60 protein-coding genes, 1 riboswitch and 1 other annotated feature (1 of these 62 running past the window's edge) are annotated in these 57,671 nt (G+C 27.9%); of the genes, 11 read left to right on the forward strand and 49 right to left on the reverse strand.

The annotated features are described in order from the left end of the window. Window positions 1-225: 225 nt before the first annotated feature. From rny to I2E98_RS03445, 8 genes are all read right to left on the reverse strand, one after another. Window positions 226-1,752, reverse strand: a complete 1,527-nt coding sequence (gene rny, locus I2E98_RS03410) for a ribonuclease Y (protein ID WP_195467728.1) — start codon at window positions 1,750-1,752, stop codon at window positions 226-228. A 281-nt stretch (window positions 1,753-2,033) separates the two neighbouring features. After that, window positions 2,034-3,077: a recombinase RecA gene (recA, locus tag I2E98_RS03415; protein WP_195467564.1), complete on the reverse strand. Its 1,044-nt coding sequence runs from the start codon at window positions 3,075-3,077 to the stop codon at window positions 2,034-2,036. Between the two features lie 168 nt (window positions 3,078-3,245). Next, the gene (pgsA, locus tag I2E98_RS03420; protein ID WP_195467565.1) at window positions 3,246-3,833 is read right to left on the reverse strand and encodes a CDP-diacylglycerol--glycerol-3-phosphate 3-phosphatidyltransferase; all 588 of its coding nucleotides are present in this window, start codon (window positions 3,831-3,833) and stop codon (window positions 3,246-3,248) included. Further along, complete coding sequence (rimO, locus tag I2E98_RS03425; protein WP_195467566.1) at window positions 3,817-5,154, reverse strand: 30S ribosomal protein S12 methylthiotransferase RimO; 1,338 nt, start codon at window positions 5,152-5,154, stop codon at window positions 3,817-3,819. Before rimO ends, pgsA begins: the two co-directional genes overlap by 17 nt. Before the next feature lie 73 nt (window positions 5,155-5,227). Continuing rightward, complete coding sequence (locus I2E98_RS03430) at window positions 5,228-7,606, reverse strand: DNA translocase FtsK (RefSeq protein ID WP_195467567.1); 2,379 nt, start codon at window positions 7,604-7,606, stop codon at window positions 5,228-5,230. A 127-nt stretch (window positions 7,607-7,733) separates the two neighbouring features. Beyond that, entirely contained in the window at window positions 7,734-8,504 is a 771-nt protein-coding gene (locus I2E98_RS03435) for an ATP-dependent Clp protease proteolytic subunit (protein ID WP_207737563.1), read from the reverse strand. A 54-nt stretch (window positions 8,505-8,558) separates the two neighbouring features. Next, on the reverse strand, window positions 8,559-9,236 hold the full coding sequence (locus I2E98_RS03440) for a hypothetical protein (protein WP_195467568.1): 678 nt from the start codon (window positions 9,234-9,236) through the stop codon (window positions 8,559-8,561). Window positions 9,237-9,357: 121 nt separating this feature from the next. Then, window positions 9,358-9,609 carry a ground-like protein gene (locus I2E98_RS03445; RefSeq protein ID WP_195467569.1) on the reverse strand — a complete coding sequence of 84 codons (252 nt, stop codon included), beginning with the start codon at window positions 9,607-9,609 and terminating at the stop codon, window positions 9,358-9,360. A gap of 152 nt (window positions 9,610-9,761) precedes the next feature. On the opposite strand from I2E98_RS03445, the gene I2E98_RS03450 reads away from it, so the two are divergent. Next, a complete protein-coding gene (locus tag I2E98_RS03450; protein ID WP_195467570.1) occupies window positions 9,762-10,151 on the forward strand; it encodes a PadR family transcriptional regulator in 390 nt (129 codons plus the stop codon). 34 nt (window positions 10,152-10,185) lie between these two features. Here I2E98_RS03450 and I2E98_RS03455 read toward each other — a convergent pair whose 3' ends face one another. Beyond that, window positions 10,186-10,791: a hypothetical protein gene (locus I2E98_RS03455; protein WP_195467571.1), complete on the reverse strand. Its 606-nt coding sequence runs from the start codon at window positions 10,789-10,791 to the stop codon at window positions 10,186-10,188. Window positions 10,792-10,936: 145 nt separating this feature from the next. Here I2E98_RS03455 and I2E98_RS03460 point away from each other — a divergent pair, with 145 nt between their 5' ends. Beyond that, complete coding sequence (locus tag I2E98_RS03460) at window positions 10,937-11,368, forward strand: hypothetical protein (protein WP_195467572.1); 432 nt, start codon at window positions 10,937-10,939, stop codon at window positions 11,366-11,368. A 23-nt stretch (window positions 11,369-11,391) separates the two neighbouring features. On the opposite strand, the gene I2E98_RS03465 is transcribed toward I2E98_RS03460, so the two are convergent. Continuing rightward, window positions 11,392-12,408, reverse strand: a complete 1,017-nt coding sequence (locus I2E98_RS03465; protein WP_195467573.1) for a hypothetical protein — start codon at window positions 12,406-12,408, stop codon at window positions 11,392-11,394. Window positions 12,409-12,710: 302 nt separating this feature from the next. On the opposite strand from I2E98_RS03465, the gene I2E98_RS03470 reads away from it, so the two are divergent. Both I2E98_RS03470 and I2E98_RS03475 read left to right on the forward strand, forming a co-directional pair. Beyond that, window positions 12,711-12,968 (forward strand): hypothetical protein, encoded by a 258-nt coding sequence (locus tag I2E98_RS03470; protein ID WP_195467574.1) that lies wholly within the window; start codon window positions 12,711-12,713, stop codon window positions 12,966-12,968. A gap of 2 nt (window positions 12,969-12,970) precedes the next feature. After that, the gene (locus tag I2E98_RS03475) at window positions 12,971-13,531 is read left to right on the forward strand and encodes a tyrosine-type recombinase/integrase (protein WP_195467575.1); all 561 of its coding nucleotides are present in this window, start codon (window positions 12,971-12,973) and stop codon (window positions 13,529-13,531) included. 104 nt (window positions 13,532-13,635) lie between these two features. On the opposite strand, the gene I2E98_RS03480 is transcribed toward I2E98_RS03475, so the two are convergent. The 24 genes from I2E98_RS03480 to I2E98_RS03595 all read right to left on the reverse strand — a co-directional run bounded on the left by I2E98_RS03480 (window position 13,636) and on the right by I2E98_RS03595 (window position 34,424). Continuing rightward, window positions 13,636-13,884: a spore coat protein gene (locus I2E98_RS03480; RefSeq protein WP_195467576.1), complete on the reverse strand. Its 249-nt coding sequence runs from the start codon at window positions 13,882-13,884 to the stop codon at window positions 13,636-13,638. Window positions 13,885-13,896: 12 nt separating this feature from the next. Next, the gene (locus I2E98_RS03485; RefSeq protein ID WP_195467577.1) at window positions 13,897-14,082 is read right to left on the reverse strand and encodes a hypothetical protein; all 186 of its coding nucleotides are present in this window, start codon (window positions 14,080-14,082) and stop codon (window positions 13,897-13,899) included. A gap of 38 nt (window positions 14,083-14,120) precedes the next feature. Further along, on the reverse strand, window positions 14,121-14,792 hold the full coding sequence (locus I2E98_RS03490) for a manganese catalase family protein (protein WP_195467578.1): 672 nt from the start codon (window positions 14,790-14,792) through the stop codon (window positions 14,121-14,123). Window positions 14,793-14,956: 164 nt separating this feature from the next. Next, the gene (locus tag I2E98_RS16280; protein ID WP_195467579.1) at window positions 14,957-15,886 is read right to left on the reverse strand and encodes a molybdopterin cofactor-binding domain-containing protein; all 930 of its coding nucleotides are present in this window, start codon (window positions 15,884-15,886) and stop codon (window positions 14,957-14,959) included. 12 nt (window positions 15,887-15,898) lie between these two features. Next, a complete protein-coding gene (locus I2E98_RS16285) occupies window positions 15,899-17,140 on the reverse strand; it encodes a molybdopterin cofactor-binding domain-containing protein (protein WP_195467580.1) in 1,242 nt (413 codons plus the stop codon). A gap of 25 nt (window positions 17,141-17,165) precedes the next feature. Then, window positions 17,166-17,642, reverse strand: coding sequence for a (2Fe-2S)-binding protein (locus I2E98_RS03505; protein WP_195467581.1), 477 nt, complete (start codon window positions 17,640-17,642; stop codon window positions 17,166-17,168). After that, window positions 17,635-18,483: an FAD binding domain-containing protein gene (locus tag I2E98_RS03510; protein WP_195467582.1), complete on the reverse strand. Its 849-nt coding sequence runs from the start codon at window positions 18,481-18,483 to the stop codon at window positions 17,635-17,637. Before I2E98_RS03510 ends, I2E98_RS03505 begins: the two co-directional genes overlap by 8 nt. A gap of 51 nt (window positions 18,484-18,534) precedes the next feature. Continuing rightward, complete coding sequence (guaD, locus tag I2E98_RS03515) at window positions 18,535-19,815, reverse strand: guanine deaminase (protein ID WP_195467583.1); 1,281 nt, start codon at window positions 19,813-19,815, stop codon at window positions 18,535-18,537. Window positions 19,816-19,843: 28 nt separating this feature from the next. Then, window positions 19,844-20,320: a xanthine dehydrogenase subunit XdhC gene (gene xdhC, locus I2E98_RS03520; RefSeq protein WP_195467584.1), complete on the reverse strand. Its 477-nt coding sequence runs from the start codon at window positions 20,318-20,320 to the stop codon at window positions 19,844-19,846. A gap of 1 nt (window position 20,321) precedes the next feature. After that, window positions 20,322-21,194, reverse strand: coding sequence for a xanthine dehydrogenase subunit XdhB (gene xdhB / locus I2E98_RS03525; RefSeq protein WP_195467585.1), 873 nt, complete (start codon window positions 21,192-21,194; stop codon window positions 20,322-20,324). Window positions 21,195-21,207: 13 nt separating this feature from the next. After that, on the reverse strand, window positions 21,208-23,499 hold the full coding sequence (gene xdhA / locus I2E98_RS03530) for a xanthine dehydrogenase molybdenum-binding subunit XdhA (RefSeq protein WP_195467586.1): 2,292 nt from the start codon (window positions 23,497-23,499) through the stop codon (window positions 21,208-21,210). Window positions 23,500-23,610: 111 nt separating this feature from the next. Continuing rightward, the gene (locus tag I2E98_RS03535) at window positions 23,611-24,111 is read right to left on the reverse strand and encodes a hypothetical protein (protein ID WP_195467587.1); all 501 of its coding nucleotides are present in this window, start codon (window positions 24,109-24,111) and stop codon (window positions 23,611-23,613) included. Between the two features lie 179 nt (window positions 24,112-24,290). Then, a complete protein-coding gene (locus I2E98_RS03540) occupies window positions 24,291-25,121 on the reverse strand; it encodes a deoxyribonuclease IV (protein WP_195467588.1) in 831 nt (276 codons plus the stop codon). Between the two features lie 168 nt (window positions 25,122-25,289). Then, on the reverse strand, window positions 25,290-25,562 hold the full coding sequence (locus I2E98_RS03545; RefSeq protein WP_195467589.1) for a hypothetical protein: 273 nt from the start codon (window positions 25,560-25,562) through the stop codon (window positions 25,290-25,292). A 6-nt stretch (window positions 25,563-25,568) separates the two neighbouring features. Next, entirely contained in the window at window positions 25,569-25,721 is a 153-nt protein-coding gene (locus tag I2E98_RS03550) for a hypothetical protein (RefSeq protein ID WP_195467590.1), read from the reverse strand. A 187-nt stretch (window positions 25,722-25,908) separates the two neighbouring features. Further along, a complete protein-coding gene (locus tag I2E98_RS03555) occupies window positions 25,909-26,427 on the reverse strand; it encodes an NUDIX domain-containing protein (protein ID WP_195467591.1) in 519 nt (172 codons plus the stop codon). A gap of 216 nt (window positions 26,428-26,643) precedes the next feature. Next, window positions 26,644-26,967, reverse strand: coding sequence for an inorganic pyrophosphatase (locus I2E98_RS03560; RefSeq protein WP_195467592.1), 324 nt, complete (start codon window positions 26,965-26,967; stop codon window positions 26,644-26,646). Between the two features lie 16 nt (window positions 26,968-26,983). Further along, a complete protein-coding gene (locus I2E98_RS03565; protein ID WP_243250922.1) occupies window positions 26,984-28,369 on the reverse strand; it encodes a peptidoglycan binding domain-containing protein in 1,386 nt (461 codons plus the stop codon). 138 nt (window positions 28,370-28,507) lie between these two features. Beyond that, window positions 28,508-30,049 carry a cardiolipin synthase gene (gene cls, locus I2E98_RS03570; RefSeq protein WP_195467594.1) on the reverse strand — a complete coding sequence of 514 codons (1,542 nt, stop codon included), beginning with the start codon at window positions 30,047-30,049 and terminating at the stop codon, window positions 28,508-28,510. Between the two features lie 75 nt (window positions 30,050-30,124). Continuing rightward, window positions 30,125-31,288 carry an SAM-dependent methyltransferase gene (locus I2E98_RS03575; RefSeq protein ID WP_195467595.1) on the reverse strand — a complete coding sequence of 388 codons (1,164 nt, stop codon included), beginning with the start codon at window positions 31,286-31,288 and terminating at the stop codon, window positions 30,125-30,127. A gap of 413 nt (window positions 31,289-31,701) precedes the next feature. After that, window positions 31,702-32,745: a calcium/proton exchanger gene (gene cax, locus I2E98_RS03580; RefSeq protein WP_195467596.1), complete on the reverse strand. Its 1,044-nt coding sequence runs from the start codon at window positions 32,743-32,745 to the stop codon at window positions 31,702-31,704. 107 nt (window positions 32,746-32,852) lie between these two features. Then, a complete protein-coding gene (locus I2E98_RS03585; RefSeq protein ID WP_195467597.1) occupies window positions 32,853-33,497 on the reverse strand; it encodes a pentapeptide repeat-containing protein in 645 nt (214 codons plus the stop codon). A gap of 110 nt (window positions 33,498-33,607) precedes the next feature. Further along, window positions 33,608-33,844: a hypothetical protein gene (locus I2E98_RS03590; RefSeq protein WP_195467598.1), complete on the reverse strand. Its 237-nt coding sequence runs from the start codon at window positions 33,842-33,844 to the stop codon at window positions 33,608-33,610. Window positions 33,845-33,926: 82 nt separating this feature from the next. Continuing rightward, on the reverse strand, window positions 33,927-34,424 hold the full coding sequence (locus tag I2E98_RS03595; RefSeq protein WP_195467599.1) for a hypothetical protein: 498 nt from the start codon (window positions 34,422-34,424) through the stop codon (window positions 33,927-33,929). 163 nt (window positions 34,425-34,587) lie between these two features. Between I2E98_RS03595 and I2E98_RS03600 the strand changes: the two genes are divergently transcribed. Continuing rightward, a complete protein-coding gene (locus I2E98_RS03600; RefSeq protein WP_195467600.1) occupies window positions 34,588-35,472 on the forward strand; it encodes a phosphatidylglycerol lysyltransferase domain-containing protein in 885 nt (294 codons plus the stop codon). A gap of 38 nt (window positions 35,473-35,510) precedes the next feature. Here I2E98_RS03600 and pheT read toward each other — a convergent pair whose 3' ends face one another. The 6 genes from pheT to ytxC form a co-directional block, all read right to left on the reverse strand. Beyond that, on the reverse strand, window positions 35,511-37,889 hold the full coding sequence (gene pheT / locus I2E98_RS03605) for a phenylalanine--tRNA ligase subunit beta (protein WP_195467601.1): 2,379 nt from the start codon (window positions 37,887-37,889) through the stop codon (window positions 35,511-35,513). Window positions 37,890-37,906: 17 nt separating this feature from the next. Beyond that, window positions 37,907-38,926 (reverse strand): phenylalanine--tRNA ligase subunit alpha, encoded by a 1,020-nt coding sequence (pheS, locus tag I2E98_RS03610; protein ID WP_195467602.1) that lies wholly within the window; start codon window positions 38,924-38,926, stop codon window positions 37,907-37,909. Between the two features lie 156 nt (window positions 38,927-39,082). Further along, window positions 39,083-39,305, reverse strand: a binding site (T-box leader). Between the two features lie 66 nt (window positions 39,306-39,371). Next, the gene (locus I2E98_RS03615) at window positions 39,372-40,148 is read right to left on the reverse strand and encodes an RNA methyltransferase (protein WP_195467603.1); all 777 of its coding nucleotides are present in this window, start codon (window positions 40,146-40,148) and stop codon (window positions 39,372-39,374) included. Between the two features lie 11 nt (window positions 40,149-40,159). Then, window positions 40,160-40,831 (reverse strand): TrkA family potassium uptake protein, encoded by a 672-nt coding sequence (locus I2E98_RS03620; RefSeq protein ID WP_195467604.1) that lies wholly within the window; start codon window positions 40,829-40,831, stop codon window positions 40,160-40,162. A 10-nt stretch (window positions 40,832-40,841) separates the two neighbouring features. Further along, window positions 40,842-42,188, reverse strand: a complete 1,347-nt coding sequence (locus I2E98_RS03625) for a TrkH family potassium uptake protein (protein ID WP_195467605.1) — start codon at window positions 42,186-42,188, stop codon at window positions 40,842-40,844. Between the two features lie 216 nt (window positions 42,189-42,404). Continuing rightward, entirely contained in the window at window positions 42,405-43,295 is an 891-nt protein-coding gene (ytxC, locus tag I2E98_RS03630; protein WP_195467606.1) for a putative sporulation protein YtxC, read from the reverse strand. A gap of 143 nt (window positions 43,296-43,438) precedes the next feature. On the opposite strand from ytxC, the gene I2E98_RS03635 reads away from it, so the two are divergent. Continuing rightward, complete coding sequence (locus I2E98_RS03635) at window positions 43,439-44,140, forward strand: DUF6873 family GME fold protein (RefSeq protein WP_195467607.1); 702 nt, start codon at window positions 43,439-43,441, stop codon at window positions 44,138-44,140. A 124-nt stretch (window positions 44,141-44,264) separates the two neighbouring features. On the opposite strand, the gene hslO is transcribed toward I2E98_RS03635, so the two are convergent. From hslO to I2E98_RS03650, 3 genes are all read right to left on the reverse strand, one after another. Next, window positions 44,265-45,155: an Hsp33 family molecular chaperone HslO gene (gene hslO, locus I2E98_RS03640; RefSeq protein ID WP_195467608.1), complete on the reverse strand. Its 891-nt coding sequence runs from the start codon at window positions 45,153-45,155 to the stop codon at window positions 44,265-44,267. A gap of 15 nt (window positions 45,156-45,170) precedes the next feature. Then, window positions 45,171-45,908: a class I SAM-dependent methyltransferase gene (locus I2E98_RS03645; RefSeq protein ID WP_195467609.1), complete on the reverse strand. Its 738-nt coding sequence runs from the start codon at window positions 45,906-45,908 to the stop codon at window positions 45,171-45,173. A gap of 123 nt (window positions 45,909-46,031) precedes the next feature. Further along, the gene (locus I2E98_RS03650; RefSeq protein WP_148322988.1) at window positions 46,032-46,283 is read right to left on the reverse strand and encodes a small, acid-soluble spore protein, alpha/beta type; all 252 of its coding nucleotides are present in this window, start codon (window positions 46,281-46,283) and stop codon (window positions 46,032-46,034) included. A gap of 183 nt (window positions 46,284-46,466) precedes the next feature. Continuing rightward, window positions 46,467-46,640, forward strand: a riboswitch (Lysine riboswitch). Between the two features lie 206 nt (window positions 46,641-46,846). Between I2E98_RS03650 and I2E98_RS03655 the strand changes: the two genes are divergently transcribed. The 4 genes from I2E98_RS03655 (at window position 46,847) to I2E98_RS03670 (ending at window position 49,773) form a co-directional block, all read left to right on the forward strand. After that, window positions 46,847-47,842, forward strand: a complete 996-nt coding sequence (locus tag I2E98_RS03655) for an aspartate-semialdehyde dehydrogenase (RefSeq protein WP_195467610.1) — start codon at window positions 46,847-46,849, stop codon at window positions 47,840-47,842. A gap of 9 nt (window positions 47,843-47,851) precedes the next feature. Beyond that, window positions 47,852-48,730 carry a 4-hydroxy-tetrahydrodipicolinate synthase gene (gene dapA / locus I2E98_RS03660; protein WP_195467611.1) on the forward strand — a complete coding sequence of 293 codons (879 nt, stop codon included), beginning with the start codon at window positions 47,852-47,854 and terminating at the stop codon, window positions 48,728-48,730. Between the two features lie 14 nt (window positions 48,731-48,744). After that, window positions 48,745-49,497, forward strand: a complete 753-nt coding sequence (gene dapB / locus I2E98_RS03665; protein ID WP_195467612.1) for a 4-hydroxy-tetrahydrodipicolinate reductase — start codon at window positions 48,745-48,747, stop codon at window positions 49,495-49,497. Window positions 49,498-49,608: 111 nt separating this feature from the next. After that, a complete protein-coding gene (locus I2E98_RS03670; protein ID WP_195467613.1) occupies window positions 49,609-49,773 on the forward strand; it encodes a hypothetical protein in 165 nt (54 codons plus the stop codon). Between the two features lie 34 nt (window positions 49,774-49,807). On the opposite strand, the gene I2E98_RS03675 is transcribed toward I2E98_RS03670, so the two are convergent. The 6 genes from I2E98_RS03675 to I2E98_RS03700 all read right to left on the reverse strand — a co-directional run bounded on the left by I2E98_RS03675 (window position 49,808) and on the right by I2E98_RS03700 (window position 57,081). Next, entirely contained in the window at window positions 49,808-51,466 is a 1,659-nt protein-coding gene (locus tag I2E98_RS03675) for a peptide ABC transporter substrate-binding protein (protein ID WP_195467614.1), read from the reverse strand. A gap of 176 nt (window positions 51,467-51,642) precedes the next feature. Then, window positions 51,643-52,623 (reverse strand): dipeptide ABC transporter ATP-binding protein, encoded by a 981-nt coding sequence (locus I2E98_RS03680; RefSeq protein ID WP_195467615.1) that lies wholly within the window; start codon window positions 52,621-52,623, stop codon window positions 51,643-51,645. After that, window positions 52,623-53,630: an ABC transporter ATP-binding protein gene (locus I2E98_RS03685; protein WP_195467616.1), complete on the reverse strand. Its 1,008-nt coding sequence runs from the start codon at window positions 53,628-53,630 to the stop codon at window positions 52,623-52,625. The genes I2E98_RS03680 and I2E98_RS03685 overlap by 1 nt, the downstream gene beginning before the upstream one ends. 12 nt (window positions 53,631-53,642) lie before the next feature. After that, entirely contained in the window at window positions 53,643-54,611 is a 969-nt protein-coding gene (locus tag I2E98_RS03690) for an ABC transporter permease (RefSeq protein WP_195467617.1), read from the reverse strand. A gap of 15 nt (window positions 54,612-54,626) precedes the next feature. After that, a complete protein-coding gene (locus I2E98_RS03695) occupies window positions 54,627-55,544 on the reverse strand; it encodes an ABC transporter permease (protein WP_195467618.1) in 918 nt (305 codons plus the stop codon). A 403-nt stretch (window positions 55,545-55,947) separates the two neighbouring features. Continuing rightward, window positions 55,948-57,081: an aminotransferase class I/II-fold pyridoxal phosphate-dependent enzyme gene (locus I2E98_RS03700; protein WP_195467619.1), complete on the reverse strand. Its 1,134-nt coding sequence runs from the start codon at window positions 57,079-57,081 to the stop codon at window positions 55,948-55,950. A gap of 185 nt (window positions 57,082-57,266) precedes the next feature. On the opposite strand from I2E98_RS03700, the gene dapD reads away from it, so the two are divergent. Beyond that, window positions 57,267-57,671, forward strand: partial view of a 2,3,4,5-tetrahydropyridine-2,6-dicarboxylate N-acetyltransferase gene (gene dapD, locus I2E98_RS03705; RefSeq protein ID WP_195467620.1) — the 5' portion only. It continues 306 nt past the right edge of the window; only the first 405 of its 711 coding nucleotides appear in the window; the start codon lies at window positions 57,267-57,269; its stop codon lies off the right edge, out of view.

Below are 57,671 nucleotides of genomic sequence, written 5' to 3' on the forward strand. Positions count from 1 at the left end.
TATGGTATTTACAGTTATATTTCGTATGTGATAAACTATTGTTATCCATTATATGGATCCTCCTTTTGTCTATTAAATTTGGCTGCGAACCTTTTTTAATTATTGACAAAAGGAGTTTTTTTATATACTCAACGCTTAAGCTAATCTGAACATACCTGCACAGCAGGTAGTATTCATTTATACAAAAAAAATACATTTTGTAATTGTACAAAATGTATTTTTTATTTATTTAGCAAAATCCACAGCTCTTATTTCTCTTATTACATTAATCTTAATTTGCCCTGGATACTCTAATTGTTCTTCAACACTTTTAGCTAAATCACGAGCTAATTCAATAGAACCAGCATCGTCTAATTGTTCTGGTTTAACCATGATTCTAATTTCTCTTCCAGCTTGAATGGCATATGACTTATCTACGCCCTCATAAGAATTTGCAATTTCTTCAAGTTTCTCTAATCTCTTAATATAAGCTTCTAGCGTTTCTCTTCTTGCACCAGGTCTAGCTGCTGATATTGCATCAGCTGCTTGAACTAAAACAGCTTCTAAAGACATCATTTCAACATCACCATGGTGTGCTGCAATAGCATTAACAACTAAAGGTGATTCATGATACTTTTTAGCAAAATCCCCACCAATTAAAGCATGAGGTCCTTCTTGTTCTTGGTCTATTGCCTTACCAATGTCATGCAACAATCCAGCTCTTTTAGCTAAATTTACATCAAGACCTAATTCTGAAGCCATTACGCTTGCTAAGTATGCAACTTCTATTGAATGTTTTAACACATTTTGACCATAGCTAGTTCTATACTTTAATCTTCCTAAAAGTCTTATAATTTCAGGATGTAAACCATGTACACCTGTTTCTAAAGTCGCTTGTTCGCCTTCTTCTTTAATATCATTTTCAACATCTTTTTTGGCTCTTTCAACCATTTCCTCAATTCTAGCTGGATGTATTCTTCCATCTACAATCAATTTTTCAAGTGCTATTCTAGCTACTTCTCTTCTTATAGGATCGAAACTAGATAAAATAACTGCTTCTGGAGTATCATCAATTATTAAATCTACTCCTGTTAATGTTTCGAGTGTTCTTATGTTTCTACCTTCTCTTCCAATAATTCTGCCTTTCATTTCATCATTTGGTAATGCAACCACATGAACTGTTGATTCAGATACATGATCAGCTGCACATCTTTGAATTGCAGTAGTTATAATTTCTCTAGACTTTTTATCAGCCTCTTCTTTAGCTTTTGATTCAATTTCTTTAATCAATAAAGCTGCATCATGAGAAACTTCCTTTCTAACTTCTCCCAGAAGAATTTCTTTAGCTTCTTCTGATGTTAAATTTGAAATTCTCTCTAATTCTTCTCTTCTTTTTGCATATAACTGCTGAACATTTTCTTCCATTTGATCAATTTCTTGCAATCTCTTATTGATAGTTTCTTCTTTCTTTTCTAAAAGATCACTCTTTTTGTCTAAAGATTCTTCTCTTTGAAGAATTCTTCTTTCAAGCCTTTGAATTTCATTTCTTCTCTCACGAGAATCTCTGTCTAAATCATTTCTTAGTCTGTGAACCTCTTCTTTAGCCTCTAAAATAGCTTCCTTTTTAGTCGCTTCAGCTTCTCTTTTAGCTTTTTCCACTAAATCATCAGCTTCTTTTTCTAAAAATAAAACTTTCTTTTGTGTGGCTTTTTGTATAGCTTTGTATACGATAAAACCGAATACTACTAATAATAAAATATCAACCAATATCATTGGTAATATATTATTCAAATTAACACCTCCTCGCATAAATCTCTATTTATATTTGAATAGAGAACGTCTAGGTGCCATATTATTCTCACTGTCCCTATGAATATGATAAACCAGTATTTGTTATTATTTTACCTTAAAAACAAAATTATGTCAAGATTAGTTGATTGTTATATACCTATAAGAAATTATAGGTATACACTTCTTTTTTTAGTATTCCCTATTTAAATAGATATATTAAAGGACTATATAATTAATATTAATTATATAGTCCTTTTAATTACTTATTTATTTTCTTTTTTATCTATTTTTTTACTTTTATCTTCCATTAACGGTAATTCATATTTTGCTCTTATCTTATTTTCAATTTCTAATGCAATTTCTGGATTCTCTTTTAAATATTGCTTAGCGTTTTCTCTACCTTGCCCTAATCTTATTTCTCCATAAGAGAACCAAGCACCACTCTTTTGAACAATATTTTCTTTAACACCAACATCAACAATATTTCCTGTTCTAGAAATACCCTCATTATACATTATGTCAAATTCAGCTTGTTTAAATGGAGGAGCAACTTTATTTTTCATTATCTTAACTCTTGTTCTGTTACCAACAATTTCGTCACCTTGCTTTATTGAATCTATTCTTCTTACATCCATTCTTATACTTGAATAGAATTTAAGTGCTCTTCCTCCTGTAGTTGTTTCCGGATTTCCAAACATAACTCCAACTTTTTCTCTTAATTGATTTATAAAAATAACTACACATTTAGACTTATTAATTGTACCAGTTAATTTTCTTAACGCTTGAGACATTAATCTAGCTTGTAATCCAACGTGAGAATCTCCCATTTCACCTTCTATTTCAGCTCTTGGAACTAAGGCTGCAACGGAGTCAACTACAAGAACATCTATAGCTCCAGATCTAACTAAGGCTTCTGCAATTTCAAGACCTTGTTCTCCTGTATCTGGTTGAGATACTATAAGATTTTCTGTATCTACTCCTACATTTCTTGCATAACTTGGATCTAAAGCATGCTCAGCATCTACGAAAGCTACTGCTCCCCCTAATTTTTGAGCTTCTGCAGCTACATGTAATGCAACTGTTGTTTTACCTGAACTTTCCGGTCCATAAATTTCTATTATTCTTCCTCTTGGAACTCCACCTATTCCTAAAGCTATATCTAAATCAAGACAACCAGTTGAAATTGAATCTATATTCAAAGTACTGTGCTCACCTAACTTCATTATAGAACCTTTACCAAATTGCTTCTCAATTTGACTCATTGCATTCTCAATTGCTTTTAACTTATTTTCATCTATATTTGCCATAAAATAACCACCCTTTCATGAACATTTGTTCTTCTATGACTAAATTATAATTTATATTTAATTTATAGTCAACATTTATTATATTTTTTATACATTAAAAGTTCCTACTATAAAATATAGAAGGAACCTTTTTTAAAAATTATATCCACTTTAGCTATTATTAAACATCTATTTCATAGAAATTACATGTCTATTCTTTACAAAATAATCAATTCCTGAAATTATTGTTATTAAAACAGCTATAAACATTATAGTTTCTGGTACATACGTAAAGAAACCACTTAGGAAGCTATTATTATTTACAAAACTTATTGCATTTGCAGATGTATTAATATTTACCTTTAATAATAATATTATTATTGCTATCATCTGTGTTACTGTTTTAATTTTCCCCCACCAACTAGCAGCAATAACTATACCATCAGACGCAGCTAATGTTCTTAATCCTGAAACTGCAAATTCTCTTGCTAAAATTACAACTACAGCCCAACCTGGCACTAACTTTAGTTCAACTAAAGAAACTAATGCTGCTGTTACTAATAGCTTATCTGCTAATGGATCCATAAATTTCCCAAAATTAGTTATTTGATTTCTACTTCTAGCTATATACCCATCTAATTGATCAGTTAGCGATGCTATAATAAATATAACAGTTGCTATTATTGATCCATAAGGAATATCTTTTACTGTTATAAAAACCAAGAAGACAGGTACTAAAAAGATTCTAATCATTGTCAATTTATTTGCTAAATTCATCTAAAACCTCTCCCATTAAATCGTACTCCATAACATCATGAATCTTAACTTTTACTATATCACCTAAATTTAATGATTTTTCTTTTTTTATGTAAATAAGACCATCAATCTCAGGCGCCATCTCATAGCTTCTTCCAATGTAATATTCTCCACTATTTCCATCTATAATAGTATCATAAATATTTCCTATTTTCAATTTATTTTGAGCCTTAACTACCTCTCTTTGAATTGCCATAAGTTTCTTTTGACGTTGAATCTTAACCTCTTCATCAATTTGACAATCCATTTTAGCAGCTGGAGTATCTTCTTCTTGAGAATATGCAAACACTCCAACATTTTCTAGTTTATAATCCTTTAAGAAATTCTCTAACTCTTCAAAATTTTCCTCTGTCTCACCAGGGAACCCAACGATTAAAGATGTTCTTAAAGCTATTCCAGGAACTTTGCTTCTTAAAGTATCAATTTTACTAATAATAGCATCTTTATTAGTTCTTCTTCCCATTTTCTTTAAAACATCGCTACTTATATGTTGAATTGGTAAATCTAAATATTTAACAACTTTTTCATTTCTAGCAATTTCTTCAATTAATTCATCTGTAATTTCTTCTGGATAACAATATAATAATCTTATCCATTCAACCCCATCTATCTTAGATATTTTAGATATTAAATCATGAAGCATTCTTTTACCATAAATATCCACTCCGTAATCAGTTAAATCTTGGGCAATTAAAATTATTTCCTTAACTCCATTATTAACTAACATATTTACTTCATCTAAAATATTTTTTTCTAATCTACTTCTAAACTTTCCTCTAATTTTAGGAATTATGCAGTAAGTGCAGAAATTATTACATCCTTCAGCAATTCTAACATATGCAGTATGCTGCTTAGTTGTTAGCAATCTAATTCCTTCATTAATCCCCTCATCACTATAGGTCGCTGATGAAATTCTTTTTTGATCCTTTATAAAGTCTAATATTAATCTGTGTAATTTCATATAATCATTAACACCCATTAATATATCTATTTCAGGAATTAAATCTAATAGTTCATCTCCATATCTTTGAGTTAAGCATCCTGTAGCAATTAACATTTTACATTTATATTTATTTTTATATTCTGCCATTTCTAAAATTGTATCAATAGATTCTTGTTTAGCACTTTCTATGAATCCACATGTATTAACAATAATTATGTCTGCTTTCTTTGCATCATTAGTTATCTCATAATGTTTGTTTATTGACCCCAATATTAATTCTGAATCAACTCTATTTTTATCGCATCCTAAGCTGACCATTCCAACTTTATATTTTTCCAAAATAATTTCCTCCTAAGTTCAAATAATAATATTTATTGTAATTTAACTATCTTATATTTACAAGTGTTTTATACTATTGACTATCATACATATCTTCTTTTTCAATTAATACTTGTCTTGGTTTACTTCCATCCTTTTCAGAAATCACACCACGTTCTTCCAACTCATCCATTATTCTAGATGCCCTATTAAATCCGACTCTTAATTTTCTTTGTATAAAAGACGTTGAAGCTTGTTGATATTCTACAACTATTTTCATAGCCTCTTCTAATAACTCATCACCTTCATTAGTCACTATAGATTCAGTACTTACTTCATTATTTATATGATTTAATATATCTTCCGAATAATCAATATCTTCATCAGATTGCTTTATAAAGTCAACTACATTTTCAACTTCTTCTTCAGAAATAAATGCACCTTGAACTCTAACAGGTTTATTCTCGCCTATAGGATAATATAGCATATCCCCTCTGCCAAGAAGTTTTTCAGCTCCAACCTGATCTAGTATAGTTCTTGAGTCTGTTCCAGATGAAACAGCAAAAGAAACTCTAGAAGGTATATTAGCCTTTATTACTCCTGTTATTACATCTACAGATGGTCTTTGTGTAGCTATAATCAAGTGCATCCCTGCCGCTCTAGCCATTTGTGCTAACCTACAAATATAATCTTCTACATCATTAGGACATGCCATCATCAAATCTGCAAGTTCATCTACAATTACTACTATATAAGGTAATTTTTCTTGTATTTCCCCTTTATCAAAAAGATTATTATATGATTCTATATTTTTCACCTTCATTTGAGAGAATAAATTATATCGTTTGTTCATCTCATTAACTGCCCAATTAAGAGCTCCTGCAGCCTTTTTAGGATCTGTTACAACAGGGATTAATAAATGTGGTATTCCATTATAAACACTCAACTCAACAACTTTAGGATCAACCATAAGAAGCTTAACTTGATCTGGAGAGTACTTATATAATAAACTTATTATAAGGGAGTTTATACAAACAGATTTTCCTGAACCAGTGGCTCCTGCAATTAACATATGTGGCATTTTACTCAAATCACCGACTATACATTTTCCAGTAATGTCTTTCCCTAATGCAAAAGCTAAATTTTTATTAGTACTTGTAAACTCTTTAGAATCAAGAACTTCCCTTAGAAATACAGGTGACTGCTTTTTATTAGGTACTTCAATACCAATAGCTGCTTTTCCTGGAATCGGCGCCTCCATTCTAACTCCATTTGCCGCTAACCCCAAAGCGATATCATCTTGTAAGTTAACTATTTTGGATACTTTTACCCCCGGACTTGGTTGCAGTTCAAATCTAGTAACAGAGGGTCCTTTAGTAACTTGGACTACTTTAGCCTCTACTCCAAAGTTAGAAAGAGTTTCTTCTAATTTATTTGCATTTTCAATTAAATCTTTTTTATCTTCATTTTTTAATTTAAGTTTAGAGTTTACATTTAGTAAATCCATAGTAGGGAATAAGTAATCTTTTTTAACTGTTTCACCTACTTCATTTATCGAATGTTCTATCTCCTTACTTACAACTTCTTTATCTGCATGAGATAAATTTTTACTATGTCTTCTTGAGCTACTCACACTATCAGACATATTATTTCGTTCGTAAACTTCAGTATTCTCCAAATTAAAATTTTGAAGGGGATTCATATCTTGTAACTCTGAGTTTTTCATGAAATCAAGTATTTGTATTTTATTATTTATCCCTTTTATAAATTCATCCTCTTCATTCTTTCCATCAGGAACTATAACTTCAATAGTATCATTATTAATATTTTTTTCTTTTCTTTTTCTAACTTTCTCTTTTTTAACTTCATTTTTAGAAAAACCAATTCCTATAAATGCAGTTATCATCTTCTTTCCCTTTACATATATATCATATAAAGTTATATCCATTAACAATATCATTCCTATTAAAAATAAAGTACTATATAATATATAACTTCCTATATAACCTATTAACTTTGATAATGGATATGCAATCAGAAAACCAAAAAATCCACCATGAAGAGAATAATTATTTGAAAAATGCATTTTTTTAATCATTTCTAAAAAACTTTCATTGTTATATGCAGAACCGCTGGCAAACTGAATTGACATCGTACTACAAAATAACCAAATAACTATAGCAATTACTGTAATACTAAAAAATCTCCTAGAGTATTTTATCGTCCCCTTAGACCTTATTGTATCTATGCCAAAATAAACAAGGTATACAGGCACAAGATATACTATAATACCAAACATATTATACATTGTTTTTCTAGATATTACTGATAAAACTCCAGCTAGATCTGTATAAGTTGAAAATGCTAGTAATATTCCTATTGCAATATATAATACTGCTTTAACATCCCCTTTCTTCTCATCAGATTCATTACCTTTCTTTTTTATATTCCTTTTTTTACTCCCTGTTCCCATTAAATCACCTCTATATTAAAAAAACATCATTTTTAGCAAATTTTATTATATTATAGCTTATAAATATTTTAAACACATTTTAAATAAAAAAGAAACTCCTTAATCGGAATTTCTTTTTTATTTTACTTTATTTATCCTTTTCTTGATTATTTCTTATAAGTTCATCTAATTTATCTAAAGCATCCTTTATTCCACCAACATTATCTATTAACCCACATTCTACTGCCTGTTCTCCAATTAAAATAGTTCCCATATCATTTAATAACTCATCTGATTTTAACATCATTCTTTCTAATTCATCCTTATCTATTTTAGATGTTCTAACAATAAAGTTATTTATACGTTCTTGCATCTTCTTAAAATAATGGAATGTTTGCGCTACTCCAATTACAAAACCATTCATTCTAACAGGATGAACTATCATAGTTGCTGATGGAGTAATAAATGAATAATCTGCTGAAGTAGCTAAAGGAACTCCTATAGAATGCCCACCACCAATTACAATAGAAACTGTCGGTTTTGATAAAGAACATATCATTTCTGCAATAGCCAAACCTGCCTCAACATCCCCACCTACTGTATTTAATACAATTAATATTCCTTTTACTTTATCATTTTGCTCCATAGAAATTAATTGTGGGATTATATGTTCATATTTTGTAGCTTTAGTTTGTGGTGGTAAAACTACATGACCTTCAATTTGACCAATTATCGGCAAAATTTGAATACTTTGATCCGGTCCTGACATATTACTAGTTCCTAATTCTTTTATTTCAGAAACCTTTGCTTGTTCCTTTTTTAATTTTTCTTCATCATTGTTCTCTGTTTTTTCTTCTGCATTTATATTTTCACATTTTAACTCTTGATAAATATTTTTTTCATAAGTTTGTTCATTCATATTATTTTCCTCCGTATATAACATTTAATTTCAATACATACTTTTTAATATATATTAGCCTCTAATATCTAAAACAACTGCATAAAGTATTTTTCCATTTTTATATGTACCTTCAACTCCAACTACTATTTTCTTATCTAATTGCGGAACTTTTATAGTACCTCTTTTCATTTCCAACTCTTTAATTTCATCACCCCAAATATAAGCTCTAACTTTAATAGGTTTCTCGCTAAATTCAAAATTTATTACTTCTCCAGCCCTAACTTTCAAAGAAGGTTTTTTCAAAAGTATTTGATAATCATCAAAATTAGTTTTATCAAGTTCACTTTCAGTATTATCATCTTCTATAACAAAGTGATATGAACATAAATATTTAGCTGAATGTTTCCCTCTCAACCTCACTATTAATGATGGTATATATTCATTTTCTTTGCTCTTTTTAGCTTCACTTTTTTTCTTTGCATTTTCATCATTTTTTTCTACATTTTCAGTTTCACCTAACTCTTCTCTCTTTTCCTGCTCTTTCTTTCTAATTTCTTCTAACCTTTGTTGATCTATTTGCCTCCTTTCCTCTTTTAATTCCTTTTTTAACTCTTCTAAAGTTTTGTATGGCTCATTCTCTATCTCTTCATTCTGTTCTGTACTTTCATTTGGTTCTGCATATGCCATATTACAATTTAAGGTTATTAGCATAATTAATATTAAGTTAAATAGAAATATATTTTTTCGCATCTAACAACACCTCTAGAGTTTCTTTCTAAAATAGTTTCTCCATAATCCTATAAATAAATTTATGATTAATAAAAAAGTGCACCAAAAATTTGATACACTTTTTGGTACACTAAGCTATAAATTACCAGCAACCGCCACCGAAGAATAATAATAAAATTATCCACCAAGCCCAGCCACCGCAGCCGCCACCAAAGCCGCCACAATTGCCAAAGCCACCGCAATTACCAAAGCCACCACAATTACCGAAACCTCCACAGCCACCGCAATTATTAAAACCTCCACAACCGAAATTATTACAATTGCAAGGATTACAACAAGTACAGCAACAATTGTTTTGGCAGCAATTGTTTCTTCTACAACACTTCTTTGACATGTTTCCCATCTCCTATCATTGGTACTTTAATATATAGTATTCAATTTTACTTTTTTATGTTCACTAATCTAAATATAATTCTTTATAATTAGACATCATTTATTTTTTTTGTTATTATAATCATATATGGTAATCTAAGGAGTGATACATGTATGAATGCCAATAGAAATAGACTTATAGCGCCTAGAAATGTTGTAAACACAAAAATGTTATATTCATTTTATATATTAAAGGAATTATCAAAAGGAGAAGTTATATTTGGTAATAAAGTATTAGAAGCATTTAAAGATGTGTTTCAAAATTCAAACTTACCTTTTCCAGTATCATCAAGTACAATTTATGAAACTTTATATGATCTTGAAAGTAAGGGCTATGTAATAAGCAAATGGACAGGCGATGATTTTTTAAACAAACGAAGCAAAAAGATTTATTCTATTACTGACGATGGTGTTTATTATTATAAACATCATATAGCAGATTACATAGATAATTTAAAAAAGACTAAAAACACTTTAGATTTAATGATTGAAATGTTAAAATAAAGCAAAAGATGATGAGTAATATCCATCATCTTTTTTATTCATGTTCTATATTGCAAATTTCATCTAAAGATTTAAGAATATTTCTATATCCCTCTTTCATTAAACAATCGCTATATAATTCTTTATAACTAATATCATCAATATTTTTAGATAAAATTTTAAGATAATTATCTCCATAAATCTTTTCTAATACATTCTTATAGGAATTTCGCACAGCAATATTATCTGGCGAACCGCTCTTCCAATAGAATTCTACCATTTTAGAGCATTCTTCTAAAACACCATATAGCTGGTAGATATAGCTTAATTCTTTTAAAGAATAATCACTACATAAAGAAGCAACTATTTTATGATACTCTTTATAAATAGGTATGGAACTATAAAATCGATACTTTTCCTCCTTTTGCAAATATCTTATGCTTTGATAAATTGCGTTGCAAAAATCTAGTCTAATAATATTTGCATTAATATATTTTTCCTGACATTTACACTGCTGTTGATAGTTTAAATTTTCTTTTTGGATTCTTTTTTGTTCATTCAAAGAAAATTTACTTACAAACCAGCTACAAATAGCTCCAATTACCGAGCCTAATACTAATCCTCCAGCTGATATTAAAGCAGTAACAAGTGCAATAGGCAAAAAAACTCACTCCTTACTCATAATATTAATATTAGTATTATCATTATCAAATAAAATATTATTTTTATAATTTTAATATTTTATATCTATTTTTAAATTTTTGCATAATATATTTATTAATAATAATTTTATAGGAGAGAATATATTGTCATTTGCAATGAATAATTATATTAAGTCATCATATATAAAAAAGATTTCCCTAGAAAAATGTATTAAAAACAATAATAAATTAATCCTTTATTTTCTACCTAAAGATTATGAACACTTAAACTTTTCAATGATAATTATTAAAAATACTAAAAATAGAGAGGAGTTTATTTGCCCATTCACAAAAGAACTCCCAAATACAATAACACTTGATCTAAGCCCTCTTTGTTCTTACTTTACAGATTACGAAGGCTCTATTTTTATAAATACTCAAAATAAAATAAATGATACAATATTAATTCCTATACTACCAGAAAAAAGCATAATAAATTTTGAAAATAATTCAAATAGTACAAGTTTTAAATGGTTTATAAGAATTTTAGATAACGGTGAACTACGTCTATCTAGTATAGTTAATAAAAAACACTAGGGTAACTCCCTAGCGTTTTTTTATTAACTCTTCTTTGTATTTGATTGGTTCAAAGTTAACTTTAATTCATATAATTCATCTTTTAATTTACTAATGATATTATTTGCTTCTTTTAACTCTCTAGCATTTATTTCCTCACATTCTCTTAAAGCTTGATTTTTTTCATTATTAAGCCTTGCTATTTCATCAGCTTTTTCAAGTAAAATCTCTTGTATTTTATTATTTAACTGGTTGCTATACACTTTATATTCATTCTTTTCTTTTCTCAGATCCGAAATTTCAGCAATATATCTTTCATTATCACTCTTTAGATATTCAAATCTCTGGAACTCTATTTTAGCCTCGGTTAACTGCGACTCTAATAATTTTATTTTTTCTCTTAGTTCACTATTTTCTTCCTTAACAGCTTTATCCTCTTTAGATATATCAGAAAGTGATGCTATATGTAATTGCAGGTTTTCAATAACTTTAGACTTTTCATTCAACTCTTTTTCAACAGTAGTTAACGCTAAGTTAACTCTAGTAAAGCTTTCTTTTGTTTCTTCCAGTTCCTTGCCTTTATTTCTAGTTTCTATTTCATTTTCTTTTATTTTTTTATTTAAAGAACTATTTTCCTCTTGCAACAAGGCTATAACTCTATCCTTTTTCTTTATTTCTCCCTTCATTTTTTCTGTACATTTATCTTCTATATATGTAGCCATCTCTAAAGAGTTTACAAAGCATCCCTTTATAGACTCCATAAGAAAATTAAATCTGTCAATTTCTCCTTTTCTATCTGCAAATTTATCGTTACTTTCAAGCTTAAAAATCTCATATTGATTTAACAATGCTACTACCATACTTTCTGCATCATCAAAGTTTGCTTGAAGTGAATTTAATCTTTCTTTTGTAGATTTTTTTAGCTTTAATCCCTTAGTCTCTATCTTATCTCTATTTTCCTGAGGCAAATCAAAAGAATTTACTTCGTTCTCTAAAGCTTTTTCACTACTATTTTCAGCTATTATTTCTTGATTTTCATTTATTTTATCATTATTTTTCATATTCTTAAAACCTCTTTCATTTTAAACCCAGTTAACTAAAGTTAACTTAGTTAACTTTAGTTAACTTAATAATGCAATTATAACATATAAAAAGTTCAAATTCTATAAAAAAAAGCAATATTACTTTTTTTAAAAAACTGCGCACATTCCCGAATGTGCGCAGTTTTTTACCAAACCCTTGATTTTAAGCCGTTTTACTGATATTATAAATATATAAAAACGCAAAATACGCAGTTTTAAAATATAAAATGCGCAGTTTTATTTTTGGTAAAAATCGATTTGTACGAGAAAGGAAATTTTAAATGAATTTAAATGATGAGATGATAGAGATGATGAAATTCTACGAATTTTATAAACAAATGAAAGCATATGAAAAAAATAATGAGTTTACTGAAAAAACTCAAGAAAATATCATCAAAACAGAGGGAGCAAATAATATTTCTAAAAAAATAGCTCAAAAAACAGAGGGAGCAATTTTAAATGATAAAAAATTATATAAAAATGATGAAAATATAAAAGAAGAGGGTAAAAAAAAAATTATAAAGCCACAAGACCATTAGAGGTGGAAGAGTATGAAACTATAATTAAACTATGTAAGGAAGGTTTTACTTATTTAGATAAAAACACAGGGAGAGAAAAAAAGTTTAGACCAAATTCACCTTTAGCTTTTGCATTAGCACTTCAGGCAACATTAGGATTTAGAGCTTCAGATATAGTTAATTTGAAGGTTTCAGATTTTAATAGAAGTAAATTTGCCATTAAGGAAATAAAAACAGGTAAATGGCAAAATAGAGATTTAAATGATGCAATGTATAATAAATTATTAGAATATGCAGTTAATAATAATTTGGATAAAGATGATTTTATTTATCCTAATAAAGTAAGAAATATGCAACAGCAATTAAAAATAATTACTGACTATTTAGGTTATAAAAATATTGGTACTCATTCATTTAGAAAACTTTTTGCGCATACACTATATGAAGAATCAGGACATGATATAGAATTAGTTAGACATGTATTAAATCACTCTGATATAAAAACAACTATGAGATATTTAGGTGTAAGTATGAAGAAGTTAAAAGAAATGAGCAATAAAATAGATTTCTCTTATGCACTATAAAACAGATGGAGCATTCTAAAATTTTTATCTCATACAAAAATACCGTATTATTCAAATATGAATATACGGTATTTTTAATATATTAATATAATTAAATAAAACTATTATCCTTGTGAAAGTTGTTGTTTAACTGTAGCAATTTCAGTAGGTGTTGCTTGTTGAGCAGGTATATAATATCCCTTTTCTTTAGCTATTTTAAAAAGAGCATATTGACGAATCTCATCTTGATCCCTCATAAGCTGAATTGTAGAACGTAATTCTTCATTTTCACATTGAGAGATTATAGTACCATACCCTGATAAACTCGCATTTAAACCAGCTAGATAATCACTTATCATTTCTTTTTCTTGCATACTATTATCCTCCTATTCTAAAAAGAACATTAATTTTTCCTTATTAATTTTTGCATCTTGTGCATCTTTAGCCAACATATTTTTTAAGGTTGGATCAGTGCATTGTTTAGAATAAAACTCTAACTTTTTTTCAATAGTACAATGAGCTCCAATTAAATGACGTAAATTTTGTAATTCAACTTGATTTAAATTTGCCATTATTTATTCCTCCAATATAACAATTTCAATAATTAATATTATCTTCTAGGATTTTCAAATGAAGGTGGTGTTGGATTAGGAGCTTCATGCTTAGGCCCTGGTGTTGATAAATCAAAGTATAATTTAGAATCTTCAGTAACTCCAAAATCTTTATTTGAACCACTCTTTTGCACTTTATTTAAAGCTTCTCTAAATAATGCATTATGTGCCTCTTCTCTATTAAGTAAAAAATCTATAGTTGCTCTAACTTCTTTATCTTCTATTTGTCTATAAAGGTATTCATAAACAACTTTTGCTCTTTGTTCAGATGCTATATTTGATAATAAATCTGCAACTAAATCGCCAGTAACAGTTACATAATCAGCAGTCCAAGGAGCTCCTGATGAATTTATAAGTACTGGTGATAATCCACATTGTACATGAGTTTGAATTTCACCATTGCAAACTTCATCATTATTAACATCATGACCATTTAATAAATTAATAGTTTGTGCAACCATTTCCATATGGCTTAATTCTTCAGCTCCGATATCTAAAAATAAATCCTTAATTTCAGGATCCTTTATTCTAAAACTTTGAGAAATATATTGCATTGCTGCTTTAAGCTCACCATTTCCACCACCTAATTGTTCTTGCATTAATACTGCATATTGCGGATTAGGTCTTTCAACCTTTACTTCATGCAATAGTTGCTTTTTATGTTCAAACATTATTTTACCTCCAATCAATTTAATAATTTTATTATTTGAATTTTTAATTGTTAATATTCAAATATTAAATTATTAAAATTTAAAGGAACATATTTTATTTTTTAACCTATATAAAATGGACTATATCTAAATTTATAAGATATAATCCATCTACACATAAACTATCATTTTCTTTTTAAAGCTGCCAATACCTTTTCACAAGTTACTGGCAATTCATAAAATCTAACGCCAATAGCATCATAAATTGCATTTAAAATAGCTGGTGCCGTTGGTAACATTGCTGGTTCACCTAACCCCTTTGCACCAAAAGGTCCAGTAGATTCATTTTCTTCAACAAAATATGATTTTATATTTGGCATATCCATAGAAGTAGGAATAATATAACTAGAGAAATTTGTATTTTTAATTTTCCCTTTATTTAAATTAATTTCTTCCATAAGAGCATATCCCAATCCCATTAAACATCCACCTTCTACTTGCCCTTCTGCTAAAGTAGGATTAATAATTTTCCCCGCATCATTAACTGCTATAATTTCTAATATATCTATCTTACCAGTTTCAGTATCTACTATAACAGTAGCTCTTTGAACTCCAAATGTATATGGCCAATAAGGGTTTCCTTGCCCATCTTTTTCATTAATTTTTGATGTATTTGCTTTAAAATAACCATCTTCACATGTTGAAATATTATTTTTATTCATATCATGAAGTATCTTTTTAATCTCATCTGATGAAGATAGTTTTTTTGTTTTATCAATAACGGTATTAATATTATCTCTTAATTTAGCACAAGCATTTAAAACAGCATTACCAGTATTATAAGTCTGTCTACTAGCAGCAGCAGTTCCTGAGTCCTTCATGTTATTAGTATTTGTATTAATTACTTTAACTAACTTTTCATCTATATTCAAAGTTTTAGTAGCAATTTGCCACATTACACTTTTTCCACCAGAACCTACATCTGATACCTCAACATAAATATTAATGGTTCCATTACTTTCTATTTTAGCTGTTGCTCTTGATTCATCGGGAAATCCATTACCATAACCAGTACCATAAAAAGTTGAGGAATATCCAATACCTTTCTTTTTCATTTCAATTACTCCTTACAAATCAACCCCATCAATAGAAGCTAATTTTTCTATACACTTCTTGACTCCAACACTTTCTTCTAACTTTTGCCCTGTTGCAGTATAGTCTCCACATGTAAAAGCATTAATATTTCTAAATTTTAGAGGATGAATATTAAGCTTTTGTGCTAAGATATCCATTTGAGACTCACAAGCTATTGGAACCTGTGCTGCTCCAAAGCCCCTCATTGCTCCACAAAACGGATTATTAGTATAAACAGCATATGCTTTTATATCTACATTAGGAATTTCATAAGGTCCTGTAGCATGTACCGCTGCCTTTCTTACAACATTAATTCCCCAAGATGCATAAGCTCCAGTATCAGCATATATTCTAGCCTTTAGTGCAGATAATTTTCCATTACTATTAACAGCTGTTTTATAATACATTTTCATTGGATGCCTTTTACTATGAGATATAGTAGATTCTTCTCTTGAATAAATTATCTTAACAGGCTTTTTTGTTAAATAAGAAGCAATAGCTGCATGGCATTGAGGATTTATATCTTCTCTTCCACCAAACGCCCCTCCAATAGACATATTAATAACATTAACTTGCTCTTCCTTTAAATTAAGACATCTAGCAACTTCTTCCCGATCATAATGTGGATATTGTGTTGCAACATATAAATCTAATTCATTATTAATTTTATAATCTGCAATAGCTACTTCTGGTTGCATAAAAGCATGATCAGTCATTTGCGTATAATAATTGTTAACTGTAATAAACTTAGAATTTCTAAAAGCCTCTTCAACATTTCCTTTTTTAATTTCTATATGATATAAAATATTATTTTTATCACCCAATATAGGTGCATCACTTTTCAATGCATCTTCTATTGTAAATATCCCCTTGTACTCTTCATACTCTATATTGACTTTTTCTAAAGCACTTTCTAAGCTTGCTTTATCTTTTGCTATAACTAATACTATACAGTCCCCAATTCTTTTTATAATATCTTTAACTAAAATAGGAATATCTTTAAAAACTACACCATGAGTAATTTCACCTGGTATATCTTTATAATCTATAACATCAATTACACCATCTAGCTTTTTAACTTCATCTATATTTACAGACGTAACTTTTCCATAAGCAATAGAACTTCTCTTAACACCTGCATAAAGCATATTTTCAAATTCTAAATCATCTGGAAAAATTACTTTTCCTAATACTTTTTCATATGCATCTGGTCTTATTACACCTTTACCAACCAATTTTTCACCTCCAAAAGTATTAGAGCTATTTGTTATTTAATTTGTCTTTTGCTAAAATTACAGCTTGTATTATTTTTTTATATCCTGTGCATCTACATAGATTTCCAGATAAAGCTTCTTTAATTTCCTCTTCATCTGCATTTGGTTTTTCATCTAAAAGTGCCTTTGCACTTAATATCATACCAGGAGTACAATAACCACATTGAACAGCTCCAACCTCCATAAAAGCTTCTTGTATTGGATGAAGTTTATCTTTATCTGAAACACCTTCAATTGTTATTACATTTTTTCCATCAGCAGAAGAGGCCAACATTAAGCAAGAATTAATTGCTTTCCCATTAACAATAACTGTACATGCACCGCATTCTCCTTCGCCACAGCCTTCTTTAGTTCCTTTTAACTTTAAATCCTCTCTTATAAAATCAATTAGTCTTGTTGTTGAATCAATATTCTTAGTATAATTTATTCCATTTACATTAATAGAAACCTTAATATTAAACACCTTCAATCTTTAATGCATTATATAAAGCCTGCTTATATACACCCTTAACAGCTTCTTTTTTAAACTCTACAGTATTTCTTCCCTTTATGCTATTATATACTGAATTTTCTAAAATATTTAAAATTTCATTTTCAAATAGAGCTTCCTTTTTTTCATTTATTATAACTCTTTTAACATCTGTAACTTCAAATGGTACTTTGCCTGCTGCACCAACAACTACACTTATATCTTTTACTATATCTTCTTTTAAAGTTAATCCTACAGCTACACTTATTCTAGCTATAGATAAAGAATTTCTTTTTCCAAGCTTATAATAACCACTTATACTATTCTTTTTAGGAATAATGAATTTCGTTATTATTTCTCTTTTCTTTAGATGCTCAATATTGTAGTTTTTAAAATAATCTCTTAAACTAACTTCTCTAACACCATCAATAGATTCTAAAATTATTTTACTATATAAAGACATTAAACAAGGTATAGAGTCTGCTGCTGAAGCACTATTTGCTACATTCCCACCTATAGTAGCAACATTTCTTATATGTGGAGAGCCCATAGTCTTACTACATTCATATAAAGAGTTACATCTATTTTTTATTATTTCACTTTCTTTAAGTTCACTAAAGGTTACCCTAGCCCCAATAGATATACTATCATCATTTTCTTCTATATTTTTTAATTCTTCTATATTACCTATATCTAATAAACTATCTAGTATATATTTATTTTTTCTAATATCAATTATTAAATCCGTACCACCAGCTAATACTTTAATATTTTCTTCACTATTTAATATTTTCTTTGCTTCATCTAAAGTTTTTGGTTTAAATATATCAATCAAAAACTCACCACACTTTATTTTAATAAGAATTTAATTTTAAATTATATAATTCTATAAAATAGGTTCATTTATAAGCTTTCCAGAAACATATCTTTCAATTATATTATTACAATTACCTATATATAATAACTTTTGTAATCTTTCTTCTATTGAAAGATTATTTTCAATCAGTAAATTACTATCATCTATAACTAAAGCATCAAATTCATAATCTTCTTCAAAACTACCAACTTTACCAAAGAATTTTCCTCCACCTTTAGTTGCCAGATAAAATAGTTCTGCTGTTGTTAATTTTTCTTCAACCTTACTACTATTAATCCATCTTAGATTTGATACTTGTGCTGAAGAGGTTATAACTTCTCGCATTGATAACGTATGCCCACCTGATATATCTGAAGCTAATCCAACATTAACTTTTCTTTCAATTAATCTTCTAATTGGAGCTATCCCACTAGATAAATTTAAATTGGATGTTGGGCAATGGGCTACAAATACCCCTTTGTCTCTTAATAGATCTATTTCTGTTTCATTTACTAGTACACAGTGAGCCATTATACTCTTATTTTCCCTTAATAAATTTGCTTTATCATATACTTCAGCATAGTTTCTACATTCAGGATGAAGTTTTTTTACTAATTCTATCTCACCTAAATTTTCACAAAGATGAGATTGTACTGGTATATCATATTTATCTGCTATCTCACCTAATTTTTTTAATAATTCAAAACTACATGTTGGAACAAAGCGTGGAGTTATTATTGGCTTTACTAATTTATACTTATCTTTATACTCCATTACTAATTCTATAGTTTCCAAAATTGATTTATTAGTATCTTCTATTAATTCATCTGGTGATTCTCTATCCATGTTAACTTTTCCAATATATGCACCTAATCCAGATTTATTAAATAAATCTAAAAGTAACTTTGTGCTTTCCTTATGAATTGTATTAAATATACAACATCTAGTAGTACCAACACTCCATATTTTTTTTATTAGCTTCTTATATACATTTTCAGCATATTGTAAATCATTGTATTTTGCTTCTTCAGGAAATGTATATTTATTTAGCCATGGCATTAACTCCTTATCTAAACCTAATCCCATATTAGGGAATTGTGGAGCATGTAAGTGCAAATCAATGAATCCAGGAATAATTAATTTATCTCCATAGTCCTTTATATTAATACATTTATACTTTAATGGCAATTCATTATAAACGCCTTTAACTCTTTCATCTTCTACTACTATTATTCCATTATTTATAACTTCATATTTTCCAAATATTTTTGTATATATTACATTTCCTTTTATGCCATAAAGTTCTTTCAATTTAAATCTCCCCTTAGTCAATATTTAATTATTTTTTCTGCAAAGACTTTTTAGTTGCCTTAAATATTTTTTGGTATCCTGTACATCTACATAAATGTCCTGATAACTCTCTTTTTATTTCTTCATCTGTATATTCTTTTCCACTATTAACTAATGCTGTTGTTGTTAAGACAAGTCCTGGTGTACAAAATCCACATTGAATAGCACCTTCATCTATATAAGCTTGTTGGACCTTACTTAATTTCCCACCTTTTGCTACACCTTCAATAGTTACTATTTTCTTTTTATCTGCCCATATAGCAAGATAAATACAGGAATCTACTGGTACGCCATCTATAAGGACTGTGCAAGCTCCACATTCACCTACAGAACATCCTCTTTTTACTCCAGTTAAAAAAAGTCTATTTCTCAATACATCTAGAAGAGATTCTCTAATATCAACTTCTATGTTATATTCAGTATCATTTACTATAATATTAATCTTTTTCATAATAGAATCATTCATCCTACTTTACCTCACTTTTTATCAAATCATCACTTAATATTCTTTTGATTAAAGTACTTATAAGATGTAATCTATAATCTCTAGAACCCCTCCATGAATTCCTAGGATTAGAATCAATTTTTGCTAATTCAGCAACTTTATTAATAACTTCATTAGTTACACCTTTTCCTATAGCAAAGTTTTCAGCAGTTCTACATCTTATAGGTGTTGGAGCTGCTATACCTAAAGAAACTCTTAAATCTTTAAAAGTATTATCTTCTATCTCATATAAAAGAGCTACTCCTAACATTGATATATCAAGCGCTTTTCTATTGGCAAACTTAATATATTTACCCTTCTTATTTTTGTAATCTTCTTCCTTTATTAAAATTTCAGTTAATATTTCATTTCTTTCAATTTTAACTTTACCTGGTCCATCATAAAACTCAGTAATTTTAACTATACGTTCATTATTTAAACTCTTAAGCTTAAGTTCTGCATTAAGTGAAAATAAAGCTGGTGCACTATCTGCTGAAACTGCTCCATTACACACATTTCCACCTATAGTTGCCATATTTCTTATCTGTGGTCCGCCCATTAATACAGCTGCTTCACTTAATATAGGAATATTATTATTAATTACTTCACTTCTAAAAATATCGGAAAATGTTGAATTTGCTCCTATTGAAATTGTCTTATCCTCTAGAATCTTAATATCTCTTAATGTATCTAAATTCTTTATACTTAAAAGCTCTACATCACTAATTTTACCATGATGTAATTTTATTAATACATCTGTACCTCCACTTATTATCTTTAATTTAGTATTACTATCTAATACTTTTAGTGCTTCATCTAAAGATTTCGGCTCTTTTATTTCCTTTATATCAAACATATAGACCTCCCCCTTAAATTAATCCAACTTCTTTAAATTTTTCAAAAACACTTTGTGGATTCATAGGTATTTTATTAAATGCTACCCCAGTTGCATCTAACACTGCATTTCTTATTGCTGGAGCAGGTGAAATAGTTGGATTTTCTCCTAAAGATTTTTGTCCAAAACTACCCGCTGGATCTGCCTCTTCTACAAAATCTACACCAATAGTGGGAGTGTCTAATATTGTTTGAACTTTATAATCTAATAAATTATTATTTAAGGGTTTACCTGATTTTTTATCAAATAGCAATTGTTCTGCTAATGCATAACCCAGTCCCATACTTACTCCACCCTGAACTTGTCCTTCTGCAAGCTTATGATTTAATATTTTACCTGAATCATGGATATTGTATATTTCTAACACTTCAATTTTTCCAGTTTCAATATCTACTTCAACTTCTGCAAAAGTTACACCATAGGCAACTGCATTGATCCTTACATTTTCAGATGTATCACTTGTTATTGGTTTTGCATTTATCCTATCATAATAAGAATATAATGCTATATCTCCTAATGGACATAGTACATCTCCTATTTTTTTCTCAATTATATTTCCATCCTCAATATCTAGTTCCTCAATATTTAAACCATATTTTTTGCTTGCAATAGAAAGAACTTTTTCCTTTACTTCTTGTGCTGCTTTTTTAACTGCTGCACCTGTAACAAAGCTTTGTCTTGAAGCATATGCACCTGTATCAAATGGAGTAATATCAGTATCTTGAGTTGTAATAATATGAACATCCTCTATACTTATTCCTAAAACTTCAGCTACCATTTGAGAAAATACAGTATCACTACCTTGTCCTATTTCTGTTGCACCTACTTGCAATTGAACAGAACCATCTTGATTCATTACAATTCTTGCACCAGCCAATTCTAGAGATACAGGATGAGTGCCTGAGAAATAACTAAAACAAGCCACTCCTAATCCCCTTCTTTTATTTGAAGTCTGGTCTTTATATATTTTCTTTTTTTCATCCCATCTTATTAATTCTTTTCCTTTTTCAATACATTTATCTAATTTAAAAGATCTTACTTTAATTTCATTTAAAGGATCAATATGACCAAGTGATATAAAATTATCTTTTCTAAATTTTATTGGATCTATATTTAACTTTCTTGCTATATCATCAATATGAGATTCTAAAGCGAAGCAAACTTGTGGAATTCCATACCCTCTCATAGCTCCTGCCGTTGGTAAATTGGTATACACAGTTTTGGGTTCAACCCTTATAGATTTAAAATTATATAGTGGTCTAAATTTACTTGCTGCACTCATTGCAATGGAATGTCCATGAGAAGCATAAGCACCGTTATTAACTATATTTTTCATATAAATCCCCAATAATTTACCTTCTTTTGAAACTGCACTTTTAATATTAAATTTCATAGCATGTCTAGTTCTTGTATCAATAAACACTTCTTCTCTACTTAATGAAAACCTAACAGGTCTTCCATTAACCTCTAAAGTCATAGCTGCAGTTAATGGTTCTATTATCACATCCTGTTTATTTCCAAAACCACCACCTATATATGGTTTAATAACCCTAATACGTCCCCACGGTATATTTAACGCCTGACCAACTATTCTCCTAACTATATGAGGTATTTGAGTTGATGTAACTATAACTATTCTATTGTCACTATCAACATAAGCATATGCTGTTTGATTTTCAAGCTGACAATGTTGAACTATACTGGTTTCATATTCACCTTCAAATATAAAATCTGAGTTTTTAAATTCATTTTCAATATCTCCTATATCTATAACAGAAGAGGCGAGTATATTATTTTTTCTATCTTCATGAATTTTAGGTGCATCATCTTCAGCTGCTTCTTCTACATCAAATACAGCAGGTAAAATCTCATAATCAACTTTTATTAACTTTAATGCTTTTTCAGCTATTATTTCATCTTTAGCTACTATTGCTGCAATTGCGTCTCCTACTAATCTAGCTTTATCTGTTAATATTAATCTATCTTCTACATCCCTATGAGTAGGATCTAATGAATAGGGATGCCCTGCTGTTGCAAACTTTATTTTAGGTAAATCCTTAGATGTAATTATTGCATATACCCCTTCTAACTTTGATGCCTCTTCTACATCTATATTTTTAATATAGGCATGAGCATAAGGACTTCTAAGCACTTTTCCTACAAGCATATCCCTTTCCATAAAATCATCTGTGTATTTAGCTCTACCTGTTACTTTTGCAAAAGCATCAACCCTATTAATATCACTACCTAAAATTTTATAAGACATTAACTCACCTCTCACTATTTATTTTTTATCCTCATAATCCTTGTAACTTATCTCAATATATGTTATTTCAATTATAATACAATTAAGTTAATTGTTAAATACTACATAATTTTATAGTAGTGGTCTTCTAATAAAAAGTCCTTCAGATTTGAACATATCCATAACAAATCTTAAATCTATGCATCCAAAATCCATAACCTTGATGCACCATGAATTTATTTCTATTCCAATTTTTAATTCATTAAATATAATATCCATTCTCTTTTCTGGAACAGATAAGTTATAAATTACATCATCTATAAATCTATTTAGATCGTTATTATAAGGTTCAAAAGACAAACTATCTCCCTCTTCATGTACCAATTTAAAAATATGACTATCATAAAGATATAATTTGCTCATTGATAAAACAAACTTATTTAAAACATTATAACTGTTATTTTTTAAGATAATATTTTCAAAGTCACTATATTTTCCTATATTAGCCACCTTTCTAGGAAGTATATCAATTACATAAATATCTCTATACTCCTTTTGTTTATAGCTATCATTTATTAATTTTTGAAATAATACCTCAATTGCTTTAGTTTCCTTACCATTATTTTCATTCATAAAAATCACCTCTATTTTTTAGCTTTTATTATATGTATATTATTAAAAAAACTAAAATAATATTTATAACATTATTTTAGTCCTTTTTATTGTTTTATATTATAATCAATTATTTTTTTTATAAAAAAAATGAAAGTATTTATCTAGCTTGGTAGCTATAAATACTTTCACTTATATTATTATTTATATTGTTCTTTTAATAACTCTATTTCATTTTTATATCCATCTAACTCATTAGGAGTTTCTAAGAAAAATGGTAAATGTCTAAGCTTAGGATGATTTATTATTCTACTTATTCCTTCAAGACCTAAAGTTCCCTCACCAATTTTTTCATGTCTATCCTTATGACTCTTAAAAGGGTTTTTACTATCATTTAAGTGTATAGCCTTTAATCTATCTAAGCCTATTATTCTATCAAATTCTTCTAGAACATTATCTAAATCATTTACTATATCATATCCAGCATCATAAACATGGCATGTATCTAAACATACACCTAAATGATCCTTTAACTCAACTCTATTTATAATTTCTGCTATTTCTTCAAAGCTTCTTCCTATTTCAGTCCCTTTTCCAGCCATAGTTTCAAGTAAAACAGTTGTTGTTTGCTCAGGTTTTAATACTGTATTTAACATTTCTACAATATAATCTATTCCAACATCGACGCCTTGTTTAACATGACTACCTGGATGGAAGTTATATAGATTGTTAGGTAGATATTCCATTCTAACTAAATCATCTGCCATCATTTCAGTTGCAAATTTTCTTGTATTTTCATCTGCTGAGCATCCATTTAAAGTATATGGAGCATGTGCTAATATTTTAGCAAAATTATTTTCTTTCATTATTTCTAAAAGTCCATTAATATCTTTTTCATCTATATCTTTAGCTTTTCCACCTCTAGGATTACGAGTGAAAAATTGAAAAGTATTAGCTCCAATAGATAAAGCTTCTTTTCCCATATTCTTGAATCCTTTTGTAGTAGATAGGTGACATCCTATGTTTAACATGTGTAGCCCTCCAATATTGTATAATATTTACACTAAGTAAAATTCTAAATCTTTTATTTAGTAAATTAAACTTACACTTACAAATGCATATAAGTAACGTGTTTTATTACTTTAAATATACTACAATATTATAATACTATCAATAGATAATAATTATTATTAAATAATTCATTCTTTATTTATTTCTTCATTTAATATTGTGACTATAAACTCTTCTATTGAATCATAGCCATAATCATAAGCTAAATTTCTTAACATATACTTTTCATCTTCATCTATTTCTAATAATATCTCTGTTTTATATTGATCATCTATTTTTTCTTTTATTCTTTTTTCAATTTTATTTTTCTCTTTAATATCAGAATAAAATCCATAAATTATAATAAGACTATAAAAAACAATAAATAACTTATGTAATATACTCCCACTTATAAAGTCCATATTCTTCTATTCCTCATAATTTTCAATCCAAGGATCATATATACATATCTGCTTTATATATTCAGTTATGCTTTTATTATCGCTTATGGCTTTATCTCTAATCTTTCTCTCATCATTTCTTGATAACTTTAAAATTATAGTCTCTGTTCTATTTCCCATAAATCTCCACCCCTTTAATTGAGATTCTAACTTTATAATTTAAACTTAATATATTTTATTATGTATACTAATAAATTATTACTAAAATAATAAAATGGATTATATCAAAACAAATTATGATATAACCCATTAAACTATTATTCTGCGTTTATCCTTTCAATTAAATAGCTTATCCTATTTTTTTCATTTATCGTGTATGTGTACCTTTTGTATCTTTCATGAAGAATAGCAACTCTATTAAACTTTTATGATAAGGTATAAAAGTTTCTTCATCAATCATCTTTAATATTTCTTCCTTTGAAGCCCATTTAACTGCTTTAACTTCCTCATATTGCAAGTATAGATCTGATATTTCTATATCTTTTTTAATTAAATACATATCGTCAAATCCATCTTCAAAGTTTATTGTAAGAGCTGGTCTTATTCCATCTAGAGATAACTTATATCCAATCTCTTCATAAACTTCACGCTCTGCCGCTGATTGACTTGTATCACCAGAAATAGCACTACCCCCAACAGTAACATCCCACATATTGGGCCAACTACTTTTAAAAAGTTGCCTTTGTTGAATTAACATCTCCCCTTGAGAATTGAAAATACATACATGAACTACTAACCTATAAAAACCTTTAGTAATTTTTTCACCTCTCACCATTGTTTCCTCAGTTTTAATTCTATCCTTAGTATATAAATCCCAAATCTCCATAATATATCTTCCTTATAAATTTCTATTTCCCTATATGTTTATACAAATCTCATCCTCCTTATTATACCATATAATAAAAATACTGTATGTTGTTAAGTTCGTACTTTATCTTAATCAATAACTATAAATTACTAATAATAAGAGCAACACATTTATTTAATTGTAAAAAAATCTCTCCTATTACTAGAGAAATAATTACAAATATATTTTCAAATTTTACATTAGTACTTCATAATCAAAATATTTTTCTTGAAATTGTACTTGCTTTTCTATTTCTCTAATAGTAAATTTCATCCCTTTTGGAGCCACTATCCATTTATCTTCAATATCATTTTTTCTATGAATAATTGCAATTATCTCTCCTGTGAATGACTCTATTGGTTCTTCAACTCCTAAAATATATGCATCCTGTTCTTCTCCATCTGGTGCTATTATCCCTTCAATATATCCATAATTAATTGGATAATAAATTTCTTTATGTTTAGGATGATATGTTCCCTTTTTTCTATCAACTGTGACCGTCACTATCTTTCCTATCATATTTATTTTTTCCTTTCTATTCTTCCTTATAACAAATAATAGGAGTTCCTGGCTCTATATTTTCATATATTTTTTTAGCCAAATACTCAGGTGCATTTACACATCCATGACTACCATCTGTCTTATAAATAGAACCTCCAAAAGATCCTCTCCAACTAGCATCATGTATACCAATATTACAGTTAAATGGCATCCAATACTTAACATTTGAACTATATCCAGCACCTTTTAATGTCGCATTTTTCTGTTTATAATTTAATATATAAGTACCTTGTGGAGTTGCATTTCCTCTACTTACATTTCCTGTTACAACATCTCCTTGTACAATTAATTCTCCATTCTTATAAAACCATAAAGATTGATTAGTTAAATTTATTTCAACATAAGTATTACCAATATCATTTTCTCTAGTCCCCCATGCCTTTTGTATATATAATGGTTCCTTTTTTATAGTTTCACCATTTTTTATATTATTAATTAATTCATCAAATTCTTTAGTTTTATCAATTTTCCACCCATAATTTCCCCCTACTACTTCGACCGTTTTTCCAGTAGTAGTTTTAAAAGTACGAGTTTTTCCATAAGTGTCATATTTAAGACTTAAATCATTTAAATATTCTTTAATCTTCTTTTCATTAAGTACAACATTCATAGATTGGTCTACTTCTAACCACTCATTAATTATACTTCCATCTAAAATTTCTATTTCATCATCAAAATTATAATACACTGTAGTTGATACAAATGTATTTAACTGTTTTTGAGCTTCTATAACCTTCTCACTTGTTGATGTAAAATCTGGATATTCGTAAGCATTTATCTCTTCCAAATCAATAGTTTCTGTCCCTATTAATACAGAATTCAATATATAAGCATATAAATAATTTTTATTAACTTTATTTCCATATACTTCTTTAATTATTTCATATTCAATACCATTATAATGGAAACAAGCATCTAAAGGTTCAATAACATTCTCCTTAGCAAAACATGCTAATTTATTAAACTCCTCATCAAGTAAAGTTTTTTCATATGAATAAACATTATTTATATTATATACATTCTTGGTGAATAAAACCTTAGGCCATAAAAAACCATTTTGTTTTTTCTTTAACTCATCTATTTTATCAGTTCCCTTATATTCAAAATTAATTTTATCTCCTTCAATATATTCTATTACATCATTTCTTTCTTTTATTTCTAGAACATAATTATGTGATGCATTTAGTAATTTAGCATCAGCCTCTTCTACAGTTTTAAAAGATACATTTACACCATTTATATATGTTCCTATAAAAAAGTGATTATTAAAATAAATAGAAATAAAAAAATATATTATTAATAAAGCAAAAATAGTAGTAATTACAATAAAGGTTATACTATTTTTTTTATTATTAACCAAAATAACCATTCCCCCTCATGATATTTATAAAAATGCTTGTACATTCTATTATTATGTAATTAATTTATCTTTTAAAACAAATAAAAAAAATAATAATGAAGGAGTTATACTCTCTCATTATTATTTCAAATTAATTTCTTACATTAATGGCGCAATTAATTTTAAAAGTCCTCCGCCAATTTTATAAAAAATATTTAATTTATTATAATCTTCTATAGTTATCAGCTTACACGCTGCTAATGTATTTTGAAAATCATTTTCTACATACTTTACAGTGTTAGTTTTATAAAAGAATGTTGCACATTCAAAGTGAAGGTATAGGCTTCTAAAATCTAAATTTATAGTTCCTACTACAGCTTTTTCATCATCACTTGAAAATACTTTAGCATGTACAAAACCTGGCGTATACTCATATATCTTAACTCCTGCCCTTATAAGCTCTGGATAATATGTTCTTGCTAACATAAAAGCACTCTTTTTATCAGGAATACTAGGTAATATTAATTTTATATCAATACCTCTTTTAGCTGCATATGTTAATGCTATCATCATTTCATTATCAATAATTAAATATGGAGTCATAATATGAACATATCTTTTAGCTGTAGCTAATATGTCTAGATATACATTTTCTCCAACATTCTCATTGTCTAAAGGACTATCACCATAAGGCATTACATAGCCAATAGAGTTTTGTTCTTCTTTTTCTATAGATATATATTTTTCAAAATCATCATGATTCTTTTCATTTATATTCCACATTTGTAAAAACATCAAAGTAAAGCTTTTTACTGCATCTCCAGTTAACATTATTGCAGTATCCTTCCAGTGTCCATACTTTTCAATACGATTTATATACTCATCCCCTAAATTTATTCCTCCATTGAAAGCTACCTTTCCATCAATAACAAGTATCTTTCTATGATCTCTATTATTTTGAGCCGTTGATAGAACTGGCTTAATAGGCGAGAACATTTTGCACTTTATTCCCTTCTCTTTAATAAAGTCAGGATAATTGTATGGTAATAATGATAATGAGCACATACCATCATACATAAATCTAACTTCAACACCTTCTTTAACTTTTTCTTCTAATAATTCTAAAATAGAATTCCACATATAACTTTCTTCAACAATAAAGTACTCCATAAAAATAAATTTTTGAGCTTTTTTTATTTGCTTTTTCATTTCTTTAAACTTTTCTTCACCTAAAGAAAAGTATTCTATATCTGTATTTTTATAAATAGGATATCCACCTATATTAACCATATATTTAGCTAAATTAGCTACCTGCATGTCCACCTCTTCTAATTCAGCAATAACTTTCTTATCTTGTGATAGATATTGTTGTGTTTCATCTATAATTTTTAGTAATTTATAGTTAATAAGCTTACTTTCAACTTGAAACTTTACAAATAAATAAAATAATGCCCCAAAAACAGGTGATACAACAAAAAGTACTATCCATGCTAATTTAAAAGATGGATTTTCATTTTTATTTAGAATATAAATAACTAAAATTGCTGTAAGTACAGTAAATCCACCGTATATATATGGAATGTCTTCACTTAACCACATAAATGCAAATCCTAATATTGTAATTTGTATAACTAATAGAGCAATTATCATCAGTACTCTTCCATATATAACATTAAAAGCTTTTTTTCTACCTGATTTCATAAATTTCTCCTTATATATATTTTAAAATAAAGACAGTAAAAATTCTTTATGTCTTTACTGCCTTTATTTATTAGATTAAATTAAATTATCATTTTTTAGTAAGTTATATAATGTTGGATTAAAATTAAATGTTTCAATTAAATTGTTAACTTCTTTAATAGATCTTTCTCTTTTTTCCTTTGACACATTTGATTTTGAAGCTCTAATTAAAATATTTTTTGGGGAATGTGAAATATCTATAAATTCTAATAATTGAGTCTTATATCCTGCACATTCCAATAAGTTTGCTCTTACACTATCAGTCATTAAAGCAGCTACTCTTTCTTGAACTATACCATACTTAGTTAATATTGATAATTTATCTGCTTTCATTTGAGCATTAAATTCATGCTGACAACATGGTACAGAGAAAATCATCTTACTATTCCACTTAACAGCGTTATATAGTGCATAATCTGTTGCTGTATCACAAGCATGCAATGTTATTACCATATCAACCTTATTATTATATTTAAATCCATTAATATCACCTAATTCAAAGTGTAGGTTCTCATATTTATATCTTTGTGCTATTTCATTACACTTTTTAATTACATCTTCTTTTAAATCTAAACCAATCATTTTTACATTTATATTTTTTATTTTAACAAAATAGTAATATAACACAAATGTTAAATATGATTTACCACATCCAAAATCTAATATTGTTAACTCTTTATAATTATTCTTTTTAATTTCATCATCAATTATTTCAATAAATCTATTTATTTGCTTATATTTATCGTATTTAGAATTAATAACTTTACCTTCTTTAGTAAATACACCTAAATCTATAAGAGGTTCAATTATCATCCCTTCTTTTAATATATAATTTTTCTCTTTATTATGTCCTTTTTTAACAACCTTAGAATTATCACTTTTCTTTTTTCCTAAAAATACTTTTCCTTTTTTTGATATTTTAATATCATATGTACAATTCTCTGACCATGCTGAAAATTGTTTATAAGCTCTATTTAAACACTCATATACTTTCTCATTAATTCTTTCTATATTTATATTTTCATGAAAAACTTGCTTATCAGTAAATTTTTCTATTTGATAAAATCTACCTTTATTTGTTTCCTTTAAATTAACTGCTATTTTATTGTATTTAATTTCTTTATTAAGCTTATTACTTATAACAATTTTTATTATGTCATCCTTAAATACTTCATCTAATGCTTTTTTTAACTCTTCCATTTACATCCACCTTGTTTATGTATAATATAATATCATTTTAATTTATATAATATCATTTTTCTATTATTAATTATATATATTAAATTGAATTATTCAATTTTTTATTGTTTTTTTGTATATAAAAAATAAATAGCTAGTATATGTTATATACTAGCTATTTATTTTTTAATAATTTTCTTTTATATTTTGAGCTTTTTTACCTTTTCTATGCTCACATCCACAATTATTCGCCTTTTTTTCTTTTTCTTGTTGACTTGAACAACAACAGCTATGTTTTTCACCCATAGTATTATTCCTCCTATAAGAAAATACATTATAATGTTCTTTCACATTACAAAGTTATTTTACTCATTTATAGATATATAATGCTATGTAATTACAGTACTAATTAGTATTATTATCTAATGTTAGCTTTATACTATAAAGAATCCGGCTGCAATTATTAAATATACAGCAACTAACTGAGCTCCTTCTAACCAATTAGACTCACCATCACTAGCTACTTTATTAGCTATTAAAACCGAAACAATAAGAGCAATTAGCTCAAATTGATTAAATATTATGGTCATAGGTGTAAACATTAGACTTAAAAATACAAGTACTGGGGCAACAAATAATATTATTTGCAAACTTGATCCTATTGCAATTTCAATTGCAACATCCATTTTATTTTTTAATGCCATTACAATTGCAGTAGTATGTTCTGCTGCATTTCCTATAATAGGAATTAATATAATACCCACAAAAGATTCACTTAAACCTAATTTACTTGTTATTCCTTCTACTCCACCTACTAAAAATTCACTTTCGATTGCAATAAAAATAGTAGATACTATTAATATGATTATAGCCTTTTTTAATGACCACTTTGCCTTTCCTTCTTCCTCATAATTAACTGCATATAACTCCTTATGAGTAAAGAAAGAAAATACTAAGCTTAATATGTATAGTATAAACATTATAACTGCTACTGCTATGCTTAACCCTTCATATTTAGTATTTAACAAATTACTAGAAAAAGTATGAGTAAATACTGCCGGTACAGATAACCCTATAACTGCAAATAGTAGCATACTTGATGTTACTTCTACTATATTTCTATTGAATTTTTGACTTTTATGCTTAAGTCCTCCTATTAGCATACTAGCCCCTAACACTAATAGGATATTTCCTATTATTGATCCAGCTATTGAGGATTTAACAACTTCAAATAATCCTTTCTTTAATGCAAAAAATGATATTATTAATTCTGTTGCATTTCCAAAGGTTGCATTTAAAAAACCTCCAATTTTAGGACCTGAATAAAAAGATATTTCCTCTGTACCTTCTCCCATTAATCCTGCAAGAGGTATAATTGACAAAGCTGCCAAAATAAACATAACTGCAGGAGAAAAGTTCATAAATTTTCCTATTATGCTGATTGGAATAAAAATCAACATATATTTTAGAATTTTCATATATATCACATCCAATTCATATCAATATCTGTAGTATTTTCCCCATTAAACTAAAATATTATTATAAAAAAAACTATCTATGAAAAATCATAGATAGTTTTAATAATTTATTTTATATTTAATCCTAATAATCTACTTAAATCTAAGGCTTGCATTGTTGTTACTGTAGTTCCATATATATTAGGAATATCTATATCAATACCTGTAATATCACAAGTAGTTAAGTCTATTTTCCCTAGGAATGTTTTATTAAAAAATCCATTAGTTAAATCACAATTTTCAAATACACTTTTCTCTAGCTTAACATCTTGTAATACTGATTCCGTCATATTACATTCTACAAAGTTTACATTATTTATCTTAGTAAAAGAAAAGTTAGAATATTTTCCTAATACATTTTTAAACAAAACATTTTTAAAGTTGCATTCATCAAATCTTGCTCCAATTAGTTTACAGTTTATAAATTGAGTTCTATGTATACTACTACCAATAAAGGATACATTAGACAAATCACAATTTTTAAATATTGTATCTATTAAATCAACTCTTTCAAAACTACAATCAATAAAAGTTACATTATTAAATATACAGGAATCTATAGTAATACCTATATCATTCTTACTTTCAAGATCTATATTTTCTATAAGTTTATTTTGTATTTTTTCACTATATATAAATTCATCTCTTATATTTATAACATTTTCAACATCCTCAATAAATTTAGGATTTTGTATTTTTATTAATTTAGGCATTAAGCTTTCTCCTCACTTTTATATCATATTATGTATATTATATAATACATTTACAATATATCATATACATTCTAACTTAGAAGAGGTTACATTATTTTTAAATTTCTAATTTAATATCCTAACAAATAAGGACTTAACCTTTTATTTGCTGGGGTTATTACATATATATTACCTTCATATGGTGGTAAATCCGATAAACAAACACATGTTCTAACCCCGATAAAACTATCATTTTTTATTAATTTTAATTCTGAATTTGATTTAATTATAGAAACCACTTCACTTCCTAAAATTGCTTCTCCACCTAAATTAACATATCCATACACCTCAGTTTTCTTAAATATCACTTTATAATACTAAAAGGCTATATTATTTTATTTTACTTTAACTTAAAGTCTTTTAAATAAATTAATATAGCCCCTTATAATCCTATTTTTTAAAATTATTTATATTTTTTAAATTACTCAAATTTATATCTAGTATATTAATTCCAAATTCAAGACATCCATTAGTAGTATTTAGTGTACTAATATCTAATTTTTCCAATTTAATTCCATATGTGTCAGTACAATAGACTTGAACTATTTTTTCAATATCTATTGTTAAAACTTTATCTTTTAAATTCATTCCTTCTATATCATTTATAGACTTAGTCAAAAGCGCTATAGATCCTTTAACTAATGGATTAGAAGAACTTTTCCCGGAAATTTGAAAGTTATTAATATCAATATAAATTATATTATTCTTAAAACTAGATATTGTCATTGATGTATCAAAATCAATATTTAATCCAACTAACTTATAAATTCCACTTGCATTAATTGTATTTCCCAGCTCCAATTTTTTAATTATTGTTTTATCTTGTAAAGCAATTAAATTTAATATATCCTCTTTTGATAAATTTAATACTAAATTTTTTAATTTCATATATTTCATTCCTCTAAATAATAAAATTTTATTCATAAAATTATATTCTCTAGTTAAAATTTAATTCCTATATTTTTATTAATATATAGTTACACATCTTTATAAGATAAAAATAAAATATTATATATACCTTTTTCTTTTTAAACAATAAGGGGATGATAAATTGGAAAACTTTAAAGAATTGACCCTAAATGATAAAGATTTATTTACTGATTATTTGAAAGATTTCAACAATAAATCTTATGAATACTCCTTTACTGCTTTATATTTATGGAGAGATTTATGTAAAACTAAATACTCTATAATAGATAATTGCTTAATAATAAAAAAGAAAACTAATGATGGAACATTTTTTATGATGCCAATAGGCTATAACAAATCAATACTTCAAGAGTTAATTCTTAAATTAAAAGACTTATCTACTGATGATAATATTTATTTATTAGGGGATATAGAAGATAATTTTATTTATGATTTAAAAACATTTACTAATTTACCTTTTAAAATCATTGAAAATAGAGATACCTTTGAATATATATATTTAACAAATGACTTATTAAACTTAGAAGGTAAAAAGTATCATCAGAAGAAAAATCATTATAATTCTTTTATAAACTCCTATAACTACGCAATTACTTCTATTGATAATGAAGAAAAAATAAATGACTGTTTAGAACTATTATCAGACTGGCAGTCGAAAAGAGTTTCTCTATGTAAAGAACTTCAAATAGAAACTAAAGAGATAACTGACTTACTGTATAATCTTAAATATCTAAATTTATATTCTATTGGTGTTTATGTTGAAAACTCCTTAGTTGGATTTTCAATTGGAGAAATTCTAAAAGATACTGCTATAATCCACATCGAAAGATGTAACATTAATTATAAAGGCATCTATGCATTCATAAATAGAGAATTTATAAGAAAAGATTTTTCAAAAACAATATATGTAAATAGACAAGAGGATTGTGGTTGTGTAGGTTTAAGAAAATCTAAACTTTCATATAAACCATTGTATTTACTAAAAAAATCTTTAATAGTAATTTAAACGGAAGCTGATATTTTCAGCTTCCCTAAATATATTAATTATCTTAAAACAGCACCTAATTTATGTTCTAATGCTTTAAGAATTTTATCATGTACTTTAGATATATCTTTATCCTCTAAAGTTTTCTTTTCATCTCTATATGCAATTGCATAAGCTATAGATTTCTTTCCTTCTGGTATTTGAGCACCTTTGTATATATCAAATAATTGAACTTTTTCTACTAAGTTTCCACCAGCTTTTCTTATTGTTTCTTCAATTTCAGCAACTAATATAGAATCATCACAAAGTAAAGCGATATCTCTAGTTACAGCTGGGAACTTTGGTAATGGCTTATAAGTTTTTACTGTAGTTGAAGCTTCAAATAAAGCATCTAAATCTAATTCAGCTACATAACAATCTACATCTATTCCATAGTTTTCTATTACATCTGGGTGAACTTCTCCAAATACACCAGCTTTCTTATTTCTTACCATAAGAGCAGCTGTTTTTCCAGGATGATAGCTTGGATTTTCGCTTTCTCTAACATATTTAGCTTTAGCTATTCCTAATCCATCAATTATATTTTCAACTATTCCTTTAAGATCTAAGTAATCACAATCACCATAAATACCTATAGTTAAAACATTCTTTTCAGTAGGTAATTGTTTTTCATCTTCATTTGGTAAATATACTCTACCAATTTCAAATAATCTTACATAATCATTATTTCTTGAATAGTTTCTTCCCAAAGATTCCATTATTGAAGGTAATGTAGTTGTTCTCATTACACTATAATCTTCTCCTAGTGGATTCTTTATTTTAACAACATTTCTAAGTTCACTATCTGCTGGTATATTAACTTTATCAAATACCTTAGGAGATACAAATGAATAACTAATAGATTGGTTAACACCACTACCTACCATTATTTCTATAACTTTGTCTGTTAATATTTCATTCTTATATTTTGGTTCTCTTTCTGTTGAAACCTTAAATATAGTAGTAGGAATCTTATCATATCCATAAATTCTAGCAACTTCTTCTGCTATATCTTCTTTTATAGCAATATCTATTCTAAATGTTGGAATAGTTATAACTAAATCATCACCTTCAACATTTGTCTTTAAATCTAAAGCGTCTAATGCTTTTTTCATTTCTTCTTTTGAAATTTCAGTTCCTAAGAATTTATTTATCCAATTAGAATTTACAGTTATAGAACCTTCTTCTTTTACATTGTTGTAAACATCTATAGTTCCTTCCATAACTTCTCCACAGCCTAATTCGCATATTAAAGCACATGCTCTATCTATTGCAAGCTTAGCTAAGTTTGGATCTATATCTTTATCAAATCTTGAAGAACTTTCTGATCTTAAATTTAATTTTTTAGAGCTAACTCTTATGTTAGTACCTTCAAAGTTAGCAGATTCAAATATTACTTCTGTAGTATCATCTTGAATTTCTGAGTTTAATCCGCCCATAATTCCAGCTATAGCTACAGACTTAGAACCATCTTTAATCATTAATATACTTGAATCTAATTCTCTTTCTATTTCATCTAAAGTTGTGAATTTTTCTCCATCTTGAGCTCTTTCAACAACTATAGTCTTACTTTCTATTTGTCTTGCATCAAAGGCATGCATTGGTTGACCTAGCTCTAACATAACAAAGTTAGTTATGTCAACTATATTGTTTATAGGTCTAACCCCTGCTTCTAAAAGTCTTTCTTGCATCCAACCTGGTGATGGTTCAACCTTAACGTTCTTAACACCTTTAGCCATGTATCTTCTACATAACTCATCTTTAACTTCAACTTTTAACTCATCATTAATATTTTTTGAAGATTTAACTTCGTAGTTGAAACTTGGCATTTTATAAGATGTTCCAAGTGTTGCAGCTGTTTCTCTAGCCATTCCTATCATACTTAAACAATCTGGTCTATTAGATGTTATTTCAAAATCTAATATTGCCTTATTTAATCCTAAGTATTCCTTAATATCCATTCCTAATGGAGCATCAGCTGGTAAAATCATTAATCCATGAACTGGTTCATCTCCAGCAATTCCAAGTTCTTCTTCAGAACAGAACATACCGTTAGATACTACACCTCTCATTTTACCTTTTTTAATTTCAGTTCCATCAGCTAAAATAGATTTATGAAGAGCAACTGGCACTATATCTTGTTCCTTCATGTTAGTTGCAGCTGTAACTATTTGTATTTCTTCTTCTTGCCCTATATTAACTTGACAAACATTTAATCTATCTGCATCTGGGTGTTTTTCTATTTTTGTAATTTTACCAGTAACAACATTTTTTATATTGTCACCTTGTATAATAACCTCTTCTAGAGCTGATCCTGAAAGAGTTAATTTATCTCCTAATGTATGTGGATCTACGTTTACTTCAGCGTAGTCCTTTAGCCAATTATATGGTACTTTCATCTTACTTTACCTCCTAATTAAAATTGATTTAAAAATCTCATATCGCTTTCGTATAATGCTCTTATATCATCAATACCATACTTAAGCATAACCATTCTATCTACACCAAATCCAAAGGCAAATCCGCTATAAACTTCTGGATCAATTCCACAATTTCTTAAAACATTCGGATGAACCATTCCACATCCTAATATTTCAATCCAACCGCTTCCTTTACATACTCTACAACCTTTTCCTTCACAAACGAAGCAAGTTGCATCCATTTCAGCTGAAGGTTCAGTAAATGGGAAGTGGTGTGGTCTAAACTTAGTTACAACCTTATCCCCAAACATTTTTTTAGCAAATAACTCTAATGTTCCTTTTAAATCTGCAAAAGTAACTCCCTTGTCAATTACTAATCCTTCCATTTGATAGAATATTGGTGAATGTGTAGCATCTACAGCATCTGATCTATAAACCTTACCTGGAGATATCATCTTTATTGGAGGTTCTTGATTTTCCATTGTTCTAATTTGAATTGGAGAAGTTTGAGTTCTTAAAACTATATTATCATTTATATAGAAAGTATCTTGCTCACTTCTTGCTGGATGATCCTTAGGTATATTTAAAGCTTCAAAATTATAATGATCTAACTCAACATCAGGACCATCTTCTACTGTGAATCCCATTGAAATAAATATCTCTTTCATGCTTTCTAGTGTTAAATCTAAAGGATGTCTCTTACCAATAACATTTCTTTTCCCCGGAAGAGATATATCAATAACTTCACTTGCAAGTTTAGCATTTTTTTCTCTTTCCTTTATCTTTTTAACAGCTTCCTCTAGTTTTTCTTCAACTTCGCTTTTTGCTTCATTAACTAGCTTACCAACTACCGGTCTTTCTTCTGGAGTTAATGATCCCATTCCTCTTAATATTGTAGTAAGTTCACCTTTTTTTCCAAGGTATTTTACTCTTATTTCTTCTAATGCTCCGCTGTTTTCTGCAGCAGCTATTTCATTAAAAGCAGCTTCTTTAATTGCTAATAATTTTTCTTGCATTTTTGTTCTCCCTTCTTATTAATTCTTAATTTTAATGGGCCTATTTCATTTGATATTACTGATACACAAAGCATAATGTAATAATATTTTCCAATCATTAATTAACATTTAAGTATCTTTCTGAAATTTGGTATAAAAAAAGGATATTCAGCCCCATAAAGGGACGGAATATCCGCGTTACCACCCTAATTGGTATTATATTAATAATAAAATACCCATCTTAATTAAATAACGGTTTTAACCGCTAACTACTACTATAATTTCACAGTTAGGACTCCTGAGGGAACTTCAATATAACTTTATATAAAAAGACTTACAGTCTAAGGTCTTTTCTCCCTGTATACTCTATTATATCTACTTTCTCATTCACTGTCTTTCAATATTTATTTACAACTTATTATACAAACAACCAATATTTTTTTCAATACCTTATTTAAAATTTATTTTATAATAAACTTTGTCTTACTTTCTCGAATAATATTATAGAAGTTGCAACCCCTACATTTAATGATTCTGCTCCGCCTGGCATAGGAATTTTCACTTTTTTGTCTGAAAGTTCAAAAATCTCTTGGCTTATACCATTTCCTTCATTTCCAACAGATAATATAACCTTTCCACTTAAATCTTCCTCAAAGAAATTTTTTGACTCTTCTAAAGATGTAGCTACTAAACTAAAACCTTCATCTTTTAACTTTTTTAATAAACTTAAATCATTATCATAGATAATTGGTATATAGAATATAGAACCCATTGTTGATCTAATTGTTTTATCATTATATATATCAACTGTGCCCTTTGTTAAAATAATTGCATTTACTCCTGCTGCATGAGCAGTTCTAATAATAGTCCCTAAATTTCCAGGGTCTTGAACCTTATCACATAATAAATAAAAGTCTCCATTTATATCACTTATTGAATTATTTATATTAGCTACAGCAACTATACCTTGAGTATTTTCTGTTGAAGATAATTGAGAAAATAGCTCATTCTTCATTTCATACATCTTAATATTATCCATGTATTCACTTAAATAATCTTCTAGTTTCTCTTTTCCACTTTCATTTACTATTATATACTCTATATTACACTTTGCCTTAAAAGCTTCTTGAACTAATCTAAATCCTTCTATAATATACTTATTTTCTTTTGTTCTATGCTTTCTTTCCTTTAACTTCTTTGTATATTTAAATAATGTGTTGTCTTTACTTTCAATGACTATCAAATTTTCACCTCTTATTTTTTTCTAATTAAAATATCTTCTAAATTACTTAAATCATCAGCAGAACCAATAGCTACTATAATATCATCTTCTGATAATCTATCTTCAGCTTTTGGAGAAATATCTATATCCTCACCTCTTTTTATTGCCATAACATTAATTCCGTAACTACTTCTTAATTTAAGCTCTTTTAATGTCTTTCCATTCCATTCATTAAGCACTCTTAACTCCATAATACTATAATCAGGAGATAATTCAATAAAATCTAATATACTAGCTGAAACTAGATTGTGTGCTACTCTTACACCCATATCCTTTTCAGGTAATACAACCCTATCTGCACCTATCTTATATAATACCTTTGCATGTAAATCACTTTGACCTTTTGCAATTATATACTTAACACCTAATTCTTTAACTAATAAAGTTATCATTACACTTGCTTGTATATTAGAACCAATAGTAACTACTGCAACATCAAAATTTCTTAATCCTAAAGTTTTTAATGCACTTTCATCAGTTGCATCCATTTGGACTGCATGTGTTACAGAATCTGCAATTTCTTGTACAGAATCTTCATCCATGTCAATTGCCAAAACATCATGTCCTAAAGAATATAAAGTTTTAGCAACTGACTCTCCAAATCTACCTAATCCAATAACTACAAACTGTTTATTATTTGCCATGTTTCTTCCCCTAACCTATCAATATTTTTCCTTCTGGGTATTTAATACCTGAATTTATTTTTTTTCTTGTTATAGATAATACTACAGTTAATGGACCAACTCTACCTAAATACATCATAAAAATTATTAACACTTTTCCTATACTACTTAATTCAGAAGTCAAACCTAAAGTTAATCCTGCAGTTCCAAAAGCTGATACTGTTTCGTAAAATAATGATATAAAACTTGCTCCCTTTTCTGTATAAGATAGTAACATAGTAACAACTATTACTAAACTCACTCCAATAAATATTAATGTAAATGCTTTATACACTAAGTCCTTACTAAATCTTCTTTTAAATACCTCAGCATCTTCTCTTCCTTTTATTACACATACTATAGTTACAATCAAAATTCCTATAGTCGTGGTCTTTATTCCACCAGCAGTTGAGCCTGGTGATCCACCAATAAACATGAGAATTATAGTTAAAAACTGTCCCGCTGTAGTCATCCCATCTGTAGGAATACTATTAAATCCAGCTGTTCTTGGTGTAACTGATGCAAAAAATGAATTCATAATTTTATCAACAAAAGACATATTACCTATAGTATTAACATTATTATTCTCAAATAAAAACATTAATAAAGTTCCACCTAAGACTAACACTATAGTCATTAATATTACCATTTTTGAATGAAGGGAAACCTTTTTTAAACTTTTACTACTATATACTTCACTCCATACAGTAAATCCCAAGCCACCAATTATAATTAATGCTGATGCCACCATTATTACAACAGCATTAGAGTTATAAGATGTTAAGCTGCTAAAATTACCGAAAATATCAAATCCTGCATTACAAAAAGCAGATATAGAGTGAAATATACTATAAAATGCCCCTTTCCCTAATCCATACTCAGGAACGAATTGTGTAGAAAATAATAATGCACCAAAAAATTGTACAGATACTGTAAATACTAATACATACTTAACCATCTTTACTAGCCCTTGTATATTAAAAGTATTCATAGCATCCTGTAATATTAATCTCTCTCTTAAAGTAATCTTTTTTCCTAAAATAATAGCAATTAATGTTGTAAAAGACATAAATCCTAATCCACCAATTTCTATTAATATCATTATAACCGTTTGTCCAAACGCATTCCAATATGTACCTGTATCTACTACTATTAATCCCGTAACACAAACGGCTGATGTAGCAGTAAACAACGCATCTAAGAAGTTAGTACTTTCTCCACTAGTTGTAGATATAGGTAAGGTTAATATTAATGCTCCTACTAATATTAACAATAAGAATCCTAATGCTAAAATTTGAACTCCCCTAAGTTTAAAGTTTCTTTTAAAGTTCCAATTCATTGCATCACCTCCTAATTACAATAACTCTCATATTATTTTGTTCTTTTTCTCATTTTTTTATTATAATGAAGTTCACCATGTATTTTACCATCTTTGCATTAATTTTCATAGATATTCCATATTAAAATACACAAAATTTTAATATAGAACATTAAATTATAAAAGGGTTGTTTATAAATCATAACAACCCTAGTTTTTTCAAATTCATTATATTATTTAAACTTTAATTTTTGATTGCATACAATTTGCACAACCTGCACAGTAAAATACTCTATCACCAAAGACATTAACTATAGTTTCGATAAACTCTGTATTTATGCAATTTTCTTTGCGATGTATTATTATTTGCCTTGGTGCATTAGTTATCAATCCACTTATTATTATATCTTCTACCTTAGCTTCAGTATCTATTCTACACTCTGATAACTCCTTCATAAAGTCACCAAAAACATCATTCCCATAACCATCTTTTAATACATATCCTCCACCTTCATGAATATAAATATTGATTTTTTCTATTTTGCTTTCCTGAATATCAACAAAATATTTTAATAACTTTACAAATTCTTTATACTCTTTTTCAACCATATATTCTTCTACAACTTTATCAATGATATCCTCTATATCTTCTCTAAGCTCTTTCATCCTAAAAGTTATAAAGCCCCTTATGTTTATTTCTTCATTTTCTTCCAAGCAAGTTTTTATTTTTTCTATTATAGAATTTATTTTACTTATACAATATATCATTTTTTCATCTTTTAGATTTTCTTCACTTCTTAGAACTTTCATAATCATATCTTCTACTTCTATTATTTCATCTTGCTTTAAAAAGAAATAAGTTTCAGTTAAAAAATTAAAAAGTTCCTTTTTCCTATATTTTTCAATTACTATATTGTATAAAATATTGCTTATATATAAATATATCATTCTTTTAACTTTTTCATTATAACAATCTTTTTCGCACATAATTTTTATTAAATGTGAATCACCCTCACCACTCTCTACAAGACCAATAATAATATTTTTCTTCTTTAATAACTCTCTAAGCTCTTGTAATTCCTTTACTAAGTCCAAGTCATTATTATGCACTAATCTTATCACAAGCATGGATTTCACTCCTTTCTTAATATTAGTATGTATTAATTTTTTTTCTATATACTTACCTGTCTGTACACTTATTAATAAAATGTTGATTTTTTTATGAATATTTTATATGTTATAAGAAATATATTTAAAGGAGGAGAAGATTAATGATATGTTTTATTGACTATAGAACTAGTGAAAATGAAATAAATTCACTAAGAAAATTAAATTATGACATAATAAAAATTCCAAAGGATAATAATCTTTATGAAGCAATAAATGGACATACAGATATTCAGCTAAATATACTTAATAAGCATACCAAGGCTATAATTATTAATAAAAATATTAATTTATCCTTTAAAGAACTTCTAAAAGCAAAAAATATAAATTTTATAGAAAGTGATAGTACTCTATCCTCTAAATATCCTAACAATATATCACTTAATGCATATATTACTGATAATTACTTGATACATAATTTAAAGTTTACTGATAAAAAAATTTTGGATTACTGTAAAAATAAAAAAACTATACATGTAAAGCAGGGTTATACTAAATGCTCTATATTACCGGTACAAGAAAAAGCAATTATAACTAACGATAAAGGGATATATAATACGTTAAAAAATGAAAGCTTTGATGTTTTACTATTACCCTTCGGAGATATAGAGTTAAGTGGTTTTAATTATGGATTTATCGGTGGTGTTGGAGGTATGATTTCAGATAATTCCATGGCTTTTTTTGGCTCACTAGATAATTATATTTTTGGCAATGAAGTAAAAAACTTTTTATATAAATACGATGTTAAACCAATATATCTTAATAATACAAAACTAATAGATAGAGGAAGCTTACTTGTTTTTTAACCCCTTATATCATACGTATCTATTAAGTAATTGTTGATTAGTATTTATATTTTTTTATTTAAGTATTAACTAACTCAAAAAAAGTAGACTAACTTTTACAGATAGCCTACTTTCTTTTTATATTTTATTTAGATTTATTTGAATTCGCTAATAATTTACCAATTTCCTCAGGAGTAAATACATATGTCTTATTACAGAAGTGACATTTTAACTCTTCATTTTTACCGTCTTCATATATTTCTCTTAAATCTTTTTCACCTATAGAAATTAAAGCTTTTTCAACTTTTTCTCTTGAACAATTACAAGTAAATTCAGGTTTAATTTCCTCTAATATTTTTAAGTCCATATCACCAAAGATATAATCTAATATATCATCCATGCTTTTTCCCTCATCTAACATAGTTGTTAAAGATGGAATTTCCTCTAGTCTATAAGTTATTATATCTGCTAAGAACTCATCAGCATCTGGTAACATTTGAATTATAAATCCTCCAGCGACTTTAATTGAATAATCTTTATCAACTAAAACACCTAATGATACTGCTGATGGAGTTTGTTCAGATACAGTAAAATAATAAGCTAAATCTTCTGCTATTTCTCCTGAATGTATTGGCACTTGACCTACATAAGGGTCCTTCATTCCTAAATCCTTTATAACCATTAAATTACCATTTTTACCGATGTATCCACCAACATCTAATTTGCCTTTTGAATTTAAAGGCATATCTCCATATGGATTTCCGATATATCCTTTAACTTTAGCTCCTTCATATGCAGTAACAACTACTCCATTGGCATCTCCACCACCATTAATTCTTAAAGTCATTACTTCATTTGATGATTTTAAAGTAGCTCCTAAAAGAGCTCCAGCTGTTAACATTCTTCCAAGTGCTGCTGATGCAACTGGAGTACATTCATGTATTACTCTAGCATCCTCAACTAAATCTGTTGTAATCCCAGCTATTATTCTTACCATTCCATTTTTTGCAACCGCTCTAATAATCTTATCGCTCATATTTTCCTCCAACTATTACTTTTTCTTTATTACATATACTATTCTTTCAGTATTTGCTTGTACATAATTTTTAGTATATCCATCAAACTTAGCTAGAACTTCTAGGTTTGCATTTTCCAATTCCTTTTCTAACTCTTCTTCAGTATAAGCTCTTTCAAGATGTTCTTCTTCAAATCTTTCATAGAGCTCCCCTTTCTTAACAAAAAATGTTAAGAACATAGATAGTAAATTATCTTCAAAAACATTTTCCCAAGTATAAAAAACTTCTTCCTCACTATATGTATAGATATTATTACCTAATATTTCAGATAATTTATAATATGAATTAACATCAAATATAAATAATCCATTTGATTTTAAATGAGTATGTACTCCTTTAAAATAGTTTTTAAGACCATTTAAATCTGTTATATAATTGGTAGAATCCAATACAGATGTTATTAAATCAAATTCCTTATTAAGAGAAAGCTCTGTCATATCTTGGCAAATTATTTTTCCTTTTATTCTTGCTTCTTTAAATTTATCAAAGGCTTCTCTTAACATATCTTCTGATAAATCAACTCCATAGATATTTTTAAAATGCTTAGCTACTCTTATAGTTACATTTCCAGTCCCACAAGCAATATCTAAATAATCATTTAATTCTACATTATATGAGTTACAAATTTCTAAAATACGCTCTACCATTTCATCATAGTTAATATCTTCATTTATTAACTCATCATATATTTTTGCGAATTCACCATACGCCATTATATTCCCCCTATCCTATTTTATTTTTAAAATCGAAAAAATCTAAATTAATGTAGTTCTTCCTATACTGAAATAAATTTCTAAGTTTTATAATACTATGTAATAGAATATTAAGTCAATCTATTATTTTCTTCCTAAAATTTGGTCGTTAGTCGGTAACTTTAACTCTTTTTTACGTTTAGTCATTATCCCTCCTATTCGACCTGTTTCTTCTGCTGTTAATCCTCCCCATCCATATGTGTCTACCTTATCACTTAATCCTAACTCCTCTGCAATTTCATATTTAATCTTTTCACGCATTTTCTCTTCAGGTGTAAGTTCCTTATTAGTCTTTATTTTTGATTTTATTATTTTTTTTAATGGTGTTTTACTCATAAAAATTCCCCCTATTGAGTTTATATAAATATTTTCTCCTATATTTTTATATTTATACCAAAAATACTTTGTTACACTTTTCACCACTATTCATATAATAAAATCAAGTATATAATATTATTTTTATAAATATTCCTTGAAAGTTTGATACATACAGAGTATAATCATAACCATATAGATTTATAAATAGATAGAGGTGCGATACTTATTAGTATTATTATGGATTAAAGCGTGTTAAAATAATAAGAAAGGATTTATCGCCGAAGTATATAGCTTAAGCTTTACGGCTATATAACTGGGGGTATACATAATATGTATATTTCTGTCACATAATTTATGTGGTGAGCTATCATTTAAGGATTCTTTATATATTTTGATGTATATATACCTTGAGTGATAACTCAAGGTTTTTTTAACATTATATTTAAATTAAACATTAAACTATACATACAAATTTAATTAGAAATTTAAATATATTCACATCATATTATAAAACAGAACATTCTATAATAATTAAATTTATAAAATCTATTTATTTAAAGAATAAAAAAGGGGGAACCAATATGTATAATGTAGCAATAGTTGGTAGTACAGGTAATGTAGGTAGAAAATTTTTAGAAATTTTAGAAGAAAGAAACTTTCCAATAAAGAATCTTTATCTTTTTGCTTCAAAAAGATCTGCAGGTTCTTATTTAAAATTCAAGGGGCAAGAATATTTAGTTGAGGAAACATGTGAAGATACTATAAAAAATAAAAAGATAGATATTGCATTATTTTCTGCAGGTGGAGATACAAGCTTAAAATTTGCTCCAATATTCTCATCTTATGGAGCTGTAGTAATAGATAATTCAAGTGCATGGAGAATGAATAAAGATGTTCCTTTAGTAGTTCCTGAAGTAAATCCAGAAGACTTAAAAGGTCATAATGGAATTATTGCTAATCCAAATTGTTCTACAATTCAAGCAATGGTACCATTAAAGGCTTTATTAGATAATTATGGAATAAAAAGAATTGTATATTCAACATACCAAGCAGTTTCAGGAGCTGGAATGCAAGGTATTAAAGATTTAGAGGATGGATTAAAAGGTTTAGCTCCTAAAAAGTTCCCTTACCCAATAGCTGGGAATTGCCTTCCTCACATAGATGTATTTCTAGAAAATGGTTATACAAAAGAAGAAATGAAAATGATTGAAGAAACTAAAAAGATACTTCACTCAAGTGATCTTAAAATCACTGCTACTACTGTAAGAGTACCAGTATTAAATAGTCATAGTGAAAGTATTAATGTTGAATTAAACAACCCATTTGAATTAGAAGATATATTTAAATTATTTGAAAGAACAGAAGGATTAACAGTTTATGATAATGTAAATGAGTTAAAATACCCAACTGCATTAGATGTTTCTGGAAAAGATGATGTATATGTTGGAAGAATAAGACGTGATTTCAGCTTAGATAATGGTTTAAATTTATGGGTTGTTGCTGATAACATAAGAAAAGGAGCAGCTTTAAACGCTGTACAAATTGCAGAAGTTTTAATAAAAAATGAATGGCTTTAGGAGGATAAAATGTCAATATTCAAAGGCTCTGGTGTAGCTATAATTACACCTTTTAATGAAAATGGTATAGATTATGAAAAATTGAGAGAATTGCTTGAATGGCATATAAAAGAATTTACAGATGCTATTGTTATTTGTGGTACTACAGGTGAAGCTACTACAATGACTGAGCAAGAAAAAAAAGATGCCATTAAATTTACTGTAGATGTTGTAAATAAGAGAATACCTGTAATTGCAGGAACTGGCGGTAATAATACAAAAACATCTATTGAAATGAGTCTTTATGCTGAAAGTGTTGGTGTAGATGGAATTTTAGTTATTACACCATATTACAATAAAACAAATGCAGAAGGTTTAATAATGCATTTTAAAGCTATAAATGACGCTGTTAAAACTCCTATAATTTTATATAATGTTCCAAGTAGAACTAATATGAATATTACTCCACAAACGTTGTTAAAATTAACAGAACTTAATAATGTTGTTGCTATTAAAGAAGCTAGTGGTGATATGAGTCAAATTGCTAAAATGAAAGCTTTATGTGGAGATAAAATAGATATTTATTCTGGAAATGATGATCAAATAATTCCTATTTTATCTTTAGGTGGTATTGGAGTTATATCTGTTGCTGCTAATATAATTCCTAAAACAGTTCATGATATGTGTGATTTATATTTAAAGGGAGATTGTTTTAAAGCAACTAAATTGCAACTAGATTATTTAGAGTTAATGAATGATTTATTTATAGAAACTAACCCTATTCCAGTTAAAACTGCTATGAACGTTATGGGAATGAATGTTGGTGAATTAAGATTACCACTTTATAAAATGAACGATAAAAACAAAGAAACTTTAGTAAATGTACTAAAGAAATACAATTTAGTTTAAAAGGAGTTTATCATATGGTTAAAATACTATTAAGCGGTTGCTGTGGAAAAATGGGAACTGTTATTTCAAATTTAGTTAGTGAATTTCCTAATTTAGAAGTTATAGCTGGTATAGATAAATTTCCTAGAGAATTAAATTATCCAGTATTCACTACACCTGATGATGTAAATATAGAATATGATGTACTTTTAGATTTTTCTAATGTAAGTACATTACACAAACTTTTAGAATTAACAGAAAGGACAAAAAAACCACTAGTTATCTGTTCTACTGGTTATTCACAAGAAGATTTAGATTTAATTAACGAAAAGAGTAAAACATTACCATTATTTAAATCTGCTAATATGTCTTTAGGTATAAATTTAATTAATTCACTTTTAAGAAAAGTAACTCCATTATTATATGGAAATTATGATATAGAGATAATAGAAAAGCATCATAATCAAAAGTTAGATTCTCCAAGCGGTACTGCACTTCTTCTAGCAGATACAATAAAAGATGCTATTTCTGAAGAAACTTATTATGTTCACGGTAGAGATGGACATAAAAAGAGAGATAAAAATGAAATAGGTATTCATGCTGTTAGAGGCGGTTCTATTGTTGGTGATCATGATGTTATTTTTGCTGGAACTGGTGAAGTTATTGAATTATCACATAAAGCAATATCAAGAGATGTCTTTGCAATTGGTGCATTAAAAGCATGTGAATATATGGCTACAGTTAAAGATGCTGGACTTTATAATATGGATGACGTATTAGGACTATAAATAGAAAGAGAGCTTAAATGCTCTCTTTTTTGCTGAGAATATTAAGAATAAATCTATATAAAAAGTACATACTAAAATTGTACATTTTTATATGTTAGGAGGATTTATATAATGCCAAAAGATAGTCAACCAGATAATAAACAAGCTCGAATGGAAAAGTGCAATTATCAAACTCCAATAACTGAAGAAGGTCATAATCATAATCCAAACGCTAAGCATAAATCAATAAAAAGACAAGGTGTTTCTAGTGAACACTATAACCCTGCTGGAAATTAATAAAAGAGAGTCAAATTTGACTCTCTTTTATTAATTATTCTTTATATGCATGTTTGAAAGATATTTTTCCTAATGTAGAAATTTGAACACCTTTAACATTTTTATTTGCAGCTGTTACTGTAGTATAGTAATAGATTGGTAATACTGGCATTTCATCCATTAATATATCTTCAGCTTGTCTTAACATTTCAAGTCTCTTATCAGAATCAGTTTCAACTTTAGCAGCAGCAATTAACTCATCATATTCAGCATTGCTGAATCCACAGTCATTATTTCCACCATCAGTAACCCATAAATCTAAGAATGTCATTGGATCAACATAGTCACCAATCCAACCATGTCTAGCAATTTGATAATCACCTTGTTGTCTAGTATTTAAGAATACAGCCCATTCTTGGTTAGTTAATTCAACATTAACACCAATTTCTTCCCAGTTTTGTTGGATAATTTGACAAATATCTTTATGTGCACCTTCAGAGTTATACATTAATTCAATTGTTGGAAGACCTTTACCATTTTCGTATCCAGCTTCCTTTAATAACTCTTTAGCTTTTTCTTTATTACCTTCCATATCTGATGGATCATAATATTCTTTTGAAGCAAATTCATTACCATTTTCATCAATAATACCTTGTGGAACAAAACTGTATGCAGGAACTTGTTCTGCCTTACCAACATTATCAATTATTTCTTGTCTATCAATAGCAAGATTTAATGCTTGTCTAACTAACTTATTACTTAATGCTTTTTTAACATCTTCGTTTAATGTATCTTGTTTTCCAACATTAATTGCAAAGTAATATGTTCCTAATTTAGAATTAACATGAACTAATCCTTCTTCTATACCTGGTTCAATTTCATTTGTTGGTACAGAATTAACCATATCAAAGTTTCCTGCTTTTAATTCTGAATATGCAGTAGTATCATCTGAAACTAATTTAAAAGTTAAAGTATCTAATTTAACACTATCTTTATCCCAGTAGTTTTCATTTTTTTCGAAAACTAATTGATCTTTCATATCCCATTCAACTAATTTGAATGCCCCATTAGAAATATAAGTTTCTGGCTTAGTAGCCCATCCTTCTGGATTAGCAGATACTATATCTTCTCTTAAAGGAACATAAGTTGTAAATGCACATAATTGTAAGAAATATGATGTTGGAGTTTCTAAAGTTACTTCTAATGTATAATCATCAATTACTTTAATTCCAACTTCTTCAGCTGAAGCTTCACCATTATAGAACTTTTCTGCATTCTTAATGTAGAATAACTGATAAGCATATTCAGCTGCAGTTTCTTTATTTAATGCTCTTAACCAAGAATACTTAAAGTTATCAGCTACTACCGCTTCTCCATCTGACCATTTACCATCTTGTCTTAATTTGAAAGTGTAAACTAATCCATCTTCTGAAACTTCATAACTTTCAGCAGCACCTTCTACTGGTTGATCATTTTCATCAAGTACCATTAAACCTTCAAAAGCATTTAAAATCATTGTTCCTGCCCCTGAAGAATTGTTTAATGTTGGATCCATTGTTTCTGGATCTTCCCCTAAATTAAATACTAAATCTTGATTTGATACTGAACTACTTCCACCACTAGTTGATTTATCACCACAACCAATAAATAAAGAAGTAGCTAATGTTGCAGCTAAAACAACTGCACATAACTTCTTTAATTTTGAACTTTTCATTTCAATTTTCCCCCTAGTTTTTTTATTTATTTAAATTGCTTAATGCAATTAATAACTTAACTTTTAAATCTTAATTTAAATAACAAATTTCTAAAGATTCTTGTGTTTTTATATTTTTAACGTAAGTAACTAAAACATATTCCTTAATCTGACTATTATTAGTCAGATTAAGTTAACTATTTATATAAGTGACATGCAACAAAATGTCCTGGTTCAACTTCTTTAAGCTCTGGATTAACTTCACCACAAATCTTCATTGCTTCTTTACATCTACCTTTGAATCTACATCCTGGTGGTGGATCTATAGGCGATGGAATATCACCTTCTAAAACTATTCTCTTATTAGATTTTGCTATCTTTGGATCTGGTATTGGAACTGCAGATAATAACGCTTTAGTATACGGATGTTTAGGTTTCGTATATACATCATCGGCTGGTCCTTTTTCAATCATTTGCCCTAAATACATAACTCCTATATGAGTTGATATATGCTTAACCATAGAAAGGTCATGAGCAATAAATAAATATGTTAATCCAAATTCTTCTTGTAACTCTTCAAGCATATTTATTACTTGAGCTTGAATAGATACATCTAAAGCTGAAATTGGTTCATCACATACTATAAAATCTGGTTGAACTGCAAGTGCTCTTGCAATACCAATTCTTTGTCTTTGTCCACCTGAGAATTCATGAGCATATCTATTGATGTGACTTCCATTTAGTCCAACTTTATCTAATAAATATCTTATTCTCTCTTCTCTTTCTTTTCCTTTGAAAAGACCATGAATATCAATTGCTTCACCAATAATATCTCCAACGGTCATTCTTGGATTAAGAGATGCATATGGATCTTGAAAAATCATTTGCATACTTTTTCTTAAAGATACCATTTTCTTTTCACTTAATCCTGTAATATCTTGTCCATTAAAAATTATTTGACCTGATGTTGGTTCATATAACTTTAATATAGTTCTTCCAGTAGTAGTTTTACCACAACCTGATTCCCCTACTAACCCTAAAGTTTCTCCCCTCTTAATAGAGAATGAAACATTATCTACTGCTTTAACAAAGCTCTTCTTAGAAAATAATCCTTTGTTTGCAGGGAAGTATTTACAAAGGTTTTTAACCTCTAAAATAACGTCATTTTTATTTTCCATTATTCTTCCCCCTTTATTGGTGATTCAACTTTTGGTGCATTTTTATGACATAGCCAACATGCGGCTCTATGACCTTCTGCTATTTCAAATAATGGTGGTTGTTTTTCTTTACATATTCTCATAGCATAATCACATCTTGCTGTAAATGGACATCCAACTGGTGGTTTTAATAAATCTGGTGGTTGACCCTCAATTGGAATTAATTTTTCTTTTAATTCACTTTTAGGATTAGGTACGCTTCTTAATAATCCCCATGTATATGGATGCTTTCCTCTATAAAAAATATCTTCTGTTGTACCTTCTTCAACAATAACTCCACCATACATAACATTAATTCTTGAACATAAATCTGCAACTACTCCAAGATCATGTGTAATTAATATAATTGATGTATCTAATTTTTCTTTTAAATCTTTCATTAAATCTAAAATTTGAGCTTGAATAGTAACATCTAATGCTGTAGTAGGTTCATCTGCAATTATAAGTTTAGGTTCACATATTAAACTCATTGCAATCATAACTCTTTGTCTCATACCACCAGAAAATTCATGAGGATATTGTTTTAATCTCTTTTCTGGACTAGGTATTCCAACCATATCAAGCATTTTAATCGCTTTTTCTTTTGCTTCCTTCTTAGATATTTTTTTATGTTTAATTAGGTGTTCTGTTAATTGATCACCTACTGTAAATAATGGATTCAACGATGTCATTGGATCTTGGAAAATCATTGACATATCATTTCCTCTTATAGTTTGCATTAATTTTTCAGTAGGCTTAGTTATATCTTTATTATCGAATGTAATAGTTTCTGCTTCTATTTTTGCATTCTCACCTAATAATCTCATTATCGTCATCATTGTAACTGACTTACCACATCCAGATTCACCAACAACTCCAAGAGCTTCTCCTTTATTTAAATGAAAGGATACTCCTCTAACAGATTGAACATCTCCAATATGAGTCTTAAATGATGTTTTTAAATTTTTAACTTCTAATAATTTACTCATCTGTTTCTCCTCCTATTTTTGATGCTTAGGATCTAAAGCTTCAGTTAATCCATCACCAAATAAGTTAAATGCTAAAATGATTAAACAAATCATAGCAGCTGGGAATAATAATTGATAAGGTTGTGTTGTTAATAAACCTTTAGCATCATTTGCTAATGTTCCTAGTGATGCAAGTGGTGCATTTAAACCTAAACCAATATAACTTAAGAATGCCTCAGTAAAGATGGCTGAAGGTACAAATAATGTCATTGTTACTATAATTGATCCTAAACAATTAGGAATTAAATGTCTTAATAAAATTCTTGTTTTAGAAGCTCCTAAAGTTTTTGCAGCTAAAACGAATTCTTGTTGCTTTAATTGAAGTATATCTCCTCTAACTATTCTAGCCATACCAACCCAAGATGAAATTGCCATTGCAACTATAATAGCAAACATTCCACTTGAACCTTCTGTCTTTAATACATTCATTAATAAAACAACATATATTAATGTAGGAATAGAATATAATATATCTACTATTCTCATCATTATATTATCTACTTTTCCACCTAGGAATCCTGCAATTCCTCCATATAAAACTCCAATTACAAGATTTAATACAGATGCAGCAAATGCAATAATAAGCGAATATCTTGCTCCATACATAACTCTTACAAACAAATCTCTACCTAAATTATCTGTTCCAAACCAGTGTTGTGCATTTGGCCATAAATTTGATGCTGTTTTATCTGTAGATTTATATGTAAAACCAAAAAGTTTTTCAACTATAATAGGCCCTAATATTGCAAAAGCAATAATAACAATTATCATAACCAATGAAAATAATGCAACTTTATTTGATTTTAATCTTCTCCATGCATTAGCCCAATATCCCACACTCGGTCTTACTATCTCATTAGATTTTTTCTCTTCTGAACTTAAAGGAGAAAACAATTCACTATCTATATTCAAATCTAAATTTTCTACAACTACGTTTTTCAATTAACTCTCCCCCTTTTATCCTTCTAGTTTAATTCTTGGATCTACTAATACATAAACTAAATCAACTATTAAATTACAAATTACTATAAATGTACAGTAGAACGCTAGAACTCCTAATAAAGCTGTATAATCTCTATTTGTTATTGTTAATGTAAATTCATTACCAAGACCAGCTATTGCAAATATTTTTTCAACAACGAATGACCCTGTAAGTACACCTGCTGTTAAAGGTCCTAAATATGTTACAACTGGAATTAATGAATTTCTTAGTGCATGTTTAAATATTACCTTTCCACCACTTAACCCTTTAGCTTTTGCTGTTCTTATATAATCTGATTTTAAAACATCAATTAACTTATTTCTTGTTAATCTTGTTATAAATGCCATTGAACTTCCTGATAACGCTATTACAGGCATTATATAGTTTGAAGGTTTGCTAAGACCTGTTGCTCCTAGTACACCTAATTTTACTGTAAATACGAATATTAATAAGGATCCTATTACAAAACTCGGTATAGTAATACCCAACGTGGCTATTATCATACATATCCTATCCGGCCACTTATCTGCATTTAATGCTGCAACTACTCCTAATAAAATACCAACTACTACAGATGCTACAATAGCTACTGCTCCAACTTGTGCTGATTTTGGAAATCCATTTTTTATAGTATCAATAACTTGTCTACCTTTATATTTCATAGATTGTCCAAAGTCACCTTTTAATAAACCTTTCATGTAAATAACATATTGTTCTCCTACTGGTTTATCTAGCCCATATTTTTCATTTAATACTTCTTTCATCTCAGCAGTAATTTTTTCTCCTTCAAAAGGTCCTCCTGGCATTATTCTTACAAGAAAGAACACAATTGTAATAACTGCCCAAATTGTAACTATACTAGTTAAAATTCTTTTTCCAACATACTTTAGCATTTGTGTACAACCCCCATCTCATTTTTTAACGCTAAATGTTAATAAATTTATATTAATTATAATACATTTAGCTTTTTTGTCAAAATACATCGTTAATATTAATTGTATATTTTTAATATTTTATTAATTAATTACATATATTTTTCTCAATATGTTAATTAATTTTTTTAAATTAGTTAACGTTTACATTTACTATTTTAGCCATTTAATCCTCTTTAAGGCATGATTTATTTCCAGTTAATAAATTACAAATTAACTTAACAATTTATTAAATAAATAATTTTATCCTTAATATTCCAAACGAACATTTTTAAAATTTTGTATCATCAGCCACGGACATTTTATAGTAAAAAAAGAAATATATATTATCACATTGTAATAATATATATTTCAAATAAATTTTTTAAAGTTTTGCTATAAATTTTTCTATTCTTTTTAATGCTTCTACTAACTCATCTTCTGAATAACAATATGATATTCTTAAATATCCTTCACCACCAGTACCAAATGCAGTTCCTGGTACACAAGCAACTTTTTCTTCATGTAATAATCTTAAAGCAAACTCCTCAGAAGGAATATTAAATTTTTTTATTGAAGGAAATACATAAAATGCACCTTGTGGAATAACAACATCTAATCCTATATCTTTAAGTTTATTTACAACAAGCTCCTTTCTATTATTAAAGACCTCCTTCATATGATTTACATCCTGCAATCCATATTTTAATCCATTATAAACAGCCCACTGACAAATAGATGGAGCACAAGATACATTATACTGATGAACCTTTATAATCTCATTCATTAACTCTTCACAACATGCATAATATCCAACTCTCAATCCAGTCATTGAAAACATCTTTGAAAATCCACCTACATAAATTATCTTATCCTTAATTTCCTTACATTGAGCAACACTATAATACTCATCATAACATAAAGATTCATATATCTCGTCTGTAATAACTACTATATCATTTTCTTTAATTAGCTCTACTAACTGTTTTTTCTCTTCTTTTGATAATATTGCTCCTGTAGGATTACTTGGTAATGATAACACTAAATACTTTATATTCATATCTTTTATTTTATTTTTTATATCTTCTACATTAATTTTAAATTCATTATCTAAAGAATAATTTACTACAGATCCACCCAATATTGTAACTATACTTTCATACGCTGGATAAGCTGGTGTTGGAATTAAAACCTTATCCTCTTTATTTAATAATGCTGTAAAGATATTAAATAAAGCTTCACTACCACCAACAGTAACACAAATCTCATCAGCTCTATAACTAATATCTTTATTTAAAAGATATTTACTTATTTCTTCTCTTAATTCAACTATACCTAAATTACTTGTATATGTAGTTTTATTTTCCTTTATTGCACTTATTAAACCTTCCTCAATAGACACTGGTAACTTAAAATCTGGTTGACCTAGAGTTAATGAAATTGCTCCATCTACCTTTTGTACTTCATTATAAAATTTTCTAATTCCTGATATTTTAACACTATTTAAATTTTCGTTCATCTTTATTGCCCCCTTAATTTGTTATTAAATCTCAATTTACTCTCAAGTAATTTTATAGTAAATGTAATATTCAGTAAAGTTTTTTTCTACAATTTTACTAATGTCTCTTTAAAATGCCTTATAATTCTATTATAATATAAATGCTTAAATAAAAAAATTGGGGCAAATGAAGAAAGGATGATTTTATGAATTATAATTTAACTGATCCATATGAAATCGCAAGATTTATTAAAGAATCAAAAAAGACAACTCCAGTAAAGGTATATGTTAATGGAGACCTAAGTGATGCTTCACTAGATAATATTGAACATTATGGAGACAATAATTTTTACATATTATTTGGAGAAAGTGATGTAATTACTGAAATAATATTAGAAAACAAGCACAAAATAAATTCTTTCAGAGTTGAAAATGATAGAAGAAACTCTGCTATACCAATGCTAGATCTTTTATCAATAGACGCAAGAATTGAACCAGGTGCAATAATTAGAGATAGAGTTTCTATCGGTAAAAATGCTGTAATCATGATGGGTGCTGTAATAAATATCGGTGCTGAAATTGGTGAAGGTACTATGGTAGATATGAATGCT

Source organism: Clostridium sp. D43t1_170807_H7, from assembly GCF_015555905.1.
Taxonomy (GTDB): Bacteria; Bacillota; Clostridia; order Clostridiales; family Clostridiaceae; genus Clostridium.

Excerpts from the sequence above, each read along its gene's own strand:
- rny (WP_195467728.1), bottom strand. The coding sequence starts at position 1,752 with ATGATATTGGTTGATATTTTATTATTAGTAGTATTCGGTTTTATCGTA.
- recA (WP_195467564.1), bottom strand. The coding sequence starts at position 3,077 with ATGGCAAATATAGATGAAAATAAGTTAAAAGCAATTGAGAATGCAATG.
- pgsA (WP_195467565.1), bottom strand. The coding sequence starts at position 3,833 with ATGAATTTAGCAAATAAATTGACAATGATTAGAATCTTTTTAGTACCT.
- I2E98_RS03430 (WP_195467567.1), bottom strand. The coding sequence starts at position 7,606 with ATGGGAACAGGGAGTAAAAAAAGGAATATAAAAAAGAAAGGTAATGAA.
- I2E98_RS03435 (WP_207737563.1), bottom strand. The coding sequence starts at position 8,504 with ATGAATGAACAAACTTATGAAAAAAATATTTATCAAGAGTTAAAATGT.
- I2E98_RS03440 (WP_195467568.1), bottom strand. The coding sequence starts at position 9,236 with ATGCGAAAAAATATATTTCTATTTAACTTAATATTAATTATGCTAATA.
- I2E98_RS03445 (WP_195467569.1), bottom strand. The coding sequence starts at position 9,609 with ATGTCAAAGAAGTGTTGTAGAAGAAACAATTGCTGCCAAAACAATTGT.
- I2E98_RS03450 (WP_195467570.1), top strand. The coding sequence starts at position 9,762 with ATGAATGCCAATAGAAATAGACTTATAGCGCCTAGAAATGTTGTAAAC.
- I2E98_RS03465 (WP_195467573.1), bottom strand. The coding sequence starts at position 12,408 with ATGAAAAATAATGATAAAATAAATGAAAATCAAGAAATAATAGCTGAA.
- I2E98_RS03470 (WP_195467574.1), top strand. The coding sequence starts at position 12,711 with ATGAATTTAAATGATGAGATGATAGAGATGATGAAATTCTACGAATTT.
- I2E98_RS03480 (WP_195467576.1), bottom strand. The coding sequence starts at position 13,884 with ATGCAAGAAAAAGAAATGATAAGTGATTATCTAGCTGGTTTAAATGCG.
- I2E98_RS03485 (WP_195467577.1), bottom strand. The coding sequence starts at position 14,082 with ATGGCAAATTTAAATCAAGTTGAATTACAAAATTTACGTCATTTAATT.
- I2E98_RS03490 (WP_195467578.1), bottom strand. The coding sequence starts at position 14,792 with ATGTTTGAACATAAAAAGCAACTATTGCATGAAGTAAAGGTTGAAAGA.
- I2E98_RS16280 (WP_195467579.1), bottom strand. The coding sequence starts at position 15,886 with ATGAAAAAGAAAGGTATTGGATATTCCTCAACTTTTTATGGTACTGGT.
- xdhC (WP_195467584.1), bottom strand. The coding sequence starts at position 20,320 with ATGAATGATTCTATTATGAAAAAGATTAATATTATAGTAAATGATACT.
- xdhB (WP_195467585.1), bottom strand. The coding sequence starts at position 21,194 with ATGTTTGATATAAAGGAAATAAAAGAGCCGAAATCTTTAGATGAAGCA.
- xdhA (WP_195467586.1), bottom strand. The coding sequence starts at position 23,499 with ATGTCTTATAAAATTTTAGGTAGTGATATTAATAGGGTTGATGCTTTT.
- I2E98_RS03535 (WP_195467587.1), bottom strand. The coding sequence starts at position 24,111 with ATGAATGAAAATAATGGTAAGGAAACTAAAGCAATTGAGGTATTATTT.
- I2E98_RS03540 (WP_195467588.1), bottom strand. The coding sequence starts at position 25,121 with ATGTTAAACATAGGATGTCACCTATCTACTACAAAAGGATTCAAGAAT.
- I2E98_RS03545 (WP_195467589.1), bottom strand. The coding sequence starts at position 25,562 with ATGGACTTTATAAGTGGGAGTATATTACATAAGTTATTTATTGTTTTT.
- I2E98_RS03550 (WP_195467590.1), bottom strand. The coding sequence starts at position 25,721 with ATGGGAAATAGAACAGAGACTATAATTTTAAAGTTATCAAGAAATGAT.
- I2E98_RS03555 (WP_195467591.1), bottom strand. The coding sequence starts at position 26,427 with ATGGAGATTTGGGATTTATATACTAAGGATAGAATTAAAACTGAGGAA.
- I2E98_RS03560 (WP_195467592.1), bottom strand. The coding sequence starts at position 26,967 with ATGATAGGAAAGATAGTGACGGTCACAGTTGATAGAAAAAAGGGAACA.
- cls (WP_195467594.1), bottom strand. The coding sequence starts at position 30,049 with ATGAAATCAGGTAGAAAAAAAGCTTTTAATGTTATATATGGAAGAGTA.
- I2E98_RS03575 (WP_195467595.1), bottom strand. The coding sequence starts at position 31,288 with ATGGAAGAGTTAAAAAAAGCATTAGATGAAGTATTTAAGGATGACATA.
- cax (WP_195467596.1), bottom strand. The coding sequence starts at position 32,745 with ATGAAAATTCTAAAATATATGTTGATTTTTATTCCAATCAGCATAATA.
- I2E98_RS03585 (WP_195467597.1), bottom strand. The coding sequence starts at position 33,497 with ATGCCTAAATTAATAAAAATACAAAATCCTAAATTTATTGAGGATGTT.
- I2E98_RS03595 (WP_195467599.1), bottom strand. The coding sequence starts at position 34,424 with ATGAAATTAAAAAATTTAGTATTAAATTTATCAAAAGAGGATATATTA.
- pheT (WP_195467601.1), bottom strand. The coding sequence starts at position 37,889 with ATGAAAGTACCATATAATTGGCTAAAGGACTACGCTGAAGTAAACGTA.
- pheS (WP_195467602.1), bottom strand. The coding sequence starts at position 38,926 with ATGCAAGAAAAATTATTAGCAATTAAAGAAGCTGCTTTTAATGAAATA.
- I2E98_RS03620 (WP_195467604.1), bottom strand. The coding sequence starts at position 40,831 with ATGGCAAATAATAAACAGTTTGTAGTTATTGGATTAGGTAGATTTGGA.
- I2E98_RS03625 (WP_195467605.1), bottom strand. The coding sequence starts at position 42,188 with ATGAATTGGAACTTTAAAAGAAACTTTAAACTTAGGGGAGTTCAAATT.
- ytxC (WP_195467606.1), bottom strand. The coding sequence starts at position 43,295 with ATGCTTGTGATAAGATTAGTGCATAATAATGACTTGGACTTAGTAAAG.
- I2E98_RS03635 (WP_195467607.1), top strand. The coding sequence starts at position 43,439 with ATGATATGTTTTATTGACTATAGAACTAGTGAAAATGAAATAAATTCA.
- hslO (WP_195467608.1), bottom strand. The coding sequence starts at position 45,155 with ATGAGCGATAAGATTATTAGAGCGGTTGCAAAAAATGGAATGGTAAGA.
- I2E98_RS03645 (WP_195467609.1), bottom strand. The coding sequence starts at position 45,908 with ATGGCGTATGGTGAATTCGCAAAAATATATGATGAGTTAATAAATGAA.
- I2E98_RS03650 (WP_148322988.1), bottom strand. The coding sequence starts at position 46,283 with ATGAGTAAAACACCATTAAAAAAAATAATAAAATCAAAAATAAAGACT.
- I2E98_RS03655 (WP_195467610.1), top strand. The coding sequence starts at position 46,847 with ATGTATAATGTAGCAATAGTTGGTAGTACAGGTAATGTAGGTAGAAAA.
- dapA (WP_195467611.1), top strand. The coding sequence starts at position 47,852 with ATGTCAATATTCAAAGGCTCTGGTGTAGCTATAATTACACCTTTTAAT.
- dapB (WP_195467612.1), top strand. The coding sequence starts at position 48,745 with ATGGTTAAAATACTATTAAGCGGTTGCTGTGGAAAAATGGGAACTGTT.
- I2E98_RS03670 (WP_195467613.1), top strand. The coding sequence starts at position 49,609 with ATGCCAAAAGATAGTCAACCAGATAATAAACAAGCTCGAATGGAAAAG.
- I2E98_RS03675 (WP_195467614.1), bottom strand. The coding sequence starts at position 51,466 with ATGAAAAGTTCAAAATTAAAGAAGTTATGTGCAGTTGTTTTAGCTGCA.
- I2E98_RS03680 (WP_195467615.1), bottom strand. The coding sequence starts at position 52,623 with ATGGAAAATAAAAATGACGTTATTTTAGAGGTTAAAAACCTTTGTAAA.
- I2E98_RS03685 (WP_195467616.1), bottom strand. The coding sequence starts at position 53,630 with ATGAGTAAATTATTAGAAGTTAAAAATTTAAAAACATCATTTAAGACT.
- I2E98_RS03695 (WP_195467618.1), bottom strand. The coding sequence starts at position 55,544 with ATGCTAAAGTATGTTGGAAAAAGAATTTTAACTAGTATAGTTACAATT.
- I2E98_RS03700 (WP_195467619.1), bottom strand. The coding sequence starts at position 57,081 with ATGAACGAAAATTTAAATAGTGTTAAAATATCAGGAATTAGAAAATTT.